At 53.3% G+C, this 57,401-nt stretch carries 56 protein-coding genes, 7 tRNA genes and 1 riboswitch (1 of these 64 running past the window's edge); of the genes, 53 read left to right on the forward strand and 10 right to left on the reverse strand.

The features are described from left to right. The first annotated feature begins 522 nt into the window (after window positions 1-522). From asnB to IMQ33_RS22145, 8 genes are all read left to right on the forward strand, one after another. Complete coding sequence (gene asnB / locus IMQ33_RS22110) at window positions 523-2,187, forward strand: asparagine synthase B (RefSeq protein WP_046808104.1); 1,665 nt, start codon at window positions 523-525, stop codon at window positions 2,185-2,187. A 217-nt stretch (window positions 2,188-2,404) separates the two neighbouring features. After that, window positions 2,405-2,481: transfer RNA gene (locus tag IMQ33_RS22115), tRNA-Met, on the forward strand. A 9-nt stretch (window positions 2,482-2,490) separates the two neighbouring features. After that, a tRNA-Leu gene (locus IMQ33_RS22120) sits at window positions 2,491-2,575 on the forward strand. A 30-nt stretch (window positions 2,576-2,605) separates the two neighbouring features. After that, window positions 2,606-2,680, forward strand: a tRNA-Gln gene (locus tag IMQ33_RS22125). Window positions 2,681-2,721: 41 nt separating this feature from the next. Then, window positions 2,722-2,796: transfer RNA gene (locus IMQ33_RS22130), tRNA-Gln, on the forward strand. A gap of 42 nt (window positions 2,797-2,838) precedes the next feature. Then, window positions 2,839-2,913: transfer RNA gene (locus IMQ33_RS22135), tRNA-Gln, on the forward strand. Window positions 2,914-2,942: 29 nt separating this feature from the next. Further along, window positions 2,943-3,019: transfer RNA gene (locus IMQ33_RS22140), tRNA-Met, on the forward strand. A gap of 11 nt (window positions 3,020-3,030) precedes the next feature. Further along, a tRNA-Gln gene (locus IMQ33_RS22145) sits at window positions 3,031-3,105 on the forward strand. Window positions 3,106-3,187: 82 nt separating this feature from the next. Here the strand turns inward: IMQ33_RS22145 and ubiF are convergent. Continuing rightward, window positions 3,188-4,369: a 3-demethoxyubiquinol 3-hydroxylase gene (ubiF, locus tag IMQ33_RS22150; RefSeq protein WP_196062724.1), complete on the reverse strand. Its 1,182-nt coding sequence runs from the start codon at window positions 4,367-4,369 to the stop codon at window positions 3,188-3,190. A 176-nt stretch (window positions 4,370-4,545) separates the two neighbouring features. On the opposite strand from ubiF, the gene miaB reads away from it, so the two are divergent. The 12 genes from miaB to IMQ33_RS22210 all read left to right on the forward strand — a co-directional run bounded on the left by miaB (window position 4,546) and on the right by IMQ33_RS22210 (window position 16,254). After that, window positions 4,546-5,970: a tRNA (N6-isopentenyl adenosine(37)-C2)-methylthiotransferase MiaB gene (gene miaB / locus IMQ33_RS22155; RefSeq protein WP_024483191.1), complete on the forward strand. Its 1,425-nt coding sequence runs from the start codon at window positions 4,546-4,548 to the stop codon at window positions 5,968-5,970. Between the two features lie 93 nt (window positions 5,971-6,063). Beyond that, entirely contained in the window at window positions 6,064-6,399 is a 336-nt protein-coding gene (locus IMQ33_RS22160; protein WP_021179990.1) for a zinc ribbon domain-containing protein YjdM, read from the forward strand. Between the two features lie 224 nt (window positions 6,400-6,623). Further along, complete coding sequence (locus IMQ33_RS22165) at window positions 6,624-7,679, forward strand: PhoH family protein (protein WP_024483192.1); 1,056 nt, start codon at window positions 6,624-6,626, stop codon at window positions 7,677-7,679. Continuing rightward, the gene (gene ybeY, locus IMQ33_RS22170) at window positions 7,676-8,149 is read left to right on the forward strand and encodes an rRNA maturation RNase YbeY (RefSeq protein WP_021179992.1); all 474 of its coding nucleotides are present in this window, start codon (window positions 7,676-7,678) and stop codon (window positions 8,147-8,149) included. Before IMQ33_RS22165 ends, ybeY begins: the two co-directional genes overlap by 4 nt. 81 nt (window positions 8,150-8,230) lie before the next feature. Then, complete coding sequence (gene corC, locus IMQ33_RS22175) at window positions 8,231-9,109, forward strand: CNNM family magnesium/cobalt transport protein CorC (protein ID WP_021179993.1); 879 nt, start codon at window positions 8,231-8,233, stop codon at window positions 9,107-9,109. 7 nt (window positions 9,110-9,116) lie between these two features. Next, window positions 9,117-10,646: an apolipoprotein N-acyltransferase gene (gene lnt / locus IMQ33_RS22180; protein ID WP_196062725.1), complete on the forward strand. Its 1,530-nt coding sequence runs from the start codon at window positions 9,117-9,119 to the stop codon at window positions 10,644-10,646. 362 nt (window positions 10,647-11,008) lie between these two features. Then, window positions 11,009-11,905 (forward strand): amino acid ABC transporter substrate-binding protein, encoded by an 897-nt coding sequence (locus tag IMQ33_RS22185; RefSeq protein ID WP_065686407.1) that lies wholly within the window; start codon window positions 11,009-11,011, stop codon window positions 11,903-11,905. Between the two features lie 201 nt (window positions 11,906-12,106). After that, window positions 12,107-12,847 carry an amino acid ABC transporter permease gene (locus IMQ33_RS22190; protein WP_021179996.1) on the forward strand — a complete coding sequence of 247 codons (741 nt, stop codon included), beginning with the start codon at window positions 12,107-12,109 and terminating at the stop codon, window positions 12,845-12,847. Continuing rightward, window positions 12,847-13,521, forward strand: coding sequence for a glutamate/aspartate ABC transporter permease GltK (gene gltK / locus IMQ33_RS22195; RefSeq protein ID WP_021805327.1), 675 nt, complete (start codon window positions 12,847-12,849; stop codon window positions 13,519-13,521). The genes IMQ33_RS22190 and gltK overlap by 1 nt, the downstream gene beginning before the upstream one ends. Beyond that, window positions 13,521-14,246, forward strand: a complete 726-nt coding sequence (locus IMQ33_RS22200) for an amino acid ABC transporter ATP-binding protein (RefSeq protein ID WP_074027923.1) — start codon at window positions 13,521-13,523, stop codon at window positions 14,244-14,246. The genes gltK and IMQ33_RS22200 overlap by 1 nt, the downstream gene beginning before the upstream one ends. Window positions 14,247-14,349: 103 nt before the next feature. After that, window positions 14,350-15,282 (forward strand): pyrimidine-specific ribonucleoside hydrolase RihA, encoded by a 933-nt coding sequence (gene rihA / locus IMQ33_RS22205; protein WP_065686406.1) that lies wholly within the window; start codon window positions 14,350-14,352, stop codon window positions 15,280-15,282. Window positions 15,283-15,858: 576 nt separating this feature from the next. After that, window positions 15,859-16,254, forward strand: coding sequence for a hypothetical protein (locus IMQ33_RS22210; RefSeq protein WP_196062726.1), 396 nt, complete (start codon window positions 15,859-15,861; stop codon window positions 16,252-16,254). Window positions 16,255-16,307: 53 nt separating this feature from the next. On the opposite strand, the gene IMQ33_RS22215 is transcribed toward IMQ33_RS22210, so the two are convergent. After that, a complete protein-coding gene (locus IMQ33_RS22215; RefSeq protein ID WP_024531309.1) occupies window positions 16,308-16,790 on the reverse strand; it encodes a zinc ribbon-containing protein in 483 nt (160 codons plus the stop codon). Between the two features lie 268 nt (window positions 16,791-17,058). On the opposite strand from IMQ33_RS22215, the gene leuS reads away from it, so the two are divergent. The 12 genes from leuS (at window position 17,059) to lipB (ending at window position 29,591) form a co-directional block, all read left to right on the forward strand. After that, complete coding sequence (gene leuS / locus IMQ33_RS22220; RefSeq protein ID WP_024531308.1) at window positions 17,059-19,641, forward strand: leucine--tRNA ligase; 2,583 nt, start codon at window positions 17,059-17,061, stop codon at window positions 19,639-19,641. 14 nt (window positions 19,642-19,655) lie between these two features. Then, window positions 19,656-20,219 carry an LPS assembly lipoprotein LptE gene (gene lptE / locus IMQ33_RS22225; protein WP_024531307.1) on the forward strand — a complete coding sequence of 188 codons (564 nt, stop codon included), beginning with the start codon at window positions 19,656-19,658 and terminating at the stop codon, window positions 20,217-20,219. Continuing rightward, window positions 20,216-21,250 (forward strand): DNA polymerase III subunit delta, encoded by a 1,035-nt coding sequence (gene holA / locus IMQ33_RS22230; protein ID WP_196062727.1) that lies wholly within the window; start codon window positions 20,216-20,218, stop codon window positions 21,248-21,250. Before lptE ends, holA begins: the two co-directional genes overlap by 4 nt. After that, entirely contained in the window at window positions 21,240-21,902 is a 663-nt protein-coding gene (gene nadD, locus IMQ33_RS22235) for a nicotinate-nucleotide adenylyltransferase (protein ID WP_024531305.1), read from the forward strand. The genes holA and nadD overlap by 11 nt, the downstream gene beginning before the upstream one ends. 183 nt (window positions 21,903-22,085) lie before the next feature. After that, a complete protein-coding gene (rsfS, locus tag IMQ33_RS22240) occupies window positions 22,086-22,403 on the forward strand; it encodes a ribosome silencing factor (protein WP_021180005.1) in 318 nt (105 codons plus the stop codon). 3 nt (window positions 22,404-22,406) lie between these two features. Continuing rightward, entirely contained in the window at window positions 22,407-22,877 is a 471-nt protein-coding gene (rlmH, locus tag IMQ33_RS22245; RefSeq protein WP_004949595.1) for a 23S rRNA (pseudouridine(1915)-N(3))-methyltransferase RlmH, read from the forward strand. 38 nt (window positions 22,878-22,915) lie between these two features. Next, window positions 22,916-24,811: a peptidoglycan DD-transpeptidase MrdA gene (gene mrdA / locus IMQ33_RS22250; protein WP_065686402.1), complete on the forward strand. Its 1,896-nt coding sequence runs from the start codon at window positions 22,916-22,918 to the stop codon at window positions 24,809-24,811. 8 nt (window positions 24,812-24,819) lie between these two features. Continuing rightward, window positions 24,820-25,932, forward strand: coding sequence for a peptidoglycan glycosyltransferase MrdB (gene mrdB, locus IMQ33_RS22255; RefSeq protein WP_065686401.1), 1,113 nt, complete (start codon window positions 24,820-24,822; stop codon window positions 25,930-25,932). A gap of 10 nt (window positions 25,933-25,942) precedes the next feature. Further along, window positions 25,943-27,022, forward strand: coding sequence for an endolytic peptidoglycan transglycosylase RlpA (gene rlpA, locus IMQ33_RS22260; RefSeq protein ID WP_186528555.1), 1,080 nt, complete (start codon window positions 25,943-25,945; stop codon window positions 27,020-27,022). 184 nt (window positions 27,023-27,206) lie between these two features. Beyond that, entirely contained in the window at window positions 27,207-28,418 is a 1,212-nt protein-coding gene (gene dacA, locus IMQ33_RS22265) for a D-alanyl-D-alanine carboxypeptidase DacA (RefSeq protein WP_065686399.1), read from the forward strand. A gap of 102 nt (window positions 28,419-28,520) precedes the next feature. Then, complete coding sequence (gene ybeD, locus IMQ33_RS22270; RefSeq protein ID WP_021180010.1) at window positions 28,521-28,787, forward strand: DUF493 family protein YbeD; 267 nt, start codon at window positions 28,521-28,523, stop codon at window positions 28,785-28,787. Window positions 28,788-28,922: 135 nt separating this feature from the next. Further along, the gene (lipB, locus tag IMQ33_RS22275) at window positions 28,923-29,591 is read left to right on the forward strand and encodes a lipoyl(octanoyl) transferase LipB (protein WP_024530806.1); all 669 of its coding nucleotides are present in this window, start codon (window positions 28,923-28,925) and stop codon (window positions 29,589-29,591) included. Window positions 29,592-29,747: 156 nt separating this feature from the next. On the opposite strand, the gene IMQ33_RS22280 is transcribed toward lipB, so the two are convergent. Then, window positions 29,748-30,077 (reverse strand): hypothetical protein, encoded by a 330-nt coding sequence (locus IMQ33_RS22280; protein WP_196062728.1) that lies wholly within the window; start codon window positions 30,075-30,077, stop codon window positions 29,748-29,750. A gap of 480 nt (window positions 30,078-30,557) precedes the next feature. On the opposite strand from IMQ33_RS22280, the gene lipA reads away from it, so the two are divergent. Continuing rightward, the gene (lipA, locus tag IMQ33_RS22285; RefSeq protein ID WP_065686397.1) at window positions 30,558-31,523 is read left to right on the forward strand and encodes a lipoyl synthase; all 966 of its coding nucleotides are present in this window, start codon (window positions 30,558-30,560) and stop codon (window positions 31,521-31,523) included. Window positions 31,524-31,619: 96 nt separating this feature from the next. On the opposite strand, the gene tatA is transcribed toward lipA, so the two are convergent. Beyond that, entirely contained in the window at window positions 31,620-31,826 is a 207-nt protein-coding gene (gene tatA, locus IMQ33_RS22290) for a Sec-independent protein translocase subunit TatA (protein ID WP_173409654.1), read from the reverse strand. Window positions 31,827-32,045: 219 nt separating this feature from the next. Here tatA and adrA point away from each other — a divergent pair, with 219 nt between their 5' ends. Further along, window positions 32,046-33,110: a diguanylate cyclase AdrA gene (gene adrA, locus IMQ33_RS22295; RefSeq protein WP_065686396.1), complete on the forward strand. Its 1,065-nt coding sequence runs from the start codon at window positions 32,046-32,048 to the stop codon at window positions 33,108-33,110. Between the two features lie 292 nt (window positions 33,111-33,402). After that, a riboswitch (Fluoride riboswitch) is annotated at window positions 33,403-33,466 on the forward strand. 73 nt (window positions 33,467-33,539) lie between these two features. Continuing rightward, window positions 33,540-33,923 carry a fluoride efflux transporter CrcB gene (gene crcB / locus IMQ33_RS22300; RefSeq protein ID WP_065686395.1) on the forward strand — a complete coding sequence of 128 codons (384 nt, stop codon included), beginning with the start codon at window positions 33,540-33,542 and terminating at the stop codon, window positions 33,921-33,923. A gap of 248 nt (window positions 33,924-34,171) precedes the next feature. On the opposite strand, the gene cspE is transcribed toward crcB, so the two are convergent. Next, window positions 34,172-34,381: a transcription antiterminator/RNA stability regulator CspE gene (cspE, locus tag IMQ33_RS22305; protein WP_002210315.1), complete on the reverse strand. Its 210-nt coding sequence runs from the start codon at window positions 34,379-34,381 to the stop codon at window positions 34,172-34,174. Window positions 34,382-34,727: 346 nt separating this feature from the next. Here cspE and IMQ33_RS22310 point away from each other — a divergent pair, with 346 nt between their 5' ends. Both IMQ33_RS22310 and IMQ33_RS22315 read left to right on the forward strand, forming a co-directional pair. Continuing rightward, the gene (locus IMQ33_RS22310) at window positions 34,728-35,210 is read left to right on the forward strand and encodes a cold-shock protein (protein ID WP_024484952.1); all 483 of its coding nucleotides are present in this window, start codon (window positions 34,728-34,730) and stop codon (window positions 35,208-35,210) included. A gap of 73 nt (window positions 35,211-35,283) precedes the next feature. Next, window positions 35,284-35,445 (forward strand): YnfU family zinc-binding protein, encoded by a 162-nt coding sequence (locus IMQ33_RS22315; RefSeq protein ID WP_021180016.1) that lies wholly within the window; start codon window positions 35,284-35,286, stop codon window positions 35,443-35,445. 4 nt (window positions 35,446-35,449) lie between these two features. Here IMQ33_RS22315 and IMQ33_RS22320 read toward each other — a convergent pair whose 3' ends face one another. Next, the gene (locus tag IMQ33_RS22320) at window positions 35,450-36,889 is read right to left on the reverse strand and encodes a diguanylate cyclase (RefSeq protein WP_161712320.1); all 1,440 of its coding nucleotides are present in this window, start codon (window positions 36,887-36,889) and stop codon (window positions 35,450-35,452) included. Between the two features lie 1,097 nt (window positions 36,890-37,986). Between IMQ33_RS22320 and IMQ33_RS22325 the strand changes: the two genes are divergently transcribed. From IMQ33_RS22325 to IMQ33_RS22400, 16 genes are all read left to right on the forward strand, one after another. Further along, window positions 37,987-38,655 (forward strand): DUF3313 domain-containing protein, encoded by a 669-nt coding sequence (locus IMQ33_RS22325; protein WP_196062729.1) that lies wholly within the window; start codon window positions 37,987-37,989, stop codon window positions 38,653-38,655. Window positions 38,656-38,887: 232 nt separating this feature from the next. Then, on the forward strand, window positions 38,888-39,589 hold the full coding sequence (locus tag IMQ33_RS22330; protein WP_065686392.1) for a Crp/Fnr family transcriptional regulator: 702 nt from the start codon (window positions 38,888-38,890) through the stop codon (window positions 39,587-39,589). 32 nt (window positions 39,590-39,621) lie between these two features. Beyond that, complete coding sequence (locus IMQ33_RS22335) at window positions 39,622-40,374, forward strand: nucleoside phosphorylase (RefSeq protein ID WP_161738688.1); 753 nt, start codon at window positions 39,622-39,624, stop codon at window positions 40,372-40,374. Continuing rightward, window positions 40,374-41,117 (forward strand): nicotinamide riboside transporter PnuC, encoded by a 744-nt coding sequence (gene pnuC, locus IMQ33_RS22340; protein WP_065686390.1) that lies wholly within the window; start codon window positions 40,374-40,376, stop codon window positions 41,115-41,117. The genes IMQ33_RS22335 and pnuC overlap by 1 nt, the downstream gene beginning before the upstream one ends. A 72-nt stretch (window positions 41,118-41,189) precedes the next feature. Beyond that, window positions 41,190-41,396 (forward strand): hypothetical protein, encoded by a 207-nt coding sequence (locus IMQ33_RS22345; protein WP_021180021.1) that lies wholly within the window; start codon window positions 41,190-41,192, stop codon window positions 41,394-41,396. Between the two features lie 453 nt (window positions 41,397-41,849). Then, window positions 41,850-42,896, forward strand: a complete 1,047-nt coding sequence (locus tag IMQ33_RS22350) for a porin (RefSeq protein ID WP_098928249.1) — start codon at window positions 41,850-41,852, stop codon at window positions 42,894-42,896. Between the two features lie 22 nt (window positions 42,897-42,918). Further along, a complete protein-coding gene (locus IMQ33_RS22355) occupies window positions 42,919-43,824 on the forward strand; it encodes a hypothetical protein (protein ID WP_065686388.1) in 906 nt (301 codons plus the stop codon). Window positions 43,825-43,984: 160 nt separating this feature from the next. After that, window positions 43,985-44,842, forward strand: coding sequence for a MurR/RpiR family transcriptional regulator (locus IMQ33_RS22360; protein ID WP_065686387.1), 858 nt, complete (start codon window positions 43,985-43,987; stop codon window positions 44,840-44,842). Window positions 44,843-44,975: 133 nt separating this feature from the next. Continuing rightward, complete coding sequence (locus IMQ33_RS22365) at window positions 44,976-45,803, forward strand: alpha/beta fold hydrolase (RefSeq protein ID WP_196062730.1); 828 nt, start codon at window positions 44,976-44,978, stop codon at window positions 45,801-45,803. Between the two features lie 9 nt (window positions 45,804-45,812). Further along, a complete protein-coding gene (gene dcuC, locus IMQ33_RS22370) occupies window positions 45,813-47,183 on the forward strand; it encodes a C4-dicarboxylate transporter DcuC (protein WP_065686385.1) in 1,371 nt (456 codons plus the stop codon). Window positions 47,184-47,766: 583 nt separating this feature from the next. Further along, window positions 47,767-48,747: a TIM barrel protein gene (locus tag IMQ33_RS22375; RefSeq protein ID WP_065686384.1), complete on the forward strand. Its 981-nt coding sequence runs from the start codon at window positions 47,767-47,769 to the stop codon at window positions 48,745-48,747. 65 nt (window positions 48,748-48,812) lie between these two features. Next, entirely contained in the window at window positions 48,813-49,853 is a 1,041-nt protein-coding gene (locus IMQ33_RS22380; protein ID WP_024484941.1) for a substrate-binding domain-containing protein, read from the forward strand. A gap of 19 nt (window positions 49,854-49,872) precedes the next feature. Next, window positions 49,873-51,366 carry a sugar ABC transporter ATP-binding protein gene (locus IMQ33_RS22385; protein WP_065686383.1) on the forward strand — a complete coding sequence of 498 codons (1,494 nt, stop codon included), beginning with the start codon at window positions 49,873-49,875 and terminating at the stop codon, window positions 51,364-51,366. A 41-nt stretch (window positions 51,367-51,407) separates the two neighbouring features. Then, complete coding sequence (locus tag IMQ33_RS22390) at window positions 51,408-52,379, forward strand: ABC transporter permease (protein WP_065686382.1); 972 nt, start codon at window positions 51,408-51,410, stop codon at window positions 52,377-52,379. After that, entirely contained in the window at window positions 52,379-53,236 is an 858-nt protein-coding gene (locus tag IMQ33_RS22395; RefSeq protein ID WP_024484938.1) for a MurR/RpiR family transcriptional regulator, read from the forward strand. The genes IMQ33_RS22390 and IMQ33_RS22395 overlap by 1 nt, the downstream gene beginning before the upstream one ends. 1 nt (window position 53,237) lies before the next feature. Then, complete coding sequence (locus IMQ33_RS22400) at window positions 53,238-54,101, forward strand: ribokinase (protein WP_196062731.1); 864 nt, start codon at window positions 53,238-53,240, stop codon at window positions 54,099-54,101. Window positions 54,102-54,160: 59 nt separating this feature from the next. On the opposite strand, the gene mhpE is transcribed toward IMQ33_RS22400, so the two are convergent. The 4 genes in view from mhpE to IMQ33_RS22420 are tightly spaced (at most 14 nt apart) and all read right to left on the reverse strand, a layout consistent with a single transcriptional unit that may run on beyond the window. Further along, window positions 54,161-55,171 carry a 4-hydroxy-2-oxovalerate aldolase gene (gene mhpE, locus IMQ33_RS22405; protein WP_196062732.1) on the reverse strand — a complete coding sequence of 337 codons (1,011 nt, stop codon included), beginning with the start codon at window positions 55,169-55,171 and terminating at the stop codon, window positions 54,161-54,163. Next, window positions 55,168-56,118, reverse strand: coding sequence for an acetaldehyde dehydrogenase (acetylating) (locus IMQ33_RS22410; protein WP_196062764.1), 951 nt, complete (start codon window positions 56,116-56,118; stop codon window positions 55,168-55,170). The genes mhpE and IMQ33_RS22410 overlap by 4 nt, the downstream gene beginning before the upstream one ends. Then, entirely contained in the window at window positions 56,118-56,912 is a 795-nt protein-coding gene (gene mhpD / locus IMQ33_RS22415; protein WP_065686373.1) for a 2-keto-4-pentenoate hydratase, read from the reverse strand. The genes IMQ33_RS22410 and mhpD overlap by 1 nt, the downstream gene beginning before the upstream one ends. A gap of 14 nt (window positions 56,913-56,926) precedes the next feature. Next, window positions 56,927-57,401, reverse strand: the 3' portion of a protein-coding gene (locus IMQ33_RS22420) for an alpha/beta fold hydrolase (RefSeq protein ID WP_161712309.1). Its footprint extends 395 nt past the window's final position; 475 of the gene's 870 nt are visible here — the last part of the coding sequence; its start codon lies beyond the right edge, outside the window; its stop codon occupies window positions 56,927-56,929.

Genomic DNA, 57,401 nt, shown 5'->3' on the forward strand with positions numbered 1-57,401 from the left:
TCGTTGATCGCTTGACGTAATACCTTACCGTTCTTGTTCTTACCCCCTACTTTCCGGAGTCGCACAAGCTAATCAAGATCTCTGGACAGCTCCCTCTCCCAGTGGGGTCCGATCGAGCTCGTTGATCGCTTGACGTAATACCTTACCTTTCTTGTTCTTACACCCTACTTTCCGGAGTCGCACAAGCTAATCAAGATCTCCGGACAGCTCCCTCTCCCTGTGGGAGAGGGTTGGGGTGAGGGAAAACATCGATCATCAAAACGCCAGAAAATTTATCTCACCCTCGCCTCATTCGGTAATAAATTAGATATTCGACAATTTTTACCGCATAAAAATGAACATCCGCTAATTTTAGCACTCCCCCCAATGACTATTTTTCAGCGTAACGTTAAATCGCTTGCATACACCTCAACTTTTGACGCATTTTCATTATCAGAAGGCAGCAAAGCCGCACCGTTGACTTTACATGCAGGCGCGCTGTACATCACATCACCGCCATAAAATGTCGTTAGGAGAGTTTGTATGTGTTCTATTTTCGGTGTGCTCGATCTGAAGTCCGATCCGGTTGAATTGCGTAAAAGAGCGTTGGAACTGTCGCGCCTGATGCGCCATCGCGGCCCAGACTGGTCCGGCGTTTACGCCAGCGATAAAGCCATTCTGGTTCACGAGCGCCTGTCGATTGTTGACGTGAATAACGGTGCCCAACCGCTGTACAACGCTGCGCACACCCACGTATTGGCGGTTAACGGTGAAATTTATAACCATCAGGCCCTGCGTCAGCAGTTGGGTGAGCATTATCAATTCCAGACCGGCTCTGACTGCGAAGTGATCCTGGCGCTGTATCAGGAAAAAGGCCCGAACTTCCTGGACGATCTGCAAGGTATGTTCGCCTTTGCCCTATACGATACTGAAAAAGACGCTTACCTGATTGGCCGCGACCACCTCGGCATCATCCCGCTGTATATGGGCCACGATGAGCACGGCAACCTGTATGTCGCTTCTGAGATGAAGGCGCTGGTGCCGGTCTGCCGCAGCATTAAAGAGTTCCCGGCGGGCAGCTACCTGTGGAGCCAGGACGGTGAAATCCGCGAATACTACCAGCGTGACTGGTTCGATTATGACAACGTCAAAGACAACGTCACCGATGCCAACGCCCTGCGCAACGCGCTGGAAGAGTCGGTCAAAAGCCACCTGATGTCGGACGTGCCTTACGGCGTGTTGCTCTCGGGCGGGCTGGATTCCTCGGTGATCTCTGCCATCACCAAAAAATATGCCGCACGCCGGGTAGAAGATGATGAGCGCAGTGAAGCCTGGTGGCCACAGCTGCACTCCTTCGCCGTCGGGCTGGAAGGTTCCCCGGATCTGCGTGCGGCTCAAGAGGTTGCTAACCACCTTGGCACCGTCCACCATGAAATCCACTTCACGGTACAGGAAGGCCTGGATGCCATCCGCGATGTGATCTACCACATCGAAACTTACGACGTCACCACCATCCGTGCCTCCACGCCGATGTATCTGATGTCACGCAAGATTAAAGCGATGGGCATCAAGATGGTGCTGTCCGGCGAAGGGGCGGATGAAGTGTTCGGCGGCTACCTGTACTTCCATAAGGCGCCAAATGCCAAAGAATTCCACGAGGAAACCGTGCGTAAACTGCTGGCGCTGCATATGTACGACTGCGCTCGTGCCAACAAAGCGATGTCTGCCTGGGGGGTAGAAGCCCGCGTGCCGTTCCTGGATAAAAACTTCCTGGACGTGGCGATGCGCATCAACCCGCAGGATAAAATGTGTGGCAACGGCAAGATGGAGAAGCACATTATTCGCCAATGCTTCGAGTCTTATCTGCCCGCTAGCGTGGCCTGGCGCCAGAAAGAACAGTTCTCCGACGGTGTCGGTTACAGCTGGATCGATACGCTAAAAGAAGTCGCTGCCAAGCAGGTTAGCGATCAACAGCTTGAAACCGCACGTTTCCGCTTCCCGTACAACACGCCAAACAGCAAAGAAGGCTACCTGTACCGCGAGATTTTCGAAGAGCTGTTCCCACTGCCGAGCGCGGCGGAATGTGTCCCGGGCGGCCCTTCCGTAGCCTGCTCATCGGCAAAAGCCATTGAATGGGACGAATCCTTCAAAAAAATGGATGACCCATCAGGCCGTGCCGTAGGCGTACACCAGTCAGCCTATAAGTAAACCGTCACCGTTTTACCTTCGGCGGGCCTGATGGCCCGCTTTTTTGTGGATGTTTTCAACCGCTAACCCTCCGAACTGCCGTTTTTATCACCATACTGTTCACAACCCAGACAAACAAGCCGCCCAGTCGCTTTTTCGGGAAAAAACTAGTTGACGCAAATCGGCCATATACGCATAATGCGCCCCGCAACGCCGATGAAGGTTGAGCGAAAAAGATGGCTACGTAGCTCAGTTGGTTAGAGCACATCACTCATAATGATGGGGTCACAGGTTCGAATCCCGTCGTAGCCACCAATCTTTTTTGCGGGAGTGGCGAAATTGGTAGACGCACTAGATTTAGGTTCTAGCGCCGCAAGGTGTGCGAGTTCAAGTCTCGCCTCCCGCACCATTTTCTTTCATCAGTCGCGCATACAGCAGGTGGGGTATCGCCAAGCGGTAAGGCACTGGTTTTTGATACCAGCATTCCCTGGTTCGAATCCAGGTACCCCAGCCATCTTTTCAGATGGAACGCTGTAAAAAAGTTGATTATGCTATTGGGGTATCGCCAAGCGGTAAGGCACTGGTTTTTGATACCAGCATTCCCTGGTTCGAATCCAGGTACCCCAGCCATCTTTTCAGGATGGGGCGCAGTAAAAAAGTTAATTGTGTTATTGGGGTATCGCCAAGCGGTAAGGCACTGGTTTTTGATACCAGCATTCCCTGGTTCGAATCCAGGTACCCCAGCCATACAACACCGTTAACCAGCAACATAAAATGGCTACGTAGCTCAGCTGGTTAGAGCACATCACTCATAATGATGGGGTCACAGGTTCAAATCCCGTCGTAGCCACCATGCTTTACAATTGGGGTGTCGCCAAGCGGTAAGGCTCTGGTTTCTGATACCAGCATACCCAGGTTCGAATCCTGGCACCCCAGCCAAATTTAGAAAAGCTCGCTTCGGCGGGCTTTTTGCTTTTCTGAGTTTGGATAAAATGGGCGCAGCATGCGGCGCCCCATGTCATCACAGACCTAATGCATACTTCAGCGCCCGCTCTTTCAGCTTGCCCGCCCTTTCCGCTACCATCAGTGCCAAATTGCGCGCCACGCCCAGCGGAGCAAGGTTATTGCTGAAGGCGGTATAGAACAGATCCATGCCGCTTTGCATCAGCAGGTTATCGGTGCGACGACGGCGCTGATAGCGCATCAGCACCTCTTCACTCGCCCAATCCTCTCCCTGCTCACGGGCGTCGCTCACGATCTCCAGTAATGCATCCACATCACGATAGCCAAGGTTCACCCCCTGCCCGGCCAGCGGATTGATGGTATGTGCAGCATCGCCGAGCAACACCAGCCCTGATTGCACATAGCGTTGTGCGTGGCGGCGCACCAGTGGGAAAGATCCGGCGGTATGAGCCTTCACCGTGCCCAAGCGGGATGGGAAAGCCACCGCTATCTCTTGTTCGAGCTGTGCCATAGGTAACGCCTGCAACTGGCGAATACGCTGCGGGCTGTCATACCACACCAGTGTTGCCCACTTGTCATACAGCGGCAGGAACGCGCGTGGGCCTGAGGGGAGGAATTGCTGCCAGGTCACATCCTGCTGCGGTTGATCGGTTTCCACGGTGATCAACATGCAAGACTGACGGTATTGCCAACCGCTGGTGCCAATCGCCGCCAACTTGCGTACCTGTGAGTGAGCACCGTCGGCACCCACCACCAAACGCGCCTGTATGGTCTCTGACGAGCTTAACGTCACCTGCCATTGGTTATCCGCTCGATGCATCGCCTGCAGCCTGGTGGGGCAGTACAGCGTTAAATTCTCGCATTGTGACAACTGCTGCCATAGGGCAAGCTGCAATATACGGTTCTCGACCATAAAACCCAGCTCTGGCAGCCCAAGCGTTGCGGCATCAAACGCCACCCGTGAAGACTCCCATTCCCAGGTTTCCAGCCTGCGGTAGGGTGCCGATCTCATCTGCAACACCGCAGGCCAGGCATCAAGCTGCTTCAACAAGCCAACGGAGGTGCAGCCAATAGCAGAGATCCGCAGGTCCGGCGGGCTTTGGGGATCGAACGTATCGGGAGCCTCGTGCTCTAACAAAGCGACCGACAATCCGGCGCGAGCCAGCCCCAGCGCGGCAGCAGCTCCCACCATCCCGCCGCCAACCACCACGGCATCAAAGCGTTTTTGAGAAGTGTTCATTTTGGCTATACTTTTGGTTAATTAGGCATCTTGGCTCAGTGTACCGGATTTTTAATCCGGCTTCAGGTCGCATGCTACTGCCACTTCGCTGGTCACCAGCGCGCCAAATGATTACAATGGCCTTCCTGCATGGCGCGTAACGCAATTTTCTCTCCGCACTGAGTAATGGCAAGTCAATGACGAAAAAACTACATATCAAAACCTGGGGCTGCCAGATGAATGAGTACGACTCATCGAAAATGGCAGATTTGCTGGGAAGCACACACGGCTTCGAGTGGACTGAAAACGCTGAAGAAGCGGATGTGTTGCTGCTCAATACCTGCTCGATCCGCGAGAAGGCGCAGGAAAAGGTTTTCGCGTTGTTGGGCCGTTGGAAGCAACTGAAAAAGAACAACCCCGATCTGATTATTGGCGTCGGCGGCTGCGTTGCTTCACAGGAAGGGGAACATCTGCGCCAGCGCGCACCCTGCGTTGACATCGTTTTTGGCCCGCAGACCTTGCACCGCCTGCCGGAGATGATCAACCACGTGCGCGGTTCGCATAGCCCGATCGTGGACATCAGCTTCCCGGAAATCGAAAAGTTCGACCGCCTGCCTGAACCCCGTGCCGATGGGCCAACCGCCTTCGTCTCGATCATGGAAGGCTGCAACAAATACTGCACGTTCTGCGTGGTGCCTTACACCCGCGGTGAAGAAGTCAGCCGCCCAAGCGATGATGTTCTGTTTGAAGTCGCTCAGTTGGCCGCCCAGGGCGTACGTGAAGTGAACCTGCTGGGCCAGAACGTCAACGCCTATCGTGGCGCAACCTTTGATGGTGGCATCTGCTCATTTGCCGAACTGTTGCGCCTGGTGGCCTCCATCGACGGGATCGATCGCATCCGCTTTACCACCAGCCACCCGATTGAGTTCAGCGATGACATTATCGCGGTGTATGAAGATACACCCGAGCTGGTCAGCTTCCTGCATCTGCCGGTACAAAGCGGTTCAGACCGCATTCTGACCATGATGAAACGCGCCCACACGGCGCTGGAATACAAAGCGATTATCCGTAAGCTGCGTCAGGCACGGCCCAATATCCAGTTCAGCTCTGATTTCATTATCGGTTTCCCAGGGGAAACCCAGGCCGATTTTGAACAGACCATGAACCTGATTGCCCAGGTGAATTTCGACACCAGCTTCAGCTTTATCTACTCTTCGCGCCCCGGCACTCCTGCGGCAGACATGGTTGACGACGTCAGCGAAGAAGAGAAAAAACAGCGTCTGTATCTGCTGCAAGAACGGATCAACCAGCAGGTGATGCAGTTCAGCCGCCGTATGCTTGGCACCGTGCAGCGTATTCTGGTCGAGGGCACCTCACGCAAAAGCTTGATGGAACTCTCTGGCCGTACCGAATGCAACCGGACGGTCAACTTTGAGGGCACCCCAGATTTGATCGGCCAGTTCGTCGACGTCGAAATTACTGAAGTGTTAACCAATTCTCTGCGCGGTACCCTGATCCGCACCGAACAGCAGATGGAACTGCGCGTGCACCAATCCCCTCAAGCGGTGATTGCACGTACCCGTAAGGAAGATGAGCTGGGCGTCGGTAGCTACCAACCCTGATCGCCCCGCCACCTTGGCATTTTCCTTTTTCTCTGCCGGGCAGTCATTGTCCGGTAATTTTGTTTTTTATTTTGATTATGAGGCGACACAATAATGCAACTCCCACACTGCCCGAAGTGCAATTCCGAATACACCTACCAGGATAACGCCCTGTTCATCTGCCCTGAGTGCGCCCATGAGTGGAGCGACAGCGCGGCCGTTGAAGATGCCGATACCCTGATTGTCAAAGATGCCAACGGTAACCTGCTGGCGGATGGCGATGCGGTGACCGTGGTCAAGGATCTGAAGGTCAAAGGCAGCTCTTCCATGTTGAAGATCGGCACCAAGGTGAAGAATATCCGCCTGGTCGAAGGCGATCACAACATCGATTGCAAAATCGACGGCTTTGGCCCGATGAAGCTGAAATCCGAATTTGTGAAGAAGAGCTGATTTCCGCTGTTAACCTGCTGTTGGGCCAAACTATTTGGCCCAATTCTGCCCCCTCCCCCCTTGAATTCCCTCCGCTGCGCACAGATAGATCAGAGGTAAACTTGCGCCAGTGCGGTACACCATGAATAATTCAGGGTAGAGCTGTTCGGGGGTTGCCCTGAATGCCCGCGCTGAAATCGCGTTACGTGACATCAACCAGGCCCTGTTGAGCCTTGAGGAATCGTTTGAACGTCGCAACACAAGAAATCCTGTTGGAGCCCGCAGACAACCAACGCCTGTTGAGCCTGTGCGGCCCGTTTGATGACAACATCAAACAACTCGAACGTCGGCTGGGGATTGAAATCAACCGCCGTGACAACCGTTTCAAGCTGGTCGGTAAAAACCTGTGCGTGGTTGCCGCCGCCGATATTTTGCGCCATCTGTATGTGGATACCGCGCCGATCCGTGGCGTGACCCCAGATATCGATCCGGAACAGATCCACCTGGCCATCAAAGAGAGCCGGGTGCTGGAGCAGGTGGCAGACAGCGTGCCGGATTACGGCAAATCGGTCACCATCAAGACCAAGCGCGGCATGGTGAAGCCCCGCACGCCTAACCAGGCGCAATATATCGCCAATATTTTCGCCCATGACATCACCTTTGGCGTTGGCCCGGCGGGTACCGGTAAAACCTATCTGGCGGTTGCGGCTGCGGTAGATGCTCTGGAGCGCCAGGAAATCCGGCGTATCCTGCTGACCCGCCCGGCGGTTGAAGCGGGTGAGAAGCTGGGCTTCCTGCCGGGAGATCTGAGCCAGAAAGTCGACCCGTATCTGCGCCCGCTGTATGACGCCCTGTTTGAAATGCTGGGCTTTGAACGCGTGGAAAAGCTGATCGAGCGTAACGTGATAGAAGTTGCGCCGCTGGCCTACATGCGTGGCCGTACGCTGAATGATGCCTTTATCATTCTCGATGAAAGCCAGAACACCACCATCGAACAGATGAAGATGTTCCTGACGCGTATCGGTTTCAACTCGAAAGCGGTGATCACCGGCGACGTGACCCAGATCGACCTGCCACGCAATCAGAAATCCGGCCTGCGCCATGCGGTGGAAGTGCTGTCTGAGGTGGAAGAGATCAGCTTTAACTTCTTCCACAGCGAAGACGTGGTGCGCCATCCGGTAGTCGCCCGTGTGGTGGTCGCCTATGAAGCCTGGGAAGCCGCCGAACAAAAACGCAAAGATGCCATCGCCGAACAACGTAGACGTGAGGCACCGGTTGCCTCCGAACAGGAAACACCATGAGCCAGGTTATTCTGGATTTACAAATTGCCTGCGCCAGCAGTGAAGGATTACCGGATGAAGCCACCTTCCAGCGCTGGCTGGAAGGGGTATTGCCACAGTTTCAGGAAGAGGCCGAAGTCACCATCCGCTTAGTGGATGAGGCGGAAAGCAATGAGCTGAATCTGACTTATCGTGGTAAAGACAAGCCCACCAACGTGTTATCATTCCCGTTCGAGGCACCGCCGGAAGTCGAACTGCCGCTGTTGGGTGATTTGATTATTTGCCGTCAAGTGGTTGAACAGGAAGCGGTTGAACAACAGAAAGCGCTGGAAGCACACTGGGCGCATATGGTTGTTCACGGTAGCCTTCATCTGCTAGGGTATGACCACATCGAAGACGATGAAGCCGAAGAAATGGAATCTTTGGAAACCGAGATAATGCAGGAGATGGGTTACCCAGACCCTTACCTCGCGGAAAAAGATCCTACCTGATGTTAGCTGAGCACCCCGCAGCCCCGATTGGGGCTGTCGCTAATTTTGATAACTCAATAGAGTGATATTAACTAAAACGCCATGAGCGACGACCATTCACAAAGCAATGACAGCCCCAGTCCCAAGAAGGGGTTCTTTACTCTTATCCTTAACCAGCTGTTCCACGGTGAACCTAAAAACCGTGGCGATCTGGTAGAGCTGATCCGTGATTCCGAGCAAAACGACCTGATCGATCCCGATACCCGTGACATGCTGGAAGGCGTGATGGATATCGCCGAGCAGCGCGTGCGCGACATCATGATCCCGCGCTCCCAGATGGTGACGCTCAAGCGTAACCAAACGCTGGAAGAGTGCCTGGACGTGATTATCGAATCCGCCCACTCGCGCTTCCCGGTGATCAGCGAAGATAAAGATCACATCGAAGGCATTCTGATGGCCAAGGACCTGCTGCCGTTTATGCGCGCAGACTCCGAGCCGTTCAGCATCGACAAGGTGCTGCGTACCGCCGTGGTGGTACCGGAAAGCAAGCGGGTTGACCGGATGCTGAAGGAGTTCCGCTCCCAGCGTTATCACATGGCGATTGTCATTGATGAATTCGGCGGCGTCTCTGGTCTGGTGACCATCGAAGACATTCTGGAGCTGATTGTCGGGGAAATTGAGGACGAATATGACGATGAGGAAGATCGTGACGTTCGCCAACTGAGCCGCCACATGTTCACCGTGCGGGCGCTAGCGCCGATCGAAGACTTCAACGACACCTTCGGCACCCATTTCAGCGACGATGAAGTGGACACCATTGGCGGCCTGGTGATGCAAGCCTTCGGCCACCTGCCAGCGCGCGGGGAAACCATTGAAATCGAAGGTTACCTATTTAAAGTTGCGATGGCCGACAGTCGACGTATCATCCAGGTTCATGTCAAAATTCCGGACGACGCCCCGCAACCGAAACTGGAAGAATAACTTATCCATGGCTAAAGCCTCATTACTTGATCGCCAGCGGGTTCGCGCCCTGCTGGCGCTTTTGACCGGTGCCTGTGGCACGCTGGCCTTCTCCCCTTACGATATCTGGCCTGCGGCTATTGTTTCGCTGTTCGGCCTGCTGGCCGTGACCCTCAACCGCACCACCAAACAATCCGCCCTGCTCGGTTTCTGCTGGGGCATGGGGCTGTTCGGTAGCGGCGTGAACTGGGTTTACGTCAGCATTGCCGATTTCGGCGGTATGCCGTTTGCCATCAATATCTTCCTGGTCGTGCTGCTGGCCGCCTATCTTTCGCTGTATACCGGGTTATTCGCCGGCTTACTGACGCGGATCTGGCCACGTACTACCTGGTGGCGGCTGGCCATTGCCGCCCCGGCGCTATGGCAACTGACCGAGTTCCTGCGCGGTTGGGTGCTGACCGGTTTCCCCTGGTTGCAATTCGGTTATACCCAGATCGATGGCCCACTGAAAGGCATTGCGCCATTGCTCGGCGTGGATGCAATCACGCTGCTCCTGATGTCCCTCAGCGGCCTGCTGGTATTTGCCCTCAATCAGCGGCGCATCACCCCGGCGATCATTGCTATCGCCATGCTGTTGCTGCCGTGGCCGCTGCGCCAGATCCACTGGTTTACGCCGCAGCCGGATAAAGCGGTGAACGTCGCCATGGTGCAGGGCAATATCGAGCAGTCGATGAAGTGGGATCCGAAGGCGTTGCTCAGTACGCTGCAAGCCTATCTGGATGAGAGCCGTCCGTTGATGGGCAAAGTGCCGATCATCATCTGGCCTGAGTCCGCCATTCCCGATATTGAGAGCAATCAGAACGGTTTCCTGACCATGATGGACGATCTGATGCGCGCCAAGAACAGCAGCCTGATCACCGGTATTGTGGACGCTCGCGCGACTCAGCAAGGTACGCAGTTCTTCAACAGCGTGATCGTGCTTGGTGAGGAACAGCCTTACAGCTACCCGGCAGCCAATCGCTATGACAAACATCACCTGGTGCCTTTTGGTGAGTTTGTGCCGTTGGAAACGCTGCTGCGCCCGTTGGCTCCGTTATTCGACCTGCCGATGTCCTCGTTCAGCCGTGGTAATTATGTGCAGCCACAGCTCAGCGTACGCGGTTATAACCTGACGGCAGCCATCTGCTATGAAATCGTGCTGGGCCAGCAGGTGCGCGATAACTTCCGTCCGGATACCAACTTCCTGCTGACCGTGTCCAACGATGCCTGGTTCGGCCATTCCATCGGCCCATGGCAGCACTTCCAGATGGCGCGTATGCGTTCATTGGAGCTGGGCAGGCCGTTGCTACGTAGCACCAATAACGGCATCACCGCCGTCGTTGGCCCAACCGGCGAAGTGTTGGCATCCATCCCACAGTTCACCCGCAAAGTGCTGGAAGTGAAGGTGACACCAACTACCGGCATCACGCCGTATGCCCGCTTTGGCTCTGCGCCAGTGTGGATTCTCACCGTGCTGCTGGGTGGCATCGCGCTGCTCATTAGCTGGCGGCGTAGATAAGTTCTCTTTGGGCACGGTGCCTTGCCGTGCCCTCTTCATTTCTTGTTGCCCCTTCCCTTTTATGTTTCTGGCATGCTCCTTGCTTTAATTACCCTGTAGAACGTTGCTGATTTACTTTAACTGACATCTTGTCGCATCCGTGCACAACTCCAGCGCAAGTCTCGCACCCCAGTGGTGCATCAGGGGTTTATTGCATTCATTTGGTGCGCGTGATGTCGCAAAAAATGAAACAACTTAGTTTCATCTTGTTCACAATCGGTTATTTTCTATCGTAAATCGGCATTAGGACTATCTTTATAGCTCAGCCGTATTAACCCGCCCTCCCTGAGTGCGGGCAATCACAACAGCACAGGAGTTGGACCATGCAAATGCGCAAATTGGCGTTATCGTTACTGCTGATCGGGATGGCGAGTAGCGTAGCCCATGCGGAAGAACTGACCGGTACGCTGAAGAAAATCAAAGATAACGGCGTGATTGTTGTTGGCCACCGTGAATCCTCAGTTCCGTTCTCCTACTACGATAATCAGCAGAAAGTTGTGGGTTACTCCCAGGACTATTCCAACCAAATCGTTGATGCCATCAAGAAGAAATTGAACGAGCCTAATCTGCAGGTGAAAATGCTGCCGATCACCTCGCAAAACCGCATTCCACTGTTGCAAAACGGCACCTTCGATTTTGAGTGTGGCTCCACCACCAACAACCTCGAGCGCCAGAAACAGGCAGCATTCTCTGATACCATCTTCGTCGTCGGTACCCGTCTGCTGGTCAAGAAAGGCTCCGACATCAAAGACTTTAAAGATCTGGCCGGTAAAGCCGTGGTCGTCACTTCAGGCACCACTTCCGAAGTGTTGCTCAACAAGCTGAACGACAAAGATCAGATGAAAATGCGCATCATCAGCGCCAAAGACCACGGCGATTCCTTCCGTACCCTGGAAAGTGGCCGTGCGGTGGCGTTTATGATGGATGATGCCCTGCTGGCAGGCGAACGCGCCAAGGCCAAGCAGCCGGATCAGTGGGAAATCATTGCCACTCCTCAGTCCAAAGAAGCCTATGGCTGCATGATGCGTAAAGACGATCCAGAGTTCAAAAAACTGGTGGATGAAACTATCGCTCAAGCTCAAACCTCTGGCCAGGCTGCCAAATGGTTTGAGGTCTGGTTCAAACAGCCAATCCCACCCAAAAACCTCAACATGAACTTCGACCTGTCCGACGACATGAAGCAGTTGTTTAAAGAGCCGAACGACAAAGCGCTGAACTAATCTAAAAAGATCAAGCCAGCCAAGCTGGCTGTTGTAGATGACCGTAACAGGACAGACAGGTATGCGGGGGGCCGTTCCCCTCCCGCATTCTTTCCTAAACACGACTCAGGGCACACCAAAAAGCCAGCCTGACTGGCGTGCGCCACGACTGAACGGTCATCAAGTTGTAAGGTGTTCTGCACCTGTTTAACGGAGTTCGTTATGTCAATAGATTGGAACTGGGGTATCTTCCTGCAGCAGGCCCCGTTTGGGAATACCACCTACCTGGGCTGGATCTGGTCCGGCTTTCAGGTTACGGTCGCCCTCTCCGTCTGTGCATGGATTATTGCCTTCTTTGTCGGTTCACTGTTCGGTATTTTGCGTACCGTACCCAACCGTTTTCTCTCCTCACTAGGTACCTGTTACGTCGAGCTGTTCCGTAACGTGCCACTAATCGTCCAATTCTTTACCTGGTATCTGGTGATGCCGGAGCTGCTGCCAGCCGACATCGGCATGTGGTTCAAGAGCGAGCTTGATCCCAACGTGCAATTCTTTGTTTCTTCCATGCTGTGCCTTGGGTTGTTTACCGCCGCACGCGTTTGTGAACAGGTACGTGCTGCAATCCAATCCCTGCCACGCGGCCAACAGGCGGCCGGGCTGGCAATGGGCCTGACGCTGCCACAAACCTATCGCTACGTGCTGCTGCCCAACGCCTATCGTGTGATCGTGCCGCCGATGACCTCGGAAATGCTCAACCTGGTAAAAAACTCCGCCATCGCCTCAACCATCGGGCTGGTGGATATGGCCGCTCAGGCCGGGAAGCTGCTGGATTACTCCGCACACGCCTATGAATCCTTTACTGCCATCACCCTCGCCTATGTCGCTATCAACGCCGTCATCATGCTGTTTATGCGTATTGTCGAGAAGAAAGTGCAGTTACCTGGCCATATGGGGAGTAAATAATGTACCAATTTGATTGGGGATCGATTGTCCCAAGCTTCCCGTATCTGCTGCAAGGGCTGGTCGTCACGCTGAAAATCACCGTGACGGCTATTGTGTTCGGTATCCTCTGGGGCACCGTGCTGGCGGTGATGCGCCTGTCGCCGATCAAGCCGATCAGCTGGTTTGCGGCGCTGTACGTCAACCTGTTCCGTTCCGTACCGCTGGTGATGGTGCTGCTATGGTTCTATCTGGTGGTTCCAAGCTTATTACAACAAGTTCTTGGGCTCTCACCGAAAACCGATATTCGCCTTATCTCGGCTATGGTAGCCTTTTCGCTGTTTGAAGCCGCGTACTACTCGGAAATTATCCGGGCAGGCATTGAAAGCGTCTCGCGCGGTCAGTCCTCTGCCTCGCTGGCGTTGGGTATGACCCAGTGGCAATCGATGCGGCTGGTGATCTTGCCGCAAGCGTTCCGCGCCATGGTGCCGCTGCTGCTGACCCAGGGGATCGTGCTGTTCCAGGATACCTCGCTGGTGTACGTACTTAGCCTGGCCGATTTCTTCCGCACCGCTTCAACCATTGGTGAGCGTGACGGTACGCAGGTGGAAATGATCCTGTTCGCCGGTTTGGTCTATTTTGTTATCAGTCTCGCCGCCTCGGCGCTGGTAAGCTATTTGAAGAAAAGGACTGTTTGATGATATCCCTGAAAAATGTTTCTAAGTGGTACGGTCACTTTCAGGTTCTGACCGACTGCACCACCGAAGTCAAAAAAGGCGAAGTGGTGGTGGTCTGCGGTCCTTCCGGTTCAGGAAAATCGACCCTGATTAAAACCGTCAACGGGCTCGAGCCGATCCAGAAAGGCGATATCGAGGTTAACGGTATTCAGGTCAACAACAAGAGCACCAACTTGGCGCAACTGCGCTCCAAAGTGGGGATGGTGTTCCAGCATTTTGAACTGTTCCCTCACCTGTCGATCATTGAAAACCTGACGCTGGCGCAGGTAAAAGTCCTCAAGCGCGACAAGGCTGCCTCACGCGATAAAGCCCTGAAACTGCTGGATCGCGTGGGCCTGTCGGCACATGCCGAAAAGTTCCCTGGGCAGCTCTCTGGTGGCCAGCAGCAGCGCGTGGCGATTGCTCGTGCGCTGTGTATGGATCCGATCGCCATGCTGTTTGATGAGCCCACCTCGGCGCTCGATCCGGAAATGATCAACGAAGTGCTGGACGTGATGGTCAAGCTGGCGCAGGAAGGGATGACCATGATGGTGGTGACCCACGAAATGGGCTTTGCCCGTAAGGTGGCCCACCGGGTGATCTTTATGGATGAGGGGAAGATCGTGGAAGACACCAATAAAGATGACTTCTTCAACAACCCACAGTCAGAACGTGCCAAAGACTTCCTGGCCAAAATCCTGCATTGATGTACCAGATGCGCCCTGACCCCGGGGCGCATCAATAGTGCTTGTTTCTTTCGCACTTTCCCCCGATCCTCAAAGCATAATGATAACGCTGAAGGAGAAAGTGATGTCCCGCCCTATTATTATCGATTGTGATCCAGGTCTTGATGACGCTATTGCCCTTGCCATGGCGCTACGCGCCCCTACGTTAGATGTTAAAGCCGTCACCACTTCTGCCGGTAACCAGACACCGCAAAAAACCCTGCATAACGCACTCGGCCTGCTGACGCTAATGCAACGGCAAGATGTTCTGGTCGCTGGCGGTGCCGCCAAGCCGCTGATGCGCGATCTGGTCATTGCCGATTACGTGCACGGTGATACCGGTATGGGCAACACCCATCTGCCAGCACCGGATTTCCAACCAGCAAAACAAACCGCGGTTGAACTGATTGCCGAGCTACTGCGTACCAGTCCAGAGCCGATTACGCTGGTGGTAACAGGTCCAATGACCAATATTGCCTTACTGCTGTCACAGCACTCAGCGCTGAAGAGCAAAATTGAACGCATCGTGTTTATGGGCGGTGGGATGAATGCAGGCAACACCACGCCGGTGGCCGAATTCAATATCTACGTCGATCCGGAAGCGGCCGAAATCGTGCTGCAATCCGGCGTGCCGCTGACCATGGCCGGGTTGAACGTCACCCATCAGGCATTGGTGTTACCGCAGGATATCGAACGCATCCGCAGCATTAATAATCCGGTCGCAGCAGCGGTAGCCAGCATGCTCGATTTCTACCTGCCGTTGTATCTTAGCCACCCGCGCGGCCTGCCGGGAGCCGCCATGCACGACCCTTGCACCATCGCCTGGCTGCTGGCCCCGGAGCTGTTTGAAAGCCGTGAGCTGTGGGTGGGTGTGGAGACCCAGGGCCAATACACCGTGGGCATGACGGTAGTGGATGAGTTTGGCCAAAACGGTAAACCGGCCAACGTCGAGGTGTTGACCCATATCAACCGCCAGGGCTTTATCGATCTGATGGTCGAGTGCGTTTCACGTTATTAAATTACCCCTCACCCTAACCCTCTCCCACAGGGAGAGGGAACCGATCGAGCGGGCCTGAAAATACGGTGACGCACCTTGGATGAGAGGACTTGTTGATTTTTCTGCGTAATTCCTTTACTCCCTACTTCCCGAAGCAGCACGAACCAACCAAGCGCTCCAGACAGCTCCCTCGCCCTTTGGGAGAGGATTGGGATGAGGCCACAACTCTACGACATTCTCTGCATCAGCCCCGTGACAGATGCCCCCAGCACCTGAACACAACTCCGAACCCGCTTTTTACCGCTACGCCGAAGCCTCTGATAGGTGGGGATTATGCAGGTTAGCCGACCGTTGAGCGCAAGGATGCGCGATTGCGAGCCCCCATGGACGGGTTTACGGCGTGTCGGCGTTCTGCATAATCCACAGCAGTAGTACCGTCACAATCAGTGACTCACCGTGGGCATCACACCGATGTCAAGGTGCTAACCCATATCAACCGCCAGGGCCTTATCTCGACATAGAACCATAACCCCGGACTGGTTTACTTTTATCCGATAAAACAAGACAATGCCGCCACAATGATACAGGGAGAGACGAATGAAAGGATATTTTCGCAAGTTACTGACCGGCTTGCTAGCCGTCGTTATTGTGGCCGCTGCACTGTTTTTTTGGGTCCGGTATGAGCTTAAGCAGGATGCCACACTAGCTTTTAACCAAAACAGTATCGTCAAAGAACATCTAGGTGAAGTGGCCATAGAAGAACTCAGCATGAGTCAGTTTGCAGCGATGAGTAACTGCCAGGATGATTGCGAACACTATCTGGTAAAGTTGAAAGGTGAAAAAGCTAGCGCTACTGCCGTTATGGACTTTGCAAAAGGGGATACTGAACTCTCCTATGCGATATTGTGTCTGGCTGACAACACTAATATCGCTCTGACAGAAGATGCAGTGGCTTTGGTACAAAACGATACCAAAGAAACCCCCTGCCAGTGATGCTTTCTCAATAAGCGGTAAATTCCCCTCATGCAATATGAGGGGAAATCGCATTAAGGCTCAAACGGCCGGCGTTGGAACTGATCGTGGCCGCACTTCGGGCACAAAGGCAGCACTTCCGGGGTATAGAAAGCCAGATGGTGATGGCATTTCTCACACACCAGATTGCCCAGCCCGACCACCTCGCCGCTGTGGTAGACGCCGTGATGGCTGACATCCTTAAACACCTCACGCCACTCCAACTGGGTTTTATCGGTGATATCCGCCAGTTCCTGCCACAGGCTTTCCTTAATTACGCGCATAAACACGCTGTCGGTGAATTCCTCCCGGCTCTCCTCATAACTGCGGGCGAACTCTTCCAGATCGCGGCGCACCGCCCGGGTCAACTGCTCCACTTCCGTACGGCTGAGTTCCTCCACCTCGTTCAAACGTTTCTCAGCGCTGGCAACCAATTGGTCAATGTCACGCTCGCCGTTCTTTAAACGTTCCGTCAGCGACGTCACCAACTCGCGGTAATACTGAGCAACCTTGTTCATAGCTTCTCCTCGATGAACTACTGCGACAGGACTTCTCCCCTAAAACTACTCGTTATTATTTTAGTCGTAAATCACTGATGTGGCTTGGCTAGGTGAGGTTTTGGCAGATTGTGAGTCACATCATGGCACAGATATTTTTTTAATACGTCGAGTCGGGCCGCTTGGTGTTGTTGCTGGCAGGTCTTATCAGCTATGCTATGCAGATCTAAAGATACTCACAGAATGCTACGGATGTAGCTGTTACACACCTACAGGACCATCGGCCGCCATGCAAGAGCAATACCGCCCCGAAGAGATAGAATCGAACGTACAGCTTCACTGGCAAGAGAAGCAAACTTTCAAGGTTACCGAAGACGCCAGCAAGGAAAAGTATTACTGCCTATCCATGCTGCCATACCCTTCTGGTCGTCTGCACATGGGTCATGTTCGGAACTACACCATTGGCGACGTGATCTCCCGCTACCAGCGTATGCTGGGCAAAAACGTGCTGCAGCCAATTGGCTGGGATGCGTTTGGCCTGCCAGCCGAAGGCGCGGCGGTAAAAAACAAAACCGCACCGGCCCCTTGGACCTACGACAACATCGAATATATGAAGAACCAGCTGAAACTGCTGGGCTTCGGCTATGACTGGGACCGCGAGATCGCCACCTGCGATCCTGACTACTACCGTTGGGAACAGTGGTTCTTCACCAAGCTGTACGAAAAAGGCATGGTCTACAAGAAGACCTCGGCGGTGAACTGGTGCCCACACGATCTGACCGTGCTGGCCAACGAACAGGTTATCGACGGCTGCTGCTGGCGCTGTGATACCAAGGTTGAGCGTAAAGAGATCCCACAGTGGTTTATTAAAATCACCGATTACGCCGATCAACTGCTCAACGATCTGGACACGCTGGAAAGCTGGCCAGAGCAGGTGAAAACCATGCAGCGCAACTGGATTGGCCGTTCCGAAGGGGTAGAAATCACCTTCGACGTTGCCGACAGCGCTGAGAAAGTCACCGTTTACACCACTCGCCCAGACACCTTTATGGGTGCTACCTATGTCGCCGTTGCCGCAGGTCACCCGCTGGCACAGCAGGGTGCGGTCAATAACCCGGCGCTGACAGACTTCATCGACGAATGCCGCAACACCAAGGTTGCCGAAGCCGAAATGGCCACCATGGAGAAGAAAGGCATGGCCACCGGTCTGTTTGCCATTCATCCGTTGAGCGGAGAGAAGCTGCCAATCTGGGTCGCCAACTTCGTTCTGATGGAATACGGCACCGGCGCGGTAATGGCCGTCCCTGGCCACGATCAGCGTGACTGGGAATTCGCCACCAAATACGATCTGCAGATCAAACCGGTCATTTTGAACCTGGACGGCAGCAAGCCAGACGTCAGCGCCGAAGCGATGACCGAAAAAGGCACCCTGTTCAACTCCGGCGAATTCGACGGCCTGGATCACCTGGCAGGCTTTAACGCCATCGCCGACAAGCTGGTGGCCAAAGGCGTCGGCCAGCGCAAGGTGAACTACCGTCTGCGCGACTGGGGCGTTTCCCGTCAGCGCTACTGGGGTGCTCCAATCCCAATGGTCACCCTGGAAGACGGCACCGTAATGCCAACGCCAGAAGACCAACTGCCGGTGATCCTGCCGGAAGATGTGGTGATGGACGGCATTACCAGCCCAATCAAAGCCGATCCCGAGTGGGCAAAAACCACCGTTAACGGCCAGCCGGCGCTGCGTGAAACCGACACCTTCGACACCTTTATGGAGTCTTCCTGGTACTACGCTCGCTACACCTGCCCGCAGTACGATAAAGGCATGCTGGATCCGGCTGCAGCCAACTACTGGCTGCCGGTCGATCAATATGTTGGCGGGATCGAACACGCCATCATGCACCTGATGTATTTCCGCTTCTTCCACAAGCTGATGCGCGACGCTGGCCTGGTCGATTCAGACGAGCCTGCCAAACGCCTGCTGTGCCAGGGCATGGTGTTGGCCGATGCCTTCTACTACACCGGCACCAGCGGCGAACGCGTCTGGGTATCCCCGGTTGATGCCACCGTCGAACGTGACGAGAAAGGTCGTATTGTCAAAGCAACCGATCCTGAAGGCCGTGAACTGGTCTATGCTGGCATGAGCAAAATGTCGAAGTCGAAGAACAACGGCATCGACCCTCAGGTGATGGTAGAGAAATACGGCGCGGATACCGTGCGTCTGTTTATGATGTTTGCTTCTCCGGCAGAAATGACGCTGGAATGGCAAGAATCTGGCGTTGAAGGGGCAAACCGCTTCCTCAAGCGCGTCTGGAAACTGGCCTACGACCACGTTGAGCAAGGGGCGGTTCAGCCACTGAACGTCAGCGAGCTCAATGAAGATCAGAAAGCCCTGCGCCGCGACGTGCATAAAACCATCGCCAAAGTGACCGACGATATCGGCCGCCGCCAGACCTTCAACACCGCCATCGCCGCCGTGATGGAGCTGATGAACAAGCTGGGCCGTGCGCCGCAGGAAAGTGAACAGGATCGCGCGCTGCTGCAAGAGGCCTTGCTGGCCGTGGTACGTATGCTGTATCCGTTCACGCCACACGTCTGTTTCACCCTGTGGCAGGCGTTGAACGCCGAAGGCGACGTAGACACTGCGCCATGGCCGGTAGCTGACGTTGCCGCCATGGTGGAAGATTCCAAACTGGTGGTGGTACAGGTTAACGGCAAAGTGCGGGCAAAAGTCACCGTGCCAGCCGATGCCACCGAAGAACAAGTGCGTGAGCGCGCCGCCCAAGAGCATCTGGTGGCCAAATATCTGGAAGGGGTCACGGTACGTAAAGTGATCTATGTTCCAGGCAAATTGCTTAACCTGGTTGTGGGTTAACACAAGGAGGCTTTGTGCGACTTCGTATTCTGACGTTGTTGCTGGGGTTGGCGGTGCTTGTCACCGCCGGCTGCGGTTTTCATCTGCGTGGCACCGCGCAGGTGCCCACAGAATTGCATACGCTGATCCTGGACAGCTACGATCCCTTTGGCCCACTGACCCGTGCCGTGCGCGAGCAATTGCGTCTAAGCGGGGCTACCGTGGTCAAATACGATCCGGCCCACAAGGAAGTCCCGTCACTGCGCATCGTCAATTCGACGCAAAGCCAGGATACGGTTTCGATCTTCCAGGATGGTAAAACCGCGGAGTATCAATTGGTGATGACGGTGCAGGCTCAGGTGCTGATCCCGGGCCATGACATTTACCCGATCAACGTCAAAGTCTTCCGTTCATTCTTTGATAACCCGTTGACTGCGTTGGCCAAAGACTCCGAGCAGGACATCATTATGCAGGAAATGCGTGAGCAAGCTGCCCAGCAAATTCTGCGTAAAATGCTGGCGGTGCACGCGGCGGTGCTGGAAACGCAAGAAAAAGCCGCCATCGCCGGTGAAAAAGCGGCCAGTACCGCAGCACAATGATCCGTCTTTATCCTGAACAACTTGCCGCGCAGCTCCGAGAGGGGCTGCGCGCTTGTTATTTATTGAGCGGAAACGAACCCTTGTTGCTGCAGGAAAGCCAGGATCTGATCCGTCAGGCCGCCCAACAGCAACAGTTCACCGAGCATTACAGCATTTCCCTGGATGTCCATACCGACTGGGATGCCATCTTCAGCATCTGTCAGGCTATGAGCCTGTTTGCCAGCCGGCAAACCCTGTTGCTGATTTTCCCCGAGAACGGCCCAACGGCCCCGATCGGTGAGCAACTGGTCAAGCTGGCTACTTTGCTGCATGACGATATCCTGTTGGTACTGCGCGGCCCGCGCCTGACCAAAGCCCAGGAGAACAGTGCCTGGTTCAAGGCACTCAGCGCCAATGGCGTCATGGTCAGTTGCCAAACGCCGGAACAGGCACAGCTGCCGCGCTGGGTCGCCCAGCGAGCCAAATCCATGCAGCTGGATCTCGATGACGCAGCCAATCAACTACTGTGTTACTGCTATGAAGGCAACCTGCTGGCACTTTCGCAGGCGTTGGAACGGCTATCGCTGCTGCACCCCGATGGTAAACTGACGCTGCCCCGCGTAGAGCAGGCGGTAAACGATGCTGCCCACTTCAGCCCGTTCCACTGGCTGGATGCCCTGCTGGCAGGCAAGAGCAAACGTGCCTGGCATATCCTGCGGCAACTCCAGCAAGAGGATGTCGAGCCGGTGATCTTGCTGCGTACCCTGCAACGGGAACTGCTGATGTTGCTGAACCTGCAACGCCGCATGGCGCACACCCCGCTACGTACGCTATTCGATCAGCTCAAGGTCTGGCAAAACCGCCGCAGCCTGATCACTCAGGCTCTGCAACGTCTGTCAGGTCAACAATTGCGGCAGGCAGTGCATCTGTTGGCGCAAATTGAGCTCACCCTCAAGAAAGACTACGGCCAGTCGGTTTGGCCAGAGCTGGAAACCCTGTCGATGCTGCTTTGCGGCAAACCTCTGGCCACGAGTGTCACCGATGCCTACTAGCCCGCAACATCCACATACCCTGCACGCCTTTTTCGGTGGCACCTTTGACCCAATCCACTACGGCCATCTGCGCCCGGTGGCAGCCTTGGCTGAAGAAGTCGGCCTTGATAAGGTCACGTTGTTGCCCAACCATGTGCCTCCCCATCGGCCACAGCCGGAAGCTAACGCGCAGCAGCGGCTAACCATGGTAGAGCTGGCGATTGCCGGTAACCCGTTGTTTACCGTGGACGATCGTGAATTGCACCGCACCACCGCGTCCTACACCATCGAGACTTTCGAAACGATTCGTAAAGAACGTGGCGCCGCAGCGCCTCTGGCGTTTATTATTGGCCAGGATTCGCTGCTGAGCCTACACAAATGGCATCGCTGGCAAGACCTGTTGCACTTCTGCCACCTGTTGGTGCTGGCGCGCCCGGGTTACAACCAGCAAATGGATACGCCAGAGCTGCAACGCTGGTTGGAACAGCACCAGATCGCCGATGCCACCCTGCTCAGCCGCCAGCCGCACGGGTTTATCTACCTGGCTGATACCCCTTTACTGGAGATATCCGCCACCGAGATACGCCAGCGCCGTCACCAAGGCATCAGCTGTGACGATTTGCTGCCGCGCCCGGTGCAGCGTTATATCGAGTTACAGGGTTTATATCGATAGGCCGCATGCTATACTGCGCCGCTATTTTTCAGGTATCCGCTGAAAACCCCAAGGATCTTGGCTAGCTGGGCAAAACCAGCAGGCTTTCAGCGGCATCCTGCCGAAACCATCACGATTCAGGCCAGTGACTTTGGGCAGTTGCCCTCAGCTTCCTGATGAACAGAACAACCCGAGGGGGAACCTTTGCAAGGTAAAGCGCTCCAAGATTTCGTTATCGATAAAATTGATGACATGAAAGGCCAAGACATTGTCGCTCTGGATGTTCAGGGCAAATCCAGCATCACCGACTGCATGATCATCTGTACCGGCACCTCAAGCCGTCATGTGATGTCGATTGCCGAACACGTCGTGCAAGAAGCCCGTGACGCCGGTATGGAACTGTATGGTATGAAAGGCCAGGCCGTTTCCGACTGGGTAGTGGTCGATCTGGGCGAAGTGATTGTGCACGTGATGCAAGAAGAAAGTCGCCAATTGTACGAACTGGAAAAGCTCTGGGGTTAAGCGGTGAAACTGCAATTGGTTGCAGTCGGCACCAAAATGCCCGACTGGGTGCAGACCGGCTTTATGGATTACCTGCATCGCTTTCCGAAAGATATGCCGTTTGAACTGACCGAGATCCCGGCGGGCAAACGCGGCAAGAATGCGGATATCAAACGTATTCTGGAAAAGGAAGGCGAGCAGATGCTGGCAGCGGTGGGCAAAGGTAACCGCATCGTTACGTTGGATATCCCTGGCACCCCGTGGGAAACGCCCCAGTTGGCACAACAGCTCGAGCGCTGGAAACAGGATGGCCGCAACGTCAGCCTGTTGATTGGCGGCCCTGAGGGGCTGGCTCCGGCCTGTAAAGCCGCCGCTGAGCAAAGCTGGTCGCTTTCCCCGTTAACGTTACCGCATCCTTTAGTGCGTGTTTTGGTGGCAGAGAGCCTCTACCGCGCCTGGAGTATTACTACAAATCATCCTTACCACCGGGAGTAGCCGGTGGTGACAGTAACAGAGTGAAAAAAAGCAGCGGGATGAAAATAGAACGTAACCCTTTTCGCGACTATACGGCCGAGTCCGCCCTGTTTGTACGCCGCGCCGTGGTGGCGTTTTTTATCATTCTGGTGCTGACAGGCATCCTGATTGCCAATCTGTATAATCTGCAAATCGTGCGTTTTGAAGATTACCGCACCCGCTCTAATGAAAACCGCATCAAGCTGCTGCCTATCGCCCCCAGCCGCGGCATAATTTACGATCGCAACGGTACGCCGCTGGCGCTTAACCGTACCATTTACCAATTGGAACTGATGCCGGAGAAGGTGGACGATCTAAAAGCCACGCTCGAGGCCTTGCGCCCGGTGGTCGATCTCACCGACGACGATATCGCCAACTTTGAAAAAGAGCGCAAGCGCTCGCGCCGTTTCGTCTCGATCCCGGTGAAAACCCCACTGACCGAAGTGCAGGTGGCCCGTTTTGCGGTCAATCAGTTCCGCTTCCCCGGCGCGGAAGTCAAAGGCTATCAACGCCGCTATTATCCTTATGGGTCTGCCCTCACTCACGTGATCGGTTACGTGTCGAAAATAAACGACCGCGACCTCGAGCGCCTGGACAAAGACGGCCAGCTACGTAACTATGCTGCCACCCATGATATCGGCAAGCTGGGTATCGAACGCTATTATGAAGATGTCCTGCATGGCAAAACCGGCTATGAAGAGGTTGAAGTCAACAACCGTGGCCGGGTGATCCGCCAATTGCATGAGCAACCCCCTTCCGCCGGTAAAGACGTTTATCTGACGCTGGATCTCAACTTGCAACGCTATATCGAGCAGTTGCTGGTGGGCAGCCGTGCCGCCGTGGTGGTCAGCGATCCGCGCACCGGGGGAATTTTGGCGATGGTTTCCAACCCTAGCTACGATCCCAACCTGTTTGTTGATGGCATCTCCAACAAGGATTATCAGGGGCTGCTCAACGATCCGAACCGCCCGCTGATCAACCGTGCCACCCAAGGGGTGTACCCTCCGGCCTCCACAGTTAAACCCTATATTGCCGTTTCCGCTCTCAGTGCCGGGGTGATCACCAAAAATACCGTCGTGTTCGATCCGGGCTGGTGGCAATTGCCAGGGTCAGAGAAACGCTTCCGCGACTGGAAAAAATGGGGGCATGGCCGCCTCAACGTCACCAAAGCGCTGGAGGAGTCTGCAGATACCTATTTCTATCAGGTAGCGTACGACATGGGGATCGATCGCCTGTCCACCTGGCTGACCAAATTCGGCTACGGCGAATATACCGGTATCGATCTTTCCGAAGAGCGTTCCGGCCTGATGCCAACGCGCGACTGGAAATTCAAACGTTACAAAAAACCGTGGTATCAGGGCGACACCATTCCGGTGGGCATCGGCCAGGGCTACTGGACCGCTACGCCGATCCAGATGTCCAAGGCGCTGAACACCCTGATTAACGACGGCAACGTCAAAGATCCGCATCTGCTGCAAAGTACCAAGATCAACGGCGTATTGGTGCCGTTCAAGCAAAAAGAGAGCAAGCAGATCGGCGATATCCATTCAGGCTTCTGGGAAATAGCCAAAGACGGCATGTACGGCGTTGCCAACCGGCCTAACGGCACGGCGCGCAAGTTCTTTGACAAGACACCGTATAAAGCCGCGGCAAAATCGGGTACCGCGCAGGTATTCGGCTATGAAACCTATAACGCCCACAAACTCGCTGAACACCTGCGGGACCATAAATTGATGACAGCCTTTGCGCCCTACGATAACCCAACGGTTTCGGTGGCCATCATTTTGGAAAACGGCGGTTCAGGCCCGGCGGTAGGCACCATTACCCGCCAAATCCTCGACCACATCCTGTTGGGCGACAACAATACGCAATTACCGGATGCAGTACCGCTGCCGCCAGGTATAGAAGGTGATTAAGGTAGAACATGACTGAAAGCCAACAAAAGGGCTCTATCTGGACCAAAATCCATATCGACCCGACATTTCTGCTGTTTATTCTGGCTCTGCTGATCTACAGCGCCGTGGTGATGTGGAGCGCCAGCGGCCAGGATATGGGCATGATGGAACGCAAAATCGGCCAGATCCTGATGGGGCTGATCGTGATGGGCGTGATGGCGCAAATCCCGCCGCGGGTTTATGAAAGCTGGGCACCCTACCTGTATATTTTCTGCGTGATATTGCTGATCCTGGTGGATGCCTTTGGCCAAATCAGTAAAGGGGCGCAGCGCTGGCTGGATCTGGGCTTTGTGCGCTTCCAACCTTCGGAAATCGCCAAGATCGCCGTGCCGCTGATGGTGGCTCGCTTTATGAACCGTGACGTGTGCCCACCTTCGCTGAAGAATACCGGCATCGCGCTGGTGCTGATCTTCCTGCCCACCTTGCTGGTTGCCGCACAGCCCGATCTGGGCACCTCGATCCTGATCGCCGCCTCAGGCCTGTTTGTGCTGTTCCTGTCGGGGATGAGCTGGAAGCTGATCGCCGTGGCTGCCGTAGCACTGGCCGCCTTTATCCCGGTGTTGTGGTTCTTCCTGATGCACGGCTATCAGCGTGACCGCGTGATGATGCTGCTCGATCCGGAAAGCGATCCGTTAGGGGCTGGCTACCATATTATTCAGTCGAAAATCGCCATCGGCTCTGGCGGCCTATCGGGTAAAGGTTGGCTGCACGGCACTCAGTCTCAACTCGAATTCCTGCCGGAACGCCACACCGACTTTATCTTCGCAGTGTTGGCGGAAGAACTTGGCCTGATCGGCGTACTGGTGCTGCTGTTGCTATATCTGCTGGTGATTATCCGCGGGCTGATGATCGCCGCCCGGGCACAGACCACCTTTGGCCGCGTCATGGTCGGTGGGCTGATGCTGATCCTGTTCGTCTATGTGTTTGTTAACATTGGTATGGTCAGTGGCATTTTACCGGTAGTTGGCGTACCTTTGCCTTTGGTCAGTTACGGGGGGTCGGCGCTGATCGTACTCATGGCTGGGTTCGGCATCGTGATGTCGATCCACACGCATCGGAAAATGTTGTCTAAAAATCTATAAGAGGTGTGCAATGCGTAAGGAATGGCTTTGGGTCGGCGCGGTTGCTGCTGCGGTATTACTTTCCGCCTGTACCACGACGGAAGAAACACAGGCTCCGGTGCAACAAGCCTACAACGGGCCGGTGACCGAAATCGGCGGCGTGGAGCCTCACTATGAACCCTATAACCCTGGCACTCTGCAGGATTATAAGGTTAATGGCGACACTTATCGCATCGTGCAAGATCCGCAGAACTTCTCGCAAACCGGCCTGGCAGCCTGGTACGGCGAAGAAGCCAACGGCAACACTACCGCTATCGGTGAGCAGTTCGATCCCAATGCGCTGACCGCTGCACATCCCACCTTGCCTATCCCGAGCTATGTACGCGTCACCAACCTGGCCAATGGCCGTCAACTGGTGGTACGCGTGAACGATCGCGGCCCTTATACCTCAGGCCGGATTATCGATCTGTCCAAAGCTGCCGCCGATCGCCTCAACCTGTCCAGCAACACCAAGGTGAAGGTCGACTTTATCAAGGTTGCTCCAGATGGCACATTGAGCGGCCCTGGTACCGTAGGTACCGTCGTCGCCAAACAGAGCTACGCCCTGCCTCCACGCCCGGATCTCAGTTCCGGCGGCGGTATGGATACACCGATGCAGCAATCGGCACCGGTTGCCGCCCCTACCGCTCAAGCGATTGACAACGGCAGCATGAACTACAGCGACAACAGCGCTACCCCTGCCGCCTCCACTGGCCGTAGCGGTGGTTTCCTTGGTGCACCGCAACCGTTAGCCCCTGGCGTATTGGAAGGGACAGAACCCCAACCGGTCATCAGCGCCCCCACTGCCGCCCCGGTGGTAGCCACCGCAACGGCAGCCAGTGCAAGCGGTAGCTATGTCGTACAGGTAGGTGCCCTGAGTAATGCCGAACGTGCGCAAAGCTGGCAACAACAGCTGAGCCAGCAGTTTGGCGTTCCTGGTAAGGTCGACGCCAACGGCGCCGTCTACCGCGTGCAGCTTGGCCCGTTCAGCAATCGTCAACAGGCCGCACAGTTGCAACAGCGCCTGGCCACTGAGGCACAGCAACAGTCCTTTATCACTGCCGCACCCTAGTCGTGAAACTTGGCAGGCCGATGCCGCCGACAGCAGGTCGTTGACTTATCTGAAACATTTTCTTTCAGGTAAATCTGTGTAAACCCCCTACTGTCGGCCGAATGGCTAATGCCTGCCGGGGCCCCGTCTGCTATAGTGTGACTCGTTTTTTAACTTAACTTTTACGGATGTTGTAGTCCCGATCATGAAACAGGTAACCTCTTTTCGCTTAATCAAAAGCCTCACGCTTGGCACTGCCATCGCGCTCAGCGCAGCGTCAGTTGCCCACGCAGACGACGTTAATATTAAAACCATGATCCCAGGTGTGCCGCAGATTGATGCCGAGGCCTACATCCTGATTGATTACAACTCCGGTAAAGTGTTGGCAGAATCGAACGCCGACGCACGCCGCGACCCTGCCAGCCTGACCAAAATGATGACCAGCTACGTCATCGGCCAGGCGCTGAAATCCGGCAAGATTGGCCAGGACGATATGGTCACCGTGGGTCAGGACGCCTGGGCTACCGGCAACCCGGTGTTCAAAGGTTCCTCACTGATGTTCCTCAAGCCGGGGGACCGCGTACCGGTTTCCAAGCTGACTCGCGGTATCAACCTGCAATCCGGTAACGATGCCTGTGTCGCCATGGCGGACTACGTCGCAGGTAGCCAGGACGCGTTCGTTAACCTGATGAATACCTACGTCAAACAGCTCGGCCTACAAAATACCCACTTCCAAACCGTACACGGCCTGGATGCGGAAGGCCAGTTCAGCTCGGCGCGTGATATGGCGTTGATCGGCCAGGCGCTGATCCGCGATGTGCCAGACGAATACGCTATCTATAAAGAAAAAGAGTTCACCTTCAACAATATCCGTCAGTTGAACCGTAACGGTCTGCTGTGGGATACCAGCCTGAACGTCGATGGGATTAAAACCGGCCATACCAATTCGGCAGGTTATAACCTGGTGGCTTCAGCGACGGAAGGCCAGATGCGTCTGATCTCCGCCGTGCTGGGTGGCCGTACCTACAAAGGCCGCGAAACCGAAAGCAAAAAACTGCTGACCTGGGGCTTCCGCTTCTTTGAAACCGTCGCACCGCTGAAAGCAGGCAAAGAGTTCGCTTCTGAACCCGTTTGGTTCGGCGATGCCGATCGCGTCGAGCTGGGCGTAGACAAAGATGCCTACCTGACCATCCCACGCGGCCGGATGAAAGATTTGAAAGCCAGCTACGTGCTGAACACCCCGGAAATTCATGCTCCGCTGGCCAAAAACCAGGTGGTTGGCACCATCAATTTCCAGCTGGATGGCAAAACCATCGATCAGCGCCCGCTGGTGGTGCTGAACGAAGTGAAAGAAGGTGGCTTCTTTGGCCGCATCGTGGATTATATCCGCCTGATGTTCCATCACTGGTTCGGCTAACCCTTGAATCGGCTGAGTTCGGCCCCATATAACAATTAACACTAACTCCCGCCCCGGCGGGAGTTATAATTTAGAGATCCGCCACAGCTGGAGCGCACCCACATGCAAAAGACTAAACTGAACGAACTGCTCGAATTCCCTTGTACCTTTACTTATAAGGTAATGGGCCTGGCACATCCCGAGCTGGTAGACCAGGTGGTTGAAGTGGTGCAACGCCATGCTCCAGGGGATTACAACCCGCAGGTCAAACCGAGCAGCAAAGGCAACTACCACTCCGTTTCCATCACCATCACCGCCACCCATATCGATCAGGTGGAAACGTTATATGAAGAGTTGGGCAATATTGAAATTGTCCGTATGGTGCTGTAATTAAAGCATAACGCCCTGCCAGCCAACCTGGTCCAGCACAAGCGCTGTCCGGGTTGCCCTGGTTCGCCAGGGATAAATGCTGGTCGCGGACCAGAGCGCCCGGTATAATGTTTTTACCACTTCTGTAACCTGACGATGCCCCGCTTGCAACACAATAAGATCATTCTCCGTCAGCTAGGGTTGCAGCCCTATGAGCCTGTATCCCAAGCCATGCACAGCTTCACCAATCACCGTGACGAGTCCACGCTAGATGAATTGTGGCTGGTGCAGCATCAAGCCGTATTCACCCAAGGTCAGGCCGGTAAGGCAGAGCATCTGCTGATGCCAGGCGATATCCCGGTGATCCAGAGCGATCGCGGCGGCCAGGTCACCTATCATGGCCCCGGCCAGCAGGTGCTGTACGTGATGGTGGATCTGAAACGCAATAAAGTGGGAGTACGCCAACTCGTCACAGCCTTGGAAGAGACCGTTATTAATACCCTCGCCCATTTCAAGATCGAATCGCGCGCGCGCGCGGATGCGCCCGGCGTATACGTGGGCGAACAAAAGATTTGTTCATTAGGTTTGCGGATCCGCAAAGGTAGCTCATTTCATGGCCTGGCCCTGAATGTCGCCATGGATCTCACCCCTTTCCAACGCATCAACCCCTGCGGTTATGCCGGAATGCAGATGACACAGGTCAGCGCGCTGGCACCAGGTGTCGGGATCGCCGATGTGCATCCCATTCTGGTACAGGAATTTGTTCATTTACTTGGCTACGAGACGGTCGAGCTGCGTAACTGGACTCTCAAAGACTATCTCTAATTTAACCTATAATAAAAAGCCCCGGACTCTATGCCGAGGCTTTTTTGACTTATTTTATCCTCTTCGATTATTCGAAGTAATCTGGTGCTAATAATTGAATGCCCATTATCCTGGGTATACCCTAACCCTCTTGGCTTCGGGCAATAAACGAGAAAACTACTGAATACAACTGAAGATTAATTTCGCTACACCATTCACCAGAAGGTGTGAATCAGTTTCTTCTTTAATCACCTTCATATTTTTGTTCATTGCATTACAGTAGGCTATTGCATCTCTAGCGACAAGCCCCTGCGCACCACTAACACGCCCACGGCCCAAAGAGGCTTCTACAGAAGCGACATAATTACCATCAGCAAGTTTTTCTACATTAGAATGGTAAGACAGCCCTATTGCACCAACCTCTGTTTTATCATTTTTAACCGCACACCCTGATAAAAACACCCCAGCAAGAACAACACCGCAAACACCTATATGAGAATATTTCATTATAACGCCATCCGTCTTTTAAATGATAATGTACGCATTATAAATACATTATTTAAATGGTGGTTAAACTAAAATATTCCGGGATACCGAGCACCTTCCTTATTTACATTTCGTTTAATTTATCTGTAAAAAAGAAGATCGAACCAGATCACCTGAACTCCTTGCTGCCCATCTCTCAATGCCACTTACCCCACCCCATCGATACGCGATCCGCATACCTGTGACCGATCACCGCCGTGCGGTCATGTTCCGTACTGCAGACAGGGTACTACCAGAGGCGCCTATTTCGCGGTATTTTCGGACGTTTTTTGACCACGGCAATGACTGACCTCTACCGTGATACAAGAGGGCTGAATGGATCACAATAAAAGTGATATAATTTTACCCGAGTTTTACCACCACTTTACCCCGAGTTTGTAATCGCTTGATCTTAAGCAACTAAAGCAAACATCGAGGTTCGTAACTGGAACCTGCACGATTATGAGTAAACCGATTCAGATGGAACGCGGCGTCAAATACCGCGATGCAGACAAAATGGCGTTAATCCCGGTAAAAACGGTGGCCACCGAACGCCAAGAGCTGTTACGCAAACCCGAGTGGATGAAGATCAAGCTCCCTGCCGACTCTACACGCATTCAAGGCATCAAGGCCGCGATGCGCAAAAATGGCCTGCATTCGGTCTGCGAAGAGGCGTCATGCCCAAACCTGTCTGAGTGCTTTAACCACGGTACCGCCACTTTCATGATCCTGGGGGCCATCTGTACCCGCCGTTGCCCATTCTGCGACGTGGCCCACGGCCGCCCGGTGGCTCCCGATGCCAACGAGCCGGAAAAGCTGGGGCAAACCATTGCCGACATGGCATTGCGCTATGTGGTGATCACCTCGGTTGACCGTGACGATTTACGTGACGGTGGCGCTCAACACTTTGCCGACTGCATTACTGCCATCCGTGCCAAGAGCCCGAGCATCAAGATCGAAACCCTGGTGCCAGACTTCCGTGGCCGTATGGATCGTGCGCTGGAAATCCTTACCGCCACGCCACCAGACGTGTTTAACCACAACCTGGAAAACGTGCCGCGTGTTTATCGCCAGGTACGTCCTGGGGCTAATTACGAGTGGTCATTGAAGTTGCTGGAGCGCTTTAAGGAAGCTCACCCATCGATCCCGACCAAATCCGGCCTGATGGTGGGGTTGGGTGAAACCAACGCGGAAATCGTGGAAGTGATGCGCGATCTGCGCCGTCATGGCGTAACCATGCTGACGCTGGGGCAGTATCTGCAACCAAGCCGTCACCATCTGCCAGTGCAGCGCTATGTCAGCCCGGCGGAGTTTGACGAAATGAAAGAAGAAGCGATGGCAATGGGCTTTACCCATGCTGCTTGCGGCCCGTTTGTACGCTCGTCCTATCATGCGGACTTGCAGGCCAAAGGGCTGGAAGTGAAGTAACCGCGGTAATCTTTTGTTACGCTTCACCCGCGATTAACGCCAAAAAACGGATGTCCTTGCGGCATCCGTTTTTTTATGGCTCAACAGCAGAGGCGGTTAAACGTCTTTCTTTTCGACGCTCTGCTGTGCGGTAGGCGTTTCAGCCGTATTCTGTACAGGAGGAGTGTCGTCGCCCACCGCTTTTTTAAAGCCTTTCAGCGCCGCACCCAGATCCGCGCCCAGAGTACGCAGTTTGCTGGTGCCGAACAGCAACACGATCAACACCGCAATTACCAGCAGCTTGGTAATACTGATACCTTCCATAATCACCTTCTTTATTCATTTATGGCTGCAGGACGCAGCGCGGGAACAAACTTTGTCTATAGGTATTTAGCGACTTTCTTTCGGCTATAACAACAACCAGTTGTAACAAGGTGAGATCTACCCGAGATGTTCTATGCTTAGATTATAGGGCATATTCTTAGCTATTCGTTTTTTTCCGGCTTCAGGCCGGCTGCATAATTCATCACAGGGAAACATGGGATGCCTACAGCTCCATCGGCTATTAACACCCGGCGTGCAGGTCTCAACTTCGCCAGGCGCCTCTACCTGCCACGTATTGTCGGCCTGGGGATTGGTTTCTTGTGCGTACTTACAGCGCTCTATCCAGAGCACCAGTCGGTTGGGGTGTGGATCTTACTGGCAGTAAATGGCTTTATCTGGCCACATGTCGCTTATCAGTGGTCTATCCGCAGCGAAGCCCCCTACGCCACCGAGATCCGCAACCTGCTCATCGATGCACTGCTAGGTGGGATGTGGGTAGCCATCATGGGTTTCAATGCGCTCCCCGCCGTGGTGATCCTGTCGATGATGGGGATGAACAATATCGCCTCCGGCGGACCGTCGCTGTATTTCAAAGGGCTGATGGCGCAAATCATCGGGGCACTGGTTACCAGTGCGATACTGGGCTTCCCCTTTACACCACAATCCACACCTCAGCAGGTTTATCTGTGTCTGCCGATGATCTTCATTTACCCAGTCTTCCTTGGTTATGTGACCTACCAAACCGCCAAGCGGCTGGCAGAAAAGCAACAGGAGCTATTGCGCATCAGCACGCGTGATGGCTTGACCGGCGTGTTTAACCGCCGCCATTGGGAACACCTGCTGCACAATGAGTTTGATAGCTGCCGGCGCTATAATCATACGGCTACGCTGATCCTGATGGATATTGACCATTTCAAAGCCATCAACGATACCTTCGGCCATGGGCTGGGGGATGAGGCGCTGATCGTTCTGGCGGAAGAGTTGGTGCTGGGGCTCCGGGCGATGGATATCGTTGGGCGCTACGGCGGAGATGAGTTTGGCGCGGTGTTGCCAAATACCAGTGCCGAACAGGCCAGCCTGGCGCTACACCGCATTCAGGAGCGCCTGAACGAGGTCGTCTTCCGTGAAGCCCCTGGGTTAAAGCTGAATATCAGCGCCGGGGTCGCCGATTACCAGCCCGAGATGCCCGGCTACCAGGAGTGGTTGAAGGCCGCCGATATCGCACTGTATCGGGCAAAAAATAATGGCCGCAACCGGCAGGAACTCGCCGAACATCAATGCTAGCCCACCAGTTTATTAAGTTGATAGCTTAATGATTTGATAAATTGGTTGGATAAATGACGTCGAAAAATAGCGTAACAGATGGGAGTCATACAGAACGCCGACACGCCGTAAACCCATCCCTGTTGGCTCGTATCGCGCGCCCATGCGCTCAACCCTGCACGACTCCTCTGGCGTTAGGTGTCGCGGTATTAAGTGCGGTTATTGAAGTTAAGTGAGTCATTCCTGGCTGGCGGAAGCTACTACAAAACCACAGCGACAAGGTGTAAAATCTGCCCCGCGCGATTGCTTCGCGCCAACAAACGGAGATGACATTCCTCCATAACCGCCTTTCACAGGCTGATGATGTCTACGTAACCTCTCAGAGAGGTGCGTAGGCGCTTGCCTGAACCTTTCTGAGCATCTTCCATCTTTAGGATAGGGTTTATCACCATGTGGAGTTCTTTACTGGCAGTGTTTATTGGCGGTGGTTTGGGTAGCATGTTGCGCTGGGCTGTGAGCCTTAAGCTCAACCCATTACATCAACATATTCCGTTGGGTACCTTGACGGTGAACCTGGTGGGGGCTTTTATCATCGGCCTGACCTTGGCACTGTTTACTCGCATGACGAACATTGACCCGATGTGGAAGCTGCTAATCACTACCGGCTTTTGCGGCGGGCTGACTACCTTCTCTACCTTCTCGCTCGAAGTGGTTTATCTGCTGCAGGACGGGCGCATTGTTTGGGCCATCGCCAATATGCTGCTCAACCTGGCGGGTTCGCTGGCGATGACGCTGTTGGCCTTTATGCTGGTTAGAGCGTTGTACGGCCATTAAAGTCTCGGGGCTTAATGTTTTCTTAATCTGCCATCGGGATAATCCTCGCTAAGTATTCTGGGCTGAGTGAGGAATTGAATGTTTAACCTGCCAAAAACCACTACTGAATGGGTTGTCACCCTGGCGTGCGTGCTGATCGTCCTGGCCTTCATCAAGGTTTACCTGTTCCCTTAACCGCTCCCGGCCTGAAAAAAAAGCATAAAAAACCCGCTCATGGAGCGGGTTTTAACAATTTTGGCTACTGTAGCTTAGATAGCGATAACGTTAGCAGCAGATGGCCCTTTGGCACCGTTCGTGATTTCAAATTCTACACGCTGGCCTTCAGCAAGAGTTTTGAAACCATTGCTAGCGATGGCAGAGAAATGAACGAAAACGTCCTTGCTACCATCTTCTGGAGTAATGAAACCGAAACCTTTAGATTCATTAAACCACTTAACGCTACCTTTAATCTTAGACATCAAACTTACCTTTAACGTGAATGTAAGACACAAAATGTGTGTCCAATACAGTACAGCAATTAGACGGGATTTTGTCCACAACACAGATCACATAAAATCGATAAAAAGTGAAAAAGTCGGTTATTTACCCTGTAAATTGATGTCTGCGGTTACCAGAGATGTCCAAGGCAGCCCAATACGCCAAAAAACCGTTGAGCAACCAATTAAACGCCTGCGACGCTCATTAGTGCCCCTCACCCCGCAGTTTTTAGGCTTTCGCCTTGCTGATGAAATACCGCCCCCCTGTCACTGCACGGCATTACGCGTTATCATTAGCGCTGTTACGAACGATCTGATGAGAATGACCATGAACGGCAAGATAACGACTTTTTTTGAAGACAAAGGCTTCGGTTTTATCACCGACGAGAACGGGGAAAATCGTTATTTTCACGTGATTAAAGTGCAAAACCCAGAGCTGATTAAGAAAAACGCGCTGGTAACCTTTGAGCCAACCAACAATACCAAAGGGCCATCGGCCTATGCGGTAAAGGTACAGGCACCAAGCAAGTACATCACCATCGCCAACGAGAGAATCAAAATCTCCAGCATCAAGTCCTTCGACACCTTCACCAAAGAAGTGCCGGTCAAGGTGGAGGTCGATAAAGAGAACACCGTGTTGTCCGTTGGCTTGCTGATGAACCGTATCCGTCCGCAAGTAGCCGAAGCGCCACAAACCGCCACGGAAACGCTGCGTATGCTGTCAGTCACCACCTTCCAGAACGCGACTCACGTCTTCTCTGAGCACGAAATCGATATCGATGAAACCGTGCAGGCGTTGAAGACCCTATAGCCCCTGAAAACATTCAAAGCAATTTAATGGCACCTGTGTTAGCGTGGGTTTTCACCTGACACAGGTACGCGACATGTCTGAATCCACCAGCGTTAAAGGTTACAATAACCGCACCACTCAAATTGCCTGCCCAAAGTGTGCTTATGTTACCGAACAGCAATGTTCAAAACTGCGTAAACTCAGCACCTTGATTTGCCCCAACTGCGGCACGCAATTCGCGCCAAAGCAGGGCTGAGACGCTATTTGAATATGACATGGCTGAGGCTGTTGCCGCTGACCATGTTAAACGATTCGACGCAGTTGCGGCCCTGGGACTTGGCGCGATAAAGCGCAATATCCGCCATATTCATCAGCTGTTCCAGTGACTTATCCTCATTCATTGCCAAACTCGCCACGCCCACACTAATTGTGATCCGCAATGGTGCCTTGCCGTTGGGGTTCAGCTCGGCACTTTCTATCCGCTGGCGCAAATGTTCCCCCAAGGCCACCGCCTGCGTCCCCAGTGCCCGCGGCAGCATAATGGCAAACTCTTCGCCCCCCAGTCGGCCAAATAACTGGTCGTGGCGTAGTTCACGCCGCAAAATATGAGCGAATGCCGCCAGAACGTGGTCACCGATGGCATGACCATGGGTATCATTGATCAGTTTGAAGTGATCGATATCGATTAACAACAGCGACACAGCCTCCTTCGTGCGCTGCTTATGTTCCAGCATTTCCCTGCCTTTGCGCGTTAAAGCACTACGCGCCAATGTCCCGGTAAGGAAGTCGTGGTTCGCACTGTGCTCCAGCCGGCGCAGCAGTTTACGGCTAACGGCAATCGAGCTGGACAAAATCAGCGGCCCCATCACCAACATGGCAATCCCCAAACGGGCTGACATCAGGCTGTCCATGACCGCCCCTCGCGCTCCCGGTGTTTCATACAGCATCAGATTGGCAGAAATGCTGACAATCTCCGTCACGCCGGTCAGAAGCGTCAGTAAGGTGACGGTAAATAAATGATAACGCACGGCGCACCATAACAGTGCGGGGATGGGGAAGGCTATCGCGCCCGGTCCACCGATATACACGCTAAGCGCCAACGAAAGCAACAACGCCAGTAAAGGCAGGCTGGAACGCCATTGCCAGCCAAACTGCAGGCTCAGTAATTGCTTTAAGCGTGGCGCGGCCAGCACGACCGGCAGGATTAACAGGTTGGTCGAGAACTGTTCGCTAAACCAGGACATCCAGGCAATGATCAGCGTATTGTTGTATTGACTGTCAGTGCGCAACACCGACAGCGTTGCCGACAGCGCGGCCCCAAGCAGACAGGCGGTAAACATATACAAAATCGCCTGGGGCTTGCCCATACGCCGTTGAGACTTGGGCAGCATCGACATCACGGCATAGCCGGTGGCAATCAGCGCCATATTGCAGGCATTGAGCCAAAGTGCCAGTGGCCAGTTTTCGCTGGTGCTGAGATCGGCGGCGATCATGCCAAGATAGGTGCCAATCCATCCCAACATCGTCGCATAGCCAGGCTTACGCAGCATCAAGCCAAGCAAAATAGCATTCACCGGCCAAAACAGAGAGAGTGACCCTAACGGGCGGGTGAAAATGCCAAACAAGGAAAGCAGGTAGGCCAATAAAAATACATTGACCAGCAGAACCGTCGCTGGCAAACGCTGTCTTTCTGCGCTCATGAAATAACCTGCGAAGCCATAATAACCACACTAACTATAAGCATGCTTTCTTTCCCCGAAAAAGAAAAACGAATCACTCCGCGCCACATTAAAATGGTCAATTAAATCAATCAAAAACCCTATCGTGTCTTATTATTTAATTCGTCTCTGAAAATGTAAAACCTGTTCGCAGGACTCATCTTTTAACGAAAACGATTGTTAATAGCATAGTCTAAATTGTTAACGCGACCGAAATAACAAACTATTAGAAATTATAAGGGCATAAGGTTAAGACTCTTCTCACTTGCGGGTTATTTTCCTGCAATGCCAGCAGAAGCGCAATGAAAAAAGCCCGTAAAGAGCTGCTGGCTGGAGGTCGAAAACCACATTGACAGTTACGGCGCAGGCCCACAGCCCAGCGCCGGTAGTGATGGTAAAGCAGCAAGCTTAAGCAGATCTTAGGCGTAAAAAAGCCCGGCTAGGAACCGGGCATAACGTGACGAAATGCAGTGTTAACCCAAACGGGCTAATAACCGGCTTATCATAACCCTCAATTGTGCAGAAAAAGTGGATCACACCAAGCACTCCCTCTTTAACTGGCAAGTCGTCACGGGTCTAACCGCTGCCAGACGGACTAGCGCATTGAGCACGCCTAACACGCAAAAAAAATCCCGCACAAGGCGGGATAAAATCAAAGGGATGGTAATACACTACAGGACTAACACAACATCATCGGGCTGGAATAACATTACCAGCGCGAGTGTATAGAAATGTCATGCTTGGGTAAGGATGATGCGCCAGATGTAACGCCTGATAGAAGCCACTGACAAACCTGCGATTTTCCCTCTGTCAGGACATTATTTGTAACCAATGGCAACAGGTATTTTTGTGGCGTATGTAGTTCGCCGTTAGCCGCTTGCCTAGTGGATTGCTGGCGTTGCACTACAAATCCCTTCACCGCGTCATAGTGCAAGGTATATTAATGAGCGATTCCTGTCGTAATAAAAACCAATTTGTAACAACACCATTTTTCTGCAAGAGCTATCTCATGTCTTATTTTGCAGGTTAGTGCTATATTTTTTAAGCACAAACCAACCCTACTTCATGATGAGAAGTATATGAAAAAAAATCGTTTTGGCGTTGCTGCGGTCGTATTGGCTGCGGGTATGTTGTTAGCGGGATGTTCCTCTAAGGTCGCAGAGACTACGCAGTATTCTGGGTTCCTGCAGGACTATAGCAAGCTGCAAAAAACTGAAACCGCCAGCGGGCATCAGGTTTTACGTTGGATCGCCCCAGGCTTTAAAGAGTCGAACTATCGTGGCATCTATATTTCACCGTTGGTGTTCTACCCACAGGCAAAACCGAATGCGCGTGTAAGCCAGCAAACGCTGGATCAGATCAGAGAGTACGCCAGCACCTCACTAAGAAATGCCGTTGCACAGCGTACTACGCTGTTACCTAGCCCATCGGGCTCACGCGTACTGGTCGCTAAAGTCGCCATTACTGCGGTAACCGCTGAAAACGAAGGTGTGCAATTCTATGAAGTTGTTCCTGTTGCCGCCGTTATTGCTACCACCATGGCTGCCAGCGGGCACAGAACGCAAGACACCGCGTTATTCATGGAAATCAAGCTGATCGATCAAGATACCGGTAAAACGGTATTGGCCGTAGTCCGTAAAGGCTTAGGTAAATCGGTCAACAATGAGAATGCCCCAATCACCTTGGCCGACGTGAAGAAAGCCATCGATGATATGGTGACGGATGTTGTGAACTTCCCGAAACAATAAGTTATGCAGCAAAAGATGGGGAAATGGTTTTCCCCATCTTTTCCCCTCCCCCGATTTCTCCGTTTAATATGTGAGTGCCATCACATCACTACCCTACCGACAAACAAGCTGGGACAAATGTCCCGACCAATATTCTAATATCAGAGCCAGCTTCCAGTTTTACGCGCTTTTTGGTGTTGCCGTCGGACTGGCGTCCTGTCCTTACCTGCCGGGGAACTTTATAGTTAGCGATATGCAGAACGACAAAAAAAACAGTGAATGGTTGAGCGTTGTCGAGTTGGTTACCGGTGATGCCATACTTTACGACCTGCTGAAATATTGCCCGTTGGCTATTTTACGCCGCTGGCAGTTGCAGCAAGTCAGACCCGGCACGTTGATCTGCCAACAGCATGAAATTTGCCAGGAATTTCATCTCATTGCGCAGGGTAACGTGGACGTTTTTATTCACGCCGACGATGGGCGTAAATATTTACAGGCACGCTACCACGCCGGAGATATGCTGGGTGAGCTCGAGATTTTTGAGCAACGGCCGTATATCTGCTCGGTAGAAGCAACCAGTGAAGTGACATTGCTGACGCTTTCACGCACCGATTTTTGCCACTGGCTGACGGTCGACAATTACTTCAACCAGAAAATCATTCAGTCGTTCAGCAGCCAGTACTATCAGCTATCGAAAAAAGCTGGCGAAGACAGTCTCTATTCATTGCACCAGCGCGTCTGCCATGCGCTGTGGCAAAGCTACCAACACCAGGGAGCCAAAAGTGAAGGAGAAATTACCATTAATAAACAACAGCTCAGCGAACAGTTTGCCGTGGCCCCACGCAGTATCAACCGCATCCTGTTTGAACTGCGCGAGCAGCAAATTATTACGGTCAACGGTGAACGGATTGCGGTGATCGACCCAGTCCGGTTACACCAGCAGGCCGGGTTTTAATTTTTGGCCGCAGCGCCAACCAGGATAGCCCTATGACTCAACTACAACCGCACATCCGGCTTAGCCGGCAGATGACACACGCCCATTACGCGCTGTTACCGGGCGATCCGCAACGCGTCGAACATGTTGCCCGCTTTCTGGATCAGGTGGAGGATTTTGGCCAAAATCGCGAATACCGCGCGCTACGCGGTTGGTTTCGTGGCGTGGAAGTCCTGGTGATATCCACCGGCATGGGTGGCCCTTCTACCGCCATCGCGGCCGAAGAGCTACATCAGATCGGCGTAGACTGCCTGGTACGCATTGGCAGCTGTGGTGCGATGCAAACCGCAATGAAGCTGGGCGATCTGGTGATAGCCAGCGCGGCGGTGCGCGATGAAGGCACCGGCAACGCCTATATTCCTGCTGCCTACCCGGCCAGTGCCGACTGCGGCCTGGTTTATCTGCTACGCCAGCAGGCAAAAAAACTGGGCTACAGCGCGCACTGCGGCTATGTTCGTAGCCATGACAGTTTCTACACCGACCGCGAACAGGAGATCACCGATTTTTGGTCGGCCAAGGGCATCCTCGCCGCCGATATGGAAACCGCCCCGCTGATGGTCGTTGGTGCACTGCGTAATATGCGCATTGCTTCTATCCTGAACGTGGTGGTGGAACACCAGGGCTGCCTGGAACAGAGCATCAACGACTATCAACAGCAGGAGCACTCCTGCCAACGTGGCGAGGAACGCGAAATCGTGCTCGCGCTCGAAACGCTGTATCAGGATCATCTTGAGAGGACGCAATAATGGATTTTTTCAGCATCAATAACGTCATGGTCAATATTCCCCTGGGTGAAGGTGGCTATGCGCTGTCATGGATCGAAGCCATAGGTACAGTGTTTGGCCTGCTGTGCATCTGGTTTGCCAGCAAAGAGAAGATCGTCAACTACCTGTTTGGTTTGATTAACGTCACGCTGTTTGCCGCTATCTTCTTCCAGATCCAACTGTACGCCAGCCTGCTGTTGCAGGTGTTTTTCTTCGTCGCCAACCTGTACGGCTGGTATGCCTGGAGCCGTCAGAATGAAAATAATGAAGCCGCGCTGAAAATTCGCTGGTTGCCACGGCAGAAGGCCCTCACGCTGCTGGTGGTTTGCGTGGTGGCCATCGGCCTGATGTCGCTGTTTATCGATCCGGTATTTGCCGTGCTGACGCGCATTGCCATCGGCATTATGCAGGGAATGGGCCTTTCAGTAGTGATGCCTGAACTGCAGCCAGACGCCTTCCCACTGTGGGATTCCACCATGCTGGTACTGTCGATCGCCGCCATGGTGCTGATGACGCGCAAATACGTCGAGAACTGGCTGCTGTGGGTAGTGATTGACGTGATCAGCGTAGTGATTTACGCCATCCAGGGGGTTTATGCCATGTCGTTGGAGTATATTTTACTGACGGTGATTGCGCTGATGGGCTCGTTTGCCTGGATCAACAGTGCGCGCCAAAATGGCTCAAAGCCGTTGAAACAAGAGACAGCACTCAAGGCAATGCCTTGAAAATGGCGGGTATCCCCCCCATGTAACCTGTGTTGTCTGCCATTTCGGTAGGTCTAGCGAAAGGAAATGAATATGTTAGAGAATTATTTTGGCTCTGGGATCGCTCCAACTGAAGAGCAAAAACGCAGATTACTGGCGGTGCAGGCAGCACTGGAACTGTTGAAGGCAACGCTGTCTGACACCAACGACGGCAACGGTGTCGAATACCAGCTGAAAACGGCAGAAAAGCACGTCAGCTCTCTGGCAGATGCCATCCAGGCTGCCGTAGAGAAGAAGTAACGTCCTTGCCTTGCCGACCCCTGCGCAATCCACGTTGTGCGGGGGTTTTTATTGGCTGCTCTCCTCAAAAAAACGGCTTACCTCCCCTCACTGTCTTTATCCGTAATTTATATTTGTGCCAGCACTCACATATTTAACCAGGGAATTTTTGATTCCCATTCACAACACATCCCCTCTTCCTATAGTGTAAAAATCAATCACCAAGAGGGCGATAACTAAAAAATAAAACTTGGATTTGCTTATCAGCATTAAATCATGTGCGGCGTAGGTTGCTCATTGGCACGCTATTTTCTTTTTATTATTAAATAAATTAAATTCATTACCTCAAGCACAAGTCGTTAGAGAGATTAATGCATCCAGCTCAACTCATTATGTTTTTAAGTGAGTCGCTTTAGTTCGCCTCATATTTATAAAAAAACAAAAAAATGACTTACCTTACACAGGATCATAATAATGAAAATAATACCTCTGACATTACTCCTTCCTGCCCTGCTAGCCACCAGCGCCGCCGAGGCGGTGACGGTCTATAACAGTAAAGGAACACAACTCGATATTTATGGTCGTATCGAGGCACAAACCGGCAATGAATGGACAGATGAACACACCAATGCCACCAACCTGACCGGCCGTCTTGGCTTTGAAGCCAAGCAAAAGCTCGATGAACAATTCGGCTTGTTTGGCAAGTTGGAATGGCAAGTTAACACTCAGAAGAACGATACCGAGGTCGCCGAAGATAACTGGGATATTCGTTATGGCTATATCGGGATTGACGGTAAGGATCTGGGGAAATTGATGGTTGGCCGTACGCGCAACCCGATGTATCAGTGGATGGGCATCACCGATCGTTACATGAACTACACGGCTAACGTTTACTCCAACTGGGTCGGAACGCGTATCGATTCCTCCTATCAATGGAACCGTCAGGACGGCACATTACAATATGAATATACGTATGGCGGACTGGACGTTCGCACCGCCTACGTGATGGGTAACGGTGCAAGCGATAGCACCGTTGACGATGGTTATATGGCCAGCCTCGGCTACGCTTTTGAATTCCCGGTGATGGGTACGCCACTAAAAATCAAACCGGTGATTGCCTGGCAGAAAATGACCAAAGACCCCAAAAATACCAGCCTAAGCGGCAACTACACCGATTACACCCAAAAAGGGATTGGCATACGACTCAGCTACGACAAGGCTTATCTTGGTATCAACGTTGGCCGACAAACCTACGAGCAAACCGGCAAGCCAGACAAAGATTATGATGCCTTCGACTCGCTGGCCGAATACTGGTTTACCAGCAAAGTCGCGCTACGGGGTGGCTACTCGCAGTTGATCGAGTCTGAAAATGATTACGCCCACCGCAAACAGTGGATCTCTGAACTGGAATATCGCCTGAAAAAAGATGTACATCTTTCTGCCACCTACATTTATGACGATCGACAAAGCTACGATTCGGCAGAAAACCTGTGGGTACTAGGGTTACGTTACGAATTTTAATCACTGCGCAAGGATGGAAAACATGAACAATTTTCTCAGTTTATTCGCCGTGTTAGCGTTGAGCGCCAGCGTCAGCCACGCAGCCGCGCTGCCAAAAGAGAGCGGTAGTTTCGATTTCACCGTGCCACAAACCGGCAAGAAGATGGAAGTCTTCAGCTACCAGCCGCCCGGTGCTAATGCCAACACTCCTGTGGTGTTTGTCCTGACCGGGCTGAATCGTAACGCCGATGAGTACCGCGACTCATGGGTAGAAAATGCCAAGAAAAACAAACTTATCGTCATCGCTCCTCTGTTCTCCGAAGCCGATTATCCCGGTAACGACGGCTATAACCTGGGGAATATCGAGAATGCCAAAACCCACCAGGTCAACCCTAAAGGGGAGTGGGCTTTCACGGTCATTGACGATCTGTTTGCCAATATGCAAAAACAGGGGATCACCAAACAACAAGACTATTATTTATTTGGTAACAGTGCTGGCTGCCAGTTTGTGCATCGGATGCTGACCTTTGTCCCTGAGGCCAATGTCAAAGCCGCCATTTGTGCGGCAGCTGGATGGTGGACCATGCCAGATGTGGAAAACCCCTGGCCCTATGGCCTGGACAATGCGCCGGTGAAAGTGACGCAAAAACAGCTGGCCGACTACTTTGCCAAGCCCGTGCTGATCACCGTCGGTGAAAAAGATAACGATCCATATCACCCTTTGCTGCGCCGCTCTTATGAAGCCATGGCACAAGGGGATAGCCGGTTAACCCGTGCACAAAGCTATTTCCTGACGGCACAGCAGAAAGCCAAACGCTACAAGGTCGACTTCAACTGGCGCTTTACGACCTTACCCGACGTAGGGCATAGCGGCTCGAAGATGTCTGCTTATGGCGCAGAGCAATTCGCCTGGTTTGAACAGCATGGCGAGTTCAAGGTACAACCGTAACTTGAGGAGAACGCGCTACTGCCAAAGCAAGCGGTAGCGCGGGTCAGAAGGGAATGAGAGATGACACACACTTCTGACAAGGGAATTTTTGATTCCCCTTTTTTCTCCCTTGGGTTTTGTTATTAATGAAGGAAGAAATGGCGTAGAGGGGAAAACTGACATGAACAGAGCGGAATTCACTCAACGTATTGCTGGCATTGATAATCTGACCGAAACAGATCGGCGTATCATCGACTATTTTGACAAACACTTTGAGTCCATCCCCTACAGCAAAGTGATTGATGTCTGCCATGAGATCAACATCGCCAAGTCAACCTTGGGGCGATTTATGATGAAGCTCGGCTTCACCGGTTTTCGTGACTTCAAAGAGTCCACCATCGAGCCTGAGCAGCGCAGAAACATCTCCCCCATAGAACGTTTCGACAACAGCAAAAACAGAAAAAACGGCATCGAATTCATTGAAAAACACTGCGGTGAGATCACCGATAATATCAACAATACGTTGAAAAACATCAATCGCCAGCATTTGGAGAAAACCATCGCGCTGATTTGCGATCCGGAAAAAAGACTGTATGTGATTGGCAGCGCAACGGCACATGCCTTAGCCGAGTATTTTTACCTGCTTGGCCGCTATATCAAAAAAGACATTGTGCTGCTGGATGCCAATATTGCCAATTTACCGCATAAGCTAATCGACTCAAGAAAAGGCGATGTGCTATTGGCGATTTCTTATTATCGTTTTTCCAGCGTAACGACAAGGTTGATAAAATGGTTTTATCAACATCGTGGCGATACCATCGTCATCACCGATAATGCCGTCAATCCGTTCAGCCACTTCGCCACGGCAATGTTGCTGATGGAGAGCCAGCATAGCGGGCTATTCAGCAGCCGCAGCGCTGGCTTCGTATTAATCGAGGCGCTGGTTAATTATATGGGTGAAGTGAAAAATAACGAATTAAACGAGAACTTCAACGTCATGGAATCGTTATTCGAGGCATTTAACGTTTTCAATAAATAACACCAACACCAGGCAGTATGAATATACATCAACCATCTTTATAGCCCTGTTGTTTTAGGGCTAAGCATTGACTTACCAGAATGCCATGTAGCAATCCATCTCTGGCGTTTATTTAATGAAAAGAGGCTTTATCATGAGCAGTGAAAACAGCGCAATCCCTGTTTGCCCTGAGCAGCAAATTCTACGTACCTCACAGGGGAATTTATCTTTCCGCGCCTGCGGTGAGGGCGAAACCCTGATCTTTTTACACGGTATTCTGGGCAGCTCAAAAGCCTGGCCATTCCAGTTCGCCGCCTTTTCTCCCCGCTACCGCGTCATGGCCTGGGATGCACCGGGTTATGCCGACTCCGCGCTGGTTCCGGCCGAGATCGACGCTTTTGTGCTGATGCTGCATGAGTGGGTGCAACACTGTGGGGCAGAGAAAGTCTCCCTCGTCGGACATTCAATGGGCGGCACCGTTGCCAGCCGCTACGCCGCCCGCTATCCAGAGCGGGTAAAAAATCTGGTGTTGTCCTGCACCCATCCCGGCTATGGCGCGCCAGAGTCGGCACCAAGCTCAGAAAAGCTGGAAAAGCGGCTACAAGAGCTCGCCGAAATTGGCCGTGAAGCCTACGGCAGAAACCGCGCACAAGATTTGCTGCCGTTCCCGGATGTGCCCGCTGCGGTGCTGGACTATGCGGCAGAAATTGCGGCAGGCACCAATCTGGAAGGCCTGAGGCGTGCCACTCGCATGTTGCAGCTCGCCGACAACCGCCCGCTACTGCCCCAGCTCAAGATGCCAACGCTAATCCTTACCGGTGAAAAAGACACGGTAGTGCAACCGCAACTGAAAGCCGATCTGCTGACGCTGGTGCCTTACACCCAACATATCGAGATGCCCGGGATGGGCCATGCGCCTTATTTCCAGGCTCCGGATTATTACAACACGCTATTACATGAGTTTTTTGCCAAACACTCATAAGGGGACATGATGACTGGATTTATCATCGGGATGATCGTTACCGTATTGGCGGCCTGGTTTATTATCAAAAACTACCAGCCGCAAACCGTGTTACTGCTGGCGGGGCTGAGCCTGCTGCTGATCACGGCGGTGTTCTTTCCTGAGCAATCGATATTGTATGGCAAGGCCAAATCCATCGGCTGGGTTGGCGGGGATATTTTCGCCTTCGTGAAAGAGTCTTTGACCACCCAGGTGGCGGGCATTGGTTTGATCATTATGGCGGCGGGCGGTTTTGCCGACTATATGGATCACATCAAAGCGTCGAACTCGATGGTGAATCTGTGCATCAAACCCTTGCAGATGATCAAGGCACCTTACCTGATCCTGGCCATCGGCTACATATTATCCCAGTTGCTGCACGTGGCGATTTCCAGCGCGGCTGGTCTGGCGATGCTGCTTTTGGTCACCTTCTTCCCGGTGTTGGTGCGGCTTGGAGTCAGTAAAGCCGCCGCCGCCTCGATGATTGGCATGTCGGCATTTATGGATCTCGGCCCGGCGGTAGGCACCGCCAACTTGGCAGCCAAACATGCAGGTATGGAAACCGCAGTCTACTTTGCCCACTACCAACTGCCGGTCGCCACCGGCGTGATGCTGGCGGTCGCGGTACTGATCTTCTTCACCGCACGCTACTTTGACGCCAAAGACGGACATATTGTCACCCAACAGCAGGTGGAACAGCCAACCAGCGAAGATACCGTCAAGGTACCGGCATTCTACGCTTTCCTGCCGGTGTTCCCGGTGATACTGGTCATCGTCTTCAGCCCGCTGGTGATTAGCAGCATCAAGATTGACGTGGTGACAGCGATGATTATCGGCACCCTGTTGGCATTTTTCTGCGAGTTGCTGGTACGGAGGGATTTCAAAACCGCCTGCAAGGGCATCCAGGTGTTCTTCAAAGGCATGGGCACCATGTTTACCAGCATCGTTTCCCTGTTGGTGTGTGCCGACGTTTTCGCCCAGGGCTTGCAGATCATCGGGGCCGTTGACTTCATTATTCACACCGTTCAGGCCGCGGGCTTTGGCTTTGGCAATATGACGATAGTGATGGCCCTGCTGGTCTGCGTGACCGCGGCACTGACCGGCTCCGGCGTGGCTGCGTTCTTCTCCTTCTCCGGTCTGGCTCCTGGCATTGCCGCCAAGTTTGGCGAAAGCGCCGTCAGCATGATCCTACCAATGCAACTGATGGCCGGTATGGGAAGATCGATTTCCCCGGTGGCCGGGGTGATCATTGCCGTCAGCAAGGCCGGTGAATGCTCGCCGTTTATGATTGTCCGCCGTACGCTGATCCCCGCCGTAGGCGGGATGATCACCATGCTGGTGCTAAACGGCATCCTCAATTAACGTCGTGTTAAAACCCTGGGCAGAGAAATCTCTGCCCTATCATCAGCCCCACGCCGACAGTCCATTTCTTGACCATAAACCTGGTCTTTTCTGAAATGTTTCACCGCCTCTATATCGCCTGGTTATCCCACTGTACACTGCCTGAAAATCGCCCTTAATCCGGGTAGGGATACCGTTTTATTAACAAGGAGTGTTGATATCATGTTCTCAAAGATCATGTTTATTCTGTTTACCGCCACCGTGGTATTGGTGCTGATTAACTGGGAACGCCTGTGGGACTATATCCGCCCGATGGTGTAACCCGCGTAAAGTGCAGGCCAGCCAACTGGCCTGCCTAGTCCCATGTTCGCCTCTGCCAACCCAGCGTATTAATCCCCTCACAGTCTCAGCCTCTCTCGCTCCTGGCCATTGCCTCTGTGGCAAAGCCTTCCTGTAACGAAATTTCGTGAATGACCTCGCAAAGTGATTAATAAAACGACGGGTGGGCTTGCAGTTGTCAACGGTCAGTGATAGAAAAATACTACTTTACGAAAAATCGTGAAGAAGGAAAGTACATTACAGAACCATTGACCAAGGACACCTCATGTCAGAACTTAAATTTGCCACCCGTTTGAATTCCTTTGCCTCAGGCGCCAATCTTTACTGGCCAGAACTGAAAGGCAAACCCTCTGTATCGCAAATGATTGAGCGTGCCGGAACAGTCAAGGGATTGACCCACCTGGATTTAAACTACCCTCAGCACATCAATGAGGATGTTAAAACCATGAGCCAAAAGATCGAAGCGGCTGGCCTGGCGGTGAATGGCATGCAAATGCGCTGGGATGCGCCAGAATTCAAGATTGGGGCGTTCACCAATCCGGACCCAAAAATCCGCCGCCAGGCGATCGAGCTGACCAAGCGTGGGATAGATGCGGGCCGTGAGTTTGGCGCCAGTTTAATGACCTTGTGGATGGGCCAGGATGGTTTTGATTATTGCTTCCAGGCGGATTACAAAAAAATCTGGGAAGACGCCGTCTCAGCGGTACGTGAAGTGGCCGAATATGCTCCAGATGTCGATATCAGTATCGAATACAAACCTAATGAGCCACGGGCCTACAGCATTTTTCCCAACGTCACCACCTGCCTGCTGGCGGTTGAAGAAGCTGGCTGCGCGAATCTGGGTATCACACTCGACTTTGCCCACGTGCTGTTTGCCAACGAGATCCCAGCCTTTGCCGCCGCCATGGTCGCCCGCCGCTCTCGCCTAATGGGTCTTGATCTGAACGATGGCTGGGGCAAACGCGACGATGGCCTGATGGTGGCTTCAGTCAACCCACGGGCGACGCTGGAATTCCTCTGGCAGATGCAGCGTGACGGCTACACAGGGGCTTACTATTTCGACACCTTCCCAGACGCCAGCGGTCTGGATCCGGTGCGTGAAGCCGAAACAAATATAGCAACGGTGATCCGCCTGCTGAAACTGTGCAAACAGCTCGACAATAACCCTGAATTGATGAGCGCCATCAGTAAGCAAGACGCCGTTGCCTCTCAGCAAATTATTAACGACATCATGCTGGCAAAATAGAACCAGCAACCGGGCGCCCTACGGGTGCCTCTAATAATAACTCACAGCACCAAGGATAGAAGAAGATGAAAAAGCACTTACTTTCTGTACTCGCCTCTACCCTGTTTTGCACCAGTGTTTATGCTGCCGATCTGCCACCGTTACAGTCTGATACCGAACCCGATCGTACCGATTGGACCGAACTTAGTGCCAAATATGGCCCCATGCCGGCGGTTGACAGCAAGCTGAAAATCGGCGGCGTATCCAAAACGCTCACCAACGAATATTGGCGTTCCCTAGGGGAGGGCTACCAAACCACGGCCAAAAAATACGGCTTTATGGTGGCCTACCAGGCCGCAGCCAATGAAGACGATCAGCTAGGCCAACTCTCGATCGCGGAAACGCTGATTTCCCAAGGCTTTAATGGCCTGCTGGTTTCTCCGCAAACGGACGCCAACCTGCAACCCGCCTATGAAGTGGCGAAAAGCAAGGGCATCCCGGTAGTCAACGTCAACGACGCCGTCATGCCCAGTGCCGCCCATTACGTCGGTAACGTACAGAAAGATAACGGTGTCCGAGTCGCCAACTGGTTTATCCAGCATCATCCGGAAGGTGGCAAAGTCGCGGTGATCGAAGGTCAGGCTGGCGTTTATGCCGCCACACAGCGTACCAAGGGGTTCAAGGAAACCATCGGTGCCAACGGCAAATTCACCGTAGTCGCCAGCGTACCAGCCAACTGGAGCCGGGAAAATGCCTATAACGCCGCTACCACCATCTTGCAGCAGCATCCGGATATGGTTGGTTTCTACGCCAACAACGACGGCATGGCACTCGGAGTGGTAGAGGCGGTACGTGCACAAGGTAAAACCAACCAGGTCGCGGTGTTTGGTACCGATGGGATTTCCGATGCCTACGCTTCCATCAAACGCGGTGAGTTGACCGGCACGGTGGACAGCTTCCCGGTACTGACTGGTGAAGTGGCGATGGAAGTGATGTTGCGCCTAATCGACGGGCAGAAAATTTCACGCGTAGTCTCCACCCCACAGGCCTTGATCACCAAAGAAAACGCGGATGCTTTCTCCACCAAAGACAACGAGAAACTGCGCCAACTGCTGGTACAGCAATAAGCCAGGCGACGGAGGGTTTATGGAACAGTTTTGTTTAACGATGCGTGGCATTAATAAAACCTACGGCAGCGCGGCTGCGGTTCAGGACGTAGATTTTTCGGTCAGGCACGGTGAGGTCCATGCCTTAATCGGGGAAAACGGCGCAGGGAAATCGACGCTGCTGAATATTCTTTCTGGCGTACGGGCAGCTGACTCTGGTGAAATCCAGGTTGAAGGCCAAACGATCCTGATGAAAAACCCGCTTTCCGCACGCCAGGCGGGGATCGCCATGATCCACCAGGAATTGCAGCATGTTCCTGAACTCTCCGTAGCGCAGAATATGTTTCTTGGCAGGCCGATGACCCAATGCCAGGGCCTGTTCGTGGATAAAAAAGCACAGTACGCAAGGGCAAAGGCGATCCTGAGACGACTCGACCCCACCATTGACCCGAACGAACCGATCAAGAATCTGAAAGTCTCTCAGCAGCAGATCGTCGAAATTGCCCGGGCATTACTGGATGAGGCCAAAATCATTGCGATGGATGAGCCGACGTCCAGCCTGACGCCAAGAGAATTTGATCGGTTGGCAGAGTTGATCGCCGATCTTAAATCGATGAACGTCGCGCTGATTTATGTCTCGCATAAGATGAACGAGATTTTTAAAGTCTGCGATCGCGCCACAATTTTACGCGATGGTAAACAGGTCGGCGTGGTCAATATCTGCGACGAAACGGAAGAAACCATCGTCACCAAAATGGTCGGACGCAAGATTGAGAAAGTGCAGCATCACTCTTATGTCACCGACAAAGAAATTCTGCGTGTAGAAGACCTTGGACGTGACAAAGCCGTACTATCAGCCAGTTTCAGCGTACAGGCAGGGGAAGTGCTGGGGATTGCTGGCCTGGTCGGCGCTGGCCGCACCGAGCTATTGAAGCTGATCGCCGGTATCGACGCCAAAACCAGCGGCCAGGTTTTAGTTGAAGGCTCGCCGGTGAAAAAGCTAAATGTCAGCTCGGCAATCAAGGCTGGCATCGGCTTGGTGCCAGAAGATCGCAAAAAAGAGGGCATTATTAAGGAGCGAGCAGTAAAAATGAATATGGCGCTGCCCTCAATGAGCAACTTCACCCGCTATGGCTGGTTAAGAAAAGCAAAATTAGATCGCTTGGCCCTCGAAGTGATGACCGACTTAAATCTGCGCCCGCTGAATATTGAAAAACCCATCGGCACCTTGAGTGGCGGTAATCAGCAAAAGGTCATTATTGGCCGGTGGGTCGCGGCAGATAATAAAGTTTTTTTATTTGATGAGCCCACACGTGGGATTGATATCGGCGCCAAATCAGAAATTTATAATTTAATCGAAAAGCTGGCCAAGCAAGGAAAGGCTATTGTGGTGGTCTCCTCCGAAATGCCAGAAATTATCCGTATCTCCGATCGGGTGCTGGTGATGCGCGAAGGGAAAATTACCCGGGAACTCAAAGGCGACGATATTACAGAAGAAAATATCGCTCGTTATGCGATTAACGATCTGAATTAAAACCGGCTTCTGTATCTTACATTTTTATTAAGGCAATCATTATGATGACTCAGGGTAAGGCTCAGCCTAAAGTGCCGTCCTCGGCGCTATTCAAGTTTAATCTGCGTGATGCGGGCACACTGATTGGTTTACTGATCATTGTGGTCACCTTCTCGCTGCTGTCACCGGGATTTTTAACGGTGCCTAACCTGCTGAATATTTTACAGCAATCCTCGATCAACGGCATTATTGCCCTGGGCATGACGCTGGTGATTATCTCCGGCGGTATCGATCTCTCGGTAGGGCCAACGGCGGCGTTATCCGCCGTGCTGGGTGCTACGCTGATGGTCGCTGGTGTACCCGTGCCGCTGGCGATAATGGCGACCTTGGGAGTGGGCGCACTGTGTGGGGTTTTCAGCGGCACGCTGGTGGCCTACGCTGGATTACAGCCTTTCATTGTCACCCTGGGCGGCCTCTCGCTGTTCCGAGCCATGGCGCTGATCTTTACCAACGGCAACCCTATCTTCGGGATCCCGATGGAGTTTCGTGATTTCATCAACAGCGAAATTTTCGGTGTGCCAAGTCCGATCGTGATTGTGGTTACCATCGCCATCATCCTGTGGGTAGTGATGAATAAAACCCCGCTGGGGGAGTATATTCTGGCGGTTGGCGGTAACGAAGAGGCTGCCCGCGTAGCTGGTGTACCGGTAAAAAGAACCAAGGTGACGGTGTTTGTGATTTCCGGCGTATTGGCCTCGCTGGCTTCACTGATCCTGATTGGCCGTCTGGGCGCTGCTGAACCAACGATGGGCAACCTGTGGGAATTGGATGCTATCGCGGCTGCCGCTATAGGCGGGGCATCCTTGATGGGAGGCAAAGGCAGTGTGATCGGCACGCTGATCGGCGCCATCATTCTGGGTTCGTTACGTAACGGATTGACGCTGCTAAATATTCAGGCGTTTTATCAATTGCTTGCCACAGGGCTTATTATTATCATAGCCATGTTGATTGACCGAGCGACAAGAGGCAAGTAATGAAGCAGGATCCGCGAGCAATTGGCGCTCAAATTCGCATGAGATTGCCACAACTGACACCACTGGAAAGAAAAGTGGTGGACTCAATCACCTCGAAAACTGATTTATCCGAGCAAACCTCTTTAAAAGAGATTGCGCTGGAAAATAAAGTTTCTGAGGGGATGGTAGTTAAACTGGCAAAAAAGCTCAACTTCTCTGGCTTCAGGGAGTTCAGAAGCAGTTTGATTTACTATAACTATTCTGAAGTAGCAAGTTTGCATGCAGAAATTGAGCCTGATGATTCGTCGGAGCAATTACTGGAAAAGGTATTCAAAACGTCAATTCAGGCAATAGAAGAAACCATTTCTATTCTGGACGTTTCTGAATTTAACCGCGCCGCAGATATTCTGTTCAAGGCTCGGCACATCGATCTCTATGCCGTCGGTGGTTCGGCCACCATTGCCCGCGATCTGGCGCATAAGTTGCTAAAAATCGGGATTAAATCGACGGTCTACGATGATGCCCACACCATGCTGATGTCTGCTGCGATCTTATCGGATGATGATGCCGTGGTGGCAATCAGCCATTCCGGCGCTACCCGTGCGGTCAACGATCCCATTAAGCTGGCCGCGCGCAACGGTGCCAAGGTGATTGCCATCAGCAATTATGCCGAGTCGCCCATTGCGCGTAATGCGCATGTGGTTCTCAATTCAACCTCACAGGGTTCGCATTTGCTTGGGGAAAACGCAGCGGCACGCATTGCTCAACTTAATATCCTTGATGCACTGTTTGTGGCGATTGCGAAAAAGGATTTGAAGCAGGCTGAAAAGAATCTGATGAAAACCCAGCAGGCGGTCCGTGATTTAAGAGAATACTAACATGAGTAAAATCGTAGTCGCTGGCAGTCTTCATTACGACATTATGCTGCAGGCGCCCCATCGGCCAGAAAAAGGCGAAACGGTGATCGGTAGCAGTTGCGCCTATAAATTTGGTGGCAAAGGGGGCAATCAAGCAGTTTCGGCAGCCAAGGCGGGGGCGCAGGTCAGCTTCGTTGGCGCGGTAGGCACTGACGATCCGGGTAGGTTCCTGCTCGCGGTGCTAAAGGAAAACCAGGTTGATACCCGCCACGTCGAGATAACATCGGCAACTCCTTCCGGTATGAGCGTCGCTATCATGGATGCCGAAGGCGATTATGGTGCCGTGGTGGTCTCGAATGCCAACAACCTGATCGCCCCACACCAACTGGATCAGGCCAGCCTCTGGCAAGATACCGGCATGCTGTTACTCCAAAACGAAGTGCCCGAAGCCATTAACCTGGTGGCAGCCCAGCAGGCCAAAAATCACGGGGCGTTAGTCTGCCTGAACGCCGCTCCGGCCCGCGAGCTCAGCACTCAGCTCCAGGCTTGTATCGATCTGTTGGTGGTTAATGCGGTCGAAGCACGCGACCTTAGCGGAATTGCGGTCAACGACTTGCAGCAGGCCTGTATGGCTGCCGAGGTATTGAGCACTAGTTTTAAGGCCGTGGTGGTCACTGCGGGTGAACATGGCGTCGCCTTCTGTGAGGCGGGTAGCAGCAGCCAATCCCTTCCGGCGCTGAAGGTCGAGTTGGTCAGCACTCACGGTGCCGGTGACTGTTTTATGGGCATGTTATGCGCCTCGTTGTTACAAGGGCAAACATTACCGCAGGCAGTGGCCAAAGCAAATCAGGCCGCAGCCATTCACGTTTCCCGCCGCATTTCCTGAGCCTTGGCCCCTCGCAGAGGGGCCGTCTAACTCACAGCATTTTAGAAAAAGCCTGGTGATTAACGAGAACGTAGATCCAGCGCCACGTCGACGATCATATCTTCCTGGCCGCCCACCATACGGCGCTTACCCAGCTCAACCAGAATATCTACTGCGTTGATACCGTATTTCGCCGCGGCCACTTCACAGTGGCGCAGGAAACTGGAGTAAACCCCGGCGTAGCCCAACGCCAACGTTTCACGATCGACGCGAACGGGCCGATCCTGCAACGGGCGCACCAGATCGTCAGCCGCATCCATCAAGGCATACAGATCCGTGCCATGGTTCCAGCCAAGCTTATCCGCCGCTGCAATAAACACCTCAAGCGGCGCGTTACCGGCTCCTGCCCCCATCCCTGCCAAGCTGGCATCCACACGATCGCACCCTTCCTCCACCGCCACCATCGAGTTGGCAACCCCAAGACTGAGGTTATGGTGCGCATGCATACCGGTTTGCGTTTCTGGTTTCAACACCGCTTTCAAGGCTCGGAAACGGGCTCGGATATCGTTCATATTCATCGTGCCGCCAGAATCCACCACGTAGATGCAGGTTGCCCCGTAACTTTCCATCAGCTTGGCCTGGCTGGCCAGATTTTCCGGCGTCGTCATATGGCTCATCATCAGGAAACCCACGGTATCCATGCCCAGCTCACGGGCATAGGCGATATGCTGTTTGGAGACATCGGCTTCGGTACAGTGAGTGGCGACTCGCACCACCCGTGCCCCAGCGTTATAGGCATCCTTCAGATCGTGAATAGTGCCAATACCCGGCAGCAGCAAGGTGGCGATTTTAGCGTGTGTGGTCACATCCGCCGCCGCCTCAATCCATTCCAGATCGGTATGTGCGCCAAAGCCGTAGTTGAAGCTGGAGCCCTGTAGACCATCACCATGTGCCACTTCTATTGAATCTACCTTCGCCGCATCCAGCGCCCTGGCAATGTCCTGCACATTTTGCAGCGTATATTGGTGACGAATAGCGTGCATCCCGTCGCGCAGGGTGACATCCGAGATAGAGATTTTTTTGTCGCTCATAGCCGTTCTCCAGCAACATACGCCATGGCCTGAGCCATACGCTCGGCGGTCGCCAGCGCAGCGGAAGTCATGATATCAAGGTTGCCTGCATAGGCAGGTAGGTAATGTGCCGCGCCTTCAACTTCCAGAAACACCGAGGTTTTCAGGCCAGAAAAACGACCAATCCCCGGTAAATTAATCGGTGCATCGGCAGGGATAACATCAAACTGCACTTTCTGCTTCAGGCGATAGCCTGGCACATAGGCCTGCACGGCCGCCGCCATTTCGTTGATTGAAGCCTCAACCTTGGCTTGATCGACTGATTCACTCAGCACATAGACGGTATCACGCATCATTAAGGACGGTTCCGCCGGGTTCAAAACGATAATCGCTTTGCCCCTCTCAGCCCCGCCGACCACCTCGATCGCCTTGCTGGTTGTTTCGGTAAACTCATCGATATTAGCGCGAGTTCCCGGCCCGGCAGACTTACTGGCAATGGAGGCGATAATTTCGGCGTAATGAACTCTGGCCACCCGTGCTACCGCTGCCACCATCGGGATGGTCGCCTGGCCGCCGCAGGTCACCATATTGACGTTGACCTGGCTGAGGTTTTCCTCTAGGTTCACTACCGGCACGCAATAAGGGCCAATCGCCGCAGGTGTCAGATCGATTAGCCGGATCCCCGGTTTGGCCGCCCGCAGGATGGCATCATTTTTAACGTGTGCGCTCGCACTGGTGGCATCAAAGACAAAATCAATGTCGGCGAATTCCGGCATCTGAATCAGTCCGTTAACACCGGTATGACAGGTTGCAACCCCCATCCGGCGAGCACGAGCCAACCCGTCCGATTCAGGATCGATCCCCACCATCACCCCCATCTCCAGATGCTTGGCGTTACGCAGGATTTTAATCATCAAATCGGTACCGATATTGCCGGAACCGACGATCGCCACTTTTCTCTTGCTCATCATTGGCTATCCTCATAGAAGTGGGCCGAAACCGTGCCGACGCCTTCAATTGTTGCCATAAAACTGTCACCTGCTTGTACCGGCACCATCGGGCCCAGAGCTCCGGTCAGCACTACATCACCAGCTCGTAACGGCGTGCCGAGGCTGGCCATTTTGCGTGCCAACCAGACGGCAGCATTGATCGGATGCCCAAGACATTCACTGCCACGCCCGCTAGACACCACCTCGTTATTGCGCGTCATGCTCATACCGCAATGTTGCAGATCCACCTCATCGATCCGACGCACCGGGCCACCCAGCACATACACACCACAGGAAGCGTTATCCGCCACGGTATCGACAAACGCGATCGACCAGTCTTTGATACGGCTGCCCACCACTTCAAGCGCTGGCAATACCCACTCCACTGCGCTACATAACTCATCGAACGTGGTATCGGCATGCGGTAAATCACGATCCAGCACCAACGCAATCTCCGCTTCGATACGCGGCTGCATCACCCGCGAAAATGGAATGCCCTGGTTGGTGCCGTAGCACATGTCGGCAAACAGGGTACCGAAGTCCGGCTGGTCAACTCCCAGCTGTTGCTGAACCTTGGGATGGGTAAGTCCTACTTTGCGCCCTACCACTCGGCGGCCCGCAGCCTGCCAATGCTGCACGTTCAATTGCTGGATGGCGTAGGCCGCCTCGCCGTTGTCGAGGCCGAGACGATCGCGCAAGGGCCCAATCACCTTGCCGCTAGCCTCGGACTGCCGTAACGCCTCGGCCAATTGTTCCAGATTGTAATCACTCATCATTCGCTCCCTGATTAATGCTTGAGGAAATCCACAACCATGCGGTTAAAGGTGTCGGCATGTTCCCATTGCGCCCAATGCCCACAGTTGCTGAACACATGCAGTTGTGACCCGGCAATGCCCGCGAGCAGACGCAGCCCGGTATCCATCGGCACAAAGCGATCGTTGCGCCCCCAGACGATCAGCGTTTGGGCTTTGATTTCGCCCAGGCGCGGGCTGAAATCCGGGAACTGCTTCGGATTAACGGACAGGCTCTTGACGAAGTTTTCTAGGTGGTCACGGTGCGCCAGAATATTATCGAGGCGGGTTTTGAACAGCGCTTCGGTCAGATCGCTGGGGTCGTAAACAAAAATGTTCATCATTTTGCGCAGGTTCTCGATATTTGGCTCGCGATAGAGCCCCTGCAACAGCTTGATCCCTTCCGTTGGCATCGGCACAAAGGGGCTAGCACCACCTGTACCGCCCCCCATCAACACCAGTTTGCCAACG

Source organism: Serratia sp. Res13-Sevr-LER1-36-b (assembly GCF_015673035.1).
GTDB classification, from domain to species: Bacteria; Pseudomonadota; Gammaproteobacteria; order Enterobacterales; family Enterobacteriaceae; genus Chania; species Chania fonticola_C.

Coding starts and splice junctions, on each gene's coding strand:
- asnB (WP_046808104.1), top strand. CDS start 523: ATGTGTTCTATTTTCGGTGTGCTCGATCTGAAGTCCGATCCGGTTGAA.
- ubiF (WP_196062724.1), bottom strand. CDS start 4,369: ATGAACACTTCTCAAAAACGCTTTGATGCCGTGGTGGTTGGCGGCGGG.
- miaB (WP_024483191.1), top strand. CDS start 4,546: ATGACGAAAAAACTACATATCAAAACCTGGGGCTGCCAGATGAATGAG.
- IMQ33_RS22160 (WP_021179990.1), top strand. CDS start 6,064: ATGCAACTCCCACACTGCCCGAAGTGCAATTCCGAATACACCTACCAG.
- ybeY (WP_021179992.1), top strand. CDS start 7,676: ATGAGCCAGGTTATTCTGGATTTACAAATTGCCTGCGCCAGCAGTGAA.
- corC (WP_021179993.1), top strand. CDS start 8,231: ATGAGCGACGACCATTCACAAAGCAATGACAGCCCCAGTCCCAAGAAG.
- lnt (WP_196062725.1), top strand. CDS start 9,117: ATGGCTAAAGCCTCATTACTTGATCGCCAGCGGGTTCGCGCCCTGCTG.
- IMQ33_RS22185 (WP_065686407.1), top strand. CDS start 11,009: ATGCAAATGCGCAAATTGGCGTTATCGTTACTGCTGATCGGGATGGCG.
- IMQ33_RS22190 (WP_021179996.1), top strand. CDS start 12,107: ATGTCAATAGATTGGAACTGGGGTATCTTCCTGCAGCAGGCCCCGTTT.
- gltK (WP_021805327.1), top strand. CDS start 12,847: ATGTACCAATTTGATTGGGGATCGATTGTCCCAAGCTTCCCGTATCTG.
- IMQ33_RS22200 (WP_074027923.1), top strand. CDS start 13,521: ATGATATCCCTGAAAAATGTTTCTAAGTGGTACGGTCACTTTCAGGTT.
- rihA (WP_065686406.1), top strand. CDS start 14,350: ATGTCCCGCCCTATTATTATCGATTGTGATCCAGGTCTTGATGACGCT.
- IMQ33_RS22210 (WP_196062726.1), top strand. CDS start 15,859: ATGAAAGGATATTTTCGCAAGTTACTGACCGGCTTGCTAGCCGTCGTT.
- IMQ33_RS22215 (WP_024531309.1), bottom strand. CDS start 16,790: ATGAACAAGGTTGCTCAGTATTACCGCGAGTTGGTGACGTCGCTGACG.
- leuS (WP_024531308.1), top strand. CDS start 17,059: ATGCAAGAGCAATACCGCCCCGAAGAGATAGAATCGAACGTACAGCTT.
- holA (WP_196062727.1), top strand. CDS start 20,216: ATGATCCGTCTTTATCCTGAACAACTTGCCGCGCAGCTCCGAGAGGGG.
- nadD (WP_024531305.1), top strand. CDS start 21,240: ATGCCTACTAGCCCGCAACATCCACATACCCTGCACGCCTTTTTCGGT.
- mrdA (WP_065686402.1), top strand. CDS start 22,916: ATGAAAATAGAACGTAACCCTTTTCGCGACTATACGGCCGAGTCCGCC.
- mrdB (WP_065686401.1), top strand. CDS start 24,820: ATGACTGAAAGCCAACAAAAGGGCTCTATCTGGACCAAAATCCATATC.
- rlpA (WP_186528555.1), top strand. CDS start 25,943: ATGCGTAAGGAATGGCTTTGGGTCGGCGCGGTTGCTGCTGCGGTATTA.
- dacA (WP_065686399.1), top strand. CDS start 27,207: ATGAAACAGGTAACCTCTTTTCGCTTAATCAAAAGCCTCACGCTTGGC.
- ybeD (WP_021180010.1), top strand. CDS start 28,521: ATGCAAAAGACTAAACTGAACGAACTGCTCGAATTCCCTTGTACCTTT.
- lipB (WP_024530806.1), top strand. CDS start 28,923: ATGCCCCGCTTGCAACACAATAAGATCATTCTCCGTCAGCTAGGGTTG.
- IMQ33_RS22280 (WP_196062728.1), bottom strand. CDS start 30,077: ATGAAATATTCTCATATAGGTGTTTGCGGTGTTGTTCTTGCTGGGGTG.
- lipA (WP_065686397.1), top strand. CDS start 30,558: ATGAGTAAACCGATTCAGATGGAACGCGGCGTCAAATACCGCGATGCA.
- tatA (WP_173409654.1), bottom strand. CDS start 31,826: ATGGAAGGTATCAGTATTACCAAGCTGCTGGTAATTGCGGTGTTGATC.
- adrA (WP_065686396.1), top strand. CDS start 32,046: ATGCCTACAGCTCCATCGGCTATTAACACCCGGCGTGCAGGTCTCAAC.
- crcB (WP_065686395.1), top strand. CDS start 33,540: ATGTGGAGTTCTTTACTGGCAGTGTTTATTGGCGGTGGTTTGGGTAGC.
- cspE (WP_002210315.1), bottom strand. CDS start 34,381: ATGTCTAAGATTAAAGGTAGCGTTAAGTGGTTTAATGAATCTAAAGGT.
- IMQ33_RS22310 (WP_024484952.1), top strand. CDS start 34,728: ATGAACGGCAAGATAACGACTTTTTTTGAAGACAAAGGCTTCGGTTTT.
- IMQ33_RS22315 (WP_021180016.1), top strand. CDS start 35,284: ATGTCTGAATCCACCAGCGTTAAAGGTTACAATAACCGCACCACTCAA.
- IMQ33_RS22320 (WP_161712320.1), bottom strand. CDS start 36,889: ATGAGCGCAGAAAGACAGCGTTTGCCAGCGACGGTTCTGCTGGTCAAT.
- IMQ33_RS22325 (WP_196062729.1), top strand. CDS start 37,987: ATGAAAAAAAATCGTTTTGGCGTTGCTGCGGTCGTATTGGCTGCGGGT.
- IMQ33_RS22330 (WP_065686392.1), top strand. CDS start 38,888: ATGCAGAACGACAAAAAAAACAGTGAATGGTTGAGCGTTGTCGAGTTG.
- IMQ33_RS22335 (WP_161738688.1), top strand. CDS start 39,622: ATGACTCAACTACAACCGCACATCCGGCTTAGCCGGCAGATGACACAC.
- pnuC (WP_065686390.1), top strand. CDS start 40,374: ATGGATTTTTTCAGCATCAATAACGTCATGGTCAATATTCCCCTGGGT.
- IMQ33_RS22345 (WP_021180021.1), top strand. CDS start 41,190: ATGTTAGAGAATTATTTTGGCTCTGGGATCGCTCCAACTGAAGAGCAA.
- IMQ33_RS22350 (WP_098928249.1), top strand. CDS start 41,850: ATGAAAATAATACCTCTGACATTACTCCTTCCTGCCCTGCTAGCCACC.
- IMQ33_RS22355 (WP_065686388.1), top strand. CDS start 42,919: ATGAACAATTTTCTCAGTTTATTCGCCGTGTTAGCGTTGAGCGCCAGC.
- IMQ33_RS22360 (WP_065686387.1), top strand. CDS start 43,985: ATGAACAGAGCGGAATTCACTCAACGTATTGCTGGCATTGATAATCTG.
- IMQ33_RS22365 (WP_196062730.1), top strand. CDS start 44,976: ATGAGCAGTGAAAACAGCGCAATCCCTGTTTGCCCTGAGCAGCAAATT.
- dcuC (WP_065686385.1), top strand. CDS start 45,813: ATGACTGGATTTATCATCGGGATGATCGTTACCGTATTGGCGGCCTGG.
- IMQ33_RS22375 (WP_065686384.1), top strand. CDS start 47,767: ATGTCAGAACTTAAATTTGCCACCCGTTTGAATTCCTTTGCCTCAGGC.
- IMQ33_RS22380 (WP_024484941.1), top strand. CDS start 48,813: ATGAAAAAGCACTTACTTTCTGTACTCGCCTCTACCCTGTTTTGCACC.
- IMQ33_RS22385 (WP_065686383.1), top strand. CDS start 49,873: ATGGAACAGTTTTGTTTAACGATGCGTGGCATTAATAAAACCTACGGC.
- IMQ33_RS22390 (WP_065686382.1), top strand. CDS start 51,408: ATGATGACTCAGGGTAAGGCTCAGCCTAAAGTGCCGTCCTCGGCGCTA.
- IMQ33_RS22395 (WP_024484938.1), top strand. CDS start 52,379: ATGAAGCAGGATCCGCGAGCAATTGGCGCTCAAATTCGCATGAGATTG.
- IMQ33_RS22400 (WP_196062731.1), top strand. CDS start 53,238: ATGAGTAAAATCGTAGTCGCTGGCAGTCTTCATTACGACATTATGCTG.
- mhpE (WP_196062732.1), bottom strand. CDS start 55,171: ATGAGCGACAAAAAAATCTCTATCTCGGATGTCACCCTGCGCGACGGG.
- IMQ33_RS22410 (WP_196062764.1), bottom strand. CDS start 56,118: ATGAGCAAGAGAAAAGTGGCGATCGTCGGTTCCGGCAATATCGGTACC.
- mhpD (WP_065686373.1), bottom strand. CDS start 56,912: ATGAGTGATTACAATCTGGAACAATTGGCCGAGGCGTTACGGCAGTCC.